60 protein-coding genes, 1 tRNA gene, 2 rRNA genes, 1 other RNA gene and 1 riboswitch (1 of these 65 only partly in view) are annotated in these 54,969 nt (G+C 69.9%); of the genes, 51 read left to right on the forward strand and 13 right to left on the reverse strand.

Annotation, left to right across the window (positions count from 1 at the left end):
- Positions 1-813: ribosomal RNA gene (locus EPD65_RS05070) — 23S ribosomal RNA — on the forward strand; the annotation flags it as partial.
- Between the two features lie 100 nt (positions 814-913).
- A 5S ribosomal RNA gene (rrf, locus tag EPD65_RS05075) occupies positions 914-1,030 on the forward strand.
- Positions 1,031-1,159: 129 nt separating this feature from the next.
- Here the strand turns inward: rrf and EPD65_RS05080 are convergent.
- Positions 1,160-1,654, reverse strand: a complete 495-nt coding sequence (locus tag EPD65_RS05080) for a DUF2505 domain-containing protein (RefSeq protein WP_131582090.1) — start codon at positions 1,652-1,654, stop codon at positions 1,160-1,162.
- A gap of 31 nt (positions 1,655-1,685) precedes the next feature.
- Between EPD65_RS05080 and EPD65_RS05085 the strand changes: the two genes are divergently transcribed.
- Both EPD65_RS05085 and EPD65_RS05090 read left to right on the forward strand, forming a co-directional pair.
- Positions 1,686-6,452 (forward strand): NAD-glutamate dehydrogenase, encoded by a 4,767-nt coding sequence (locus tag EPD65_RS05085; protein ID WP_243640450.1) that lies wholly within the window; start codon positions 1,686-1,688, stop codon positions 6,450-6,452.
- A gap of 31 nt (positions 6,453-6,483) precedes the next feature.
- Positions 6,484-7,350, forward strand: a complete 867-nt coding sequence (locus EPD65_RS05090; RefSeq protein WP_131582092.1) for an SDR family NAD(P)-dependent oxidoreductase — start codon at positions 6,484-6,486, stop codon at positions 7,348-7,350.
- On the opposite strand, the gene EPD65_RS05095 is transcribed toward EPD65_RS05090, so the two are convergent.
- Both EPD65_RS05095 and ku read right to left on the reverse strand, forming a co-directional pair.
- Positions 7,347-8,279 (reverse strand): DMT family transporter, encoded by a 933-nt coding sequence (locus EPD65_RS05095; protein ID WP_207891417.1) that lies wholly within the window; start codon positions 8,277-8,279, stop codon positions 7,347-7,349. The genes EPD65_RS05090 and EPD65_RS05095 overlap by 4 nt on opposite strands.
- A gap of 85 nt (positions 8,280-8,364) precedes the next feature.
- On the reverse strand, positions 8,365-9,165 hold the full coding sequence (ku, locus tag EPD65_RS05100) for a non-homologous end joining protein Ku (protein ID WP_131582094.1): 801 nt from the start codon (positions 9,163-9,165) through the stop codon (positions 8,365-8,367).
- Positions 9,166-9,195: 30 nt separating this feature from the next.
- Between ku and EPD65_RS05105 the strand changes: the two genes are divergently transcribed.
- From EPD65_RS05105 to EPD65_RS05160, 12 genes are all read left to right on the forward strand, one after another.
- On the forward strand, positions 9,196-10,089 hold the full coding sequence (locus EPD65_RS05105) for an ATP-dependent DNA ligase (protein ID WP_243640452.1): 894 nt from the start codon (positions 9,196-9,198) through the stop codon (positions 10,087-10,089).
- Positions 10,086-10,991 carry a non-homologous end-joining DNA ligase gene (gene ligD, locus EPD65_RS05110; RefSeq protein ID WP_131582095.1) on the forward strand — a complete coding sequence of 302 codons (906 nt, stop codon included), beginning with the start codon at positions 10,086-10,088 and terminating at the stop codon, positions 10,989-10,991. Before EPD65_RS05105 ends, ligD begins: the two co-directional genes overlap by 4 nt.
- 118 nt (positions 10,992-11,109) lie before the next feature.
- On the forward strand, positions 11,110-12,327 hold the full coding sequence (locus tag EPD65_RS05115; RefSeq protein ID WP_243640453.1) for a mechanosensitive ion channel: 1,218 nt from the start codon (positions 11,110-11,112) through the stop codon (positions 12,325-12,327).
- A 140-nt stretch (positions 12,328-12,467) separates the two neighbouring features.
- On the forward strand, positions 12,468-13,754 hold the full coding sequence (locus EPD65_RS05120; RefSeq protein ID WP_131582096.1) for a TadA family conjugal transfer-associated ATPase: 1,287 nt from the start codon (positions 12,468-12,470) through the stop codon (positions 13,752-13,754).
- Position 13,755: 1 nt separating this feature from the next.
- Positions 13,756-14,604 (forward strand): type II secretion system F family protein, encoded by an 849-nt coding sequence (locus EPD65_RS05125; RefSeq protein ID WP_131582097.1) that lies wholly within the window; start codon positions 13,756-13,758, stop codon positions 14,602-14,604.
- Positions 14,601-15,521: a type II secretion system F family protein gene (locus tag EPD65_RS05130; RefSeq protein WP_131582098.1), complete on the forward strand. Its 921-nt coding sequence runs from the start codon at positions 14,601-14,603 to the stop codon at positions 15,519-15,521. The genes EPD65_RS05125 and EPD65_RS05130 overlap by 4 nt, the downstream gene beginning before the upstream one ends.
- A gap of 24 nt (positions 15,522-15,545) precedes the next feature.
- The gene (locus tag EPD65_RS05135) at positions 15,546-15,752 is read left to right on the forward strand and encodes a hypothetical protein (protein WP_131582099.1); all 207 of its coding nucleotides are present in this window, start codon (positions 15,546-15,548) and stop codon (positions 15,750-15,752) included.
- Positions 15,727-16,116 carry a TadE/TadG family type IV pilus assembly protein gene (locus EPD65_RS05140; protein ID WP_131582100.1) on the forward strand — a complete coding sequence of 130 codons (390 nt, stop codon included), beginning with the start codon at positions 15,727-15,729 and terminating at the stop codon, positions 16,114-16,116. The genes EPD65_RS05135 and EPD65_RS05140 overlap by 26 nt, the downstream gene beginning before the upstream one ends.
- Complete coding sequence (locus EPD65_RS05145) at positions 16,113-16,562, forward strand: hypothetical protein (RefSeq protein ID WP_131582101.1); 450 nt, start codon at positions 16,113-16,115, stop codon at positions 16,560-16,562. The genes EPD65_RS05140 and EPD65_RS05145 overlap by 4 nt, the downstream gene beginning before the upstream one ends.
- A complete protein-coding gene (locus EPD65_RS05150; RefSeq protein WP_131582102.1) occupies positions 16,559-16,996 on the forward strand; it encodes a pilus assembly protein TadG-related protein in 438 nt (145 codons plus the stop codon). Before EPD65_RS05145 ends, EPD65_RS05150 begins: the two co-directional genes overlap by 4 nt.
- Before the next feature lie 161 nt (positions 16,997-17,157).
- On the forward strand, positions 17,158-18,270 hold the full coding sequence (gene prfB / locus EPD65_RS05155; protein ID WP_131582103.1) for a peptide chain release factor 2: 1,113 nt from the start codon (positions 17,158-17,160) through the stop codon (positions 18,268-18,270).
- Between the two features lie 4 nt (positions 18,271-18,274).
- On the forward strand, positions 18,275-18,949 hold the full coding sequence (locus EPD65_RS05160) for an alpha/beta fold hydrolase (RefSeq protein ID WP_131582104.1): 675 nt from the start codon (positions 18,275-18,277) through the stop codon (positions 18,947-18,949).
- Between the two features lie 22 nt (positions 18,950-18,971).
- Here EPD65_RS05160 and EPD65_RS05165 read toward each other — a convergent pair whose 3' ends face one another.
- A complete protein-coding gene (locus tag EPD65_RS05165; protein ID WP_131582105.1) occupies positions 18,972-19,598 on the reverse strand; it encodes a hypothetical protein in 627 nt (208 codons plus the stop codon).
- 101 nt (positions 19,599-19,699) lie between these two features.
- Here EPD65_RS05165 and ftsE point away from each other — a divergent pair, with 101 nt between their 5' ends.
- The 11 genes from ftsE to EPD65_RS05220 all read left to right on the forward strand — a co-directional run bounded on the left by ftsE (position 19,700) and on the right by EPD65_RS05220 (position 27,758).
- Positions 19,700-20,389: a cell division ATP-binding protein FtsE gene (gene ftsE, locus EPD65_RS05170; protein ID WP_131582106.1), complete on the forward strand. Its 690-nt coding sequence runs from the start codon at positions 19,700-19,702 to the stop codon at positions 20,387-20,389.
- Positions 20,390-20,400: 11 nt separating this feature from the next.
- Entirely contained in the window at positions 20,401-21,309 is a 909-nt protein-coding gene (gene ftsX, locus EPD65_RS05175; protein ID WP_131582107.1) for a permease-like cell division protein FtsX, read from the forward strand.
- A 53-nt stretch (positions 21,310-21,362) separates the two neighbouring features.
- A complete protein-coding gene (locus EPD65_RS05180; protein WP_131582108.1) occupies positions 21,363-22,646 on the forward strand; it encodes a peptidoglycan DD-metalloendopeptidase family protein in 1,284 nt (427 codons plus the stop codon).
- Positions 22,647-22,693: 47 nt separating this feature from the next.
- On the forward strand, positions 22,694-23,173 hold the full coding sequence (gene smpB / locus EPD65_RS05185; RefSeq protein ID WP_131582109.1) for an SsrA-binding protein SmpB: 480 nt from the start codon (positions 22,694-22,696) through the stop codon (positions 23,171-23,173).
- A gap of 38 nt (positions 23,174-23,211) precedes the next feature.
- Complete coding sequence (locus tag EPD65_RS05190) at positions 23,212-23,445, forward strand: hypothetical protein (protein ID WP_131582110.1); 234 nt, start codon at positions 23,212-23,214, stop codon at positions 23,443-23,445.
- A 59-nt stretch (positions 23,446-23,504) separates the two neighbouring features.
- Positions 23,505-23,877, forward strand: a transfer-messenger RNA (tmRNA) gene (ssrA, locus tag EPD65_RS05195).
- Between the two features lie 70 nt (positions 23,878-23,947).
- Positions 23,948-24,550 (forward strand): transglutaminase-like domain-containing protein, encoded by a 603-nt coding sequence (locus EPD65_RS05200; RefSeq protein ID WP_131582111.1) that lies wholly within the window; start codon positions 23,948-23,950, stop codon positions 24,548-24,550.
- An 18-nt stretch (positions 24,551-24,568) separates the two neighbouring features.
- Positions 24,569-24,973 carry an HIT family protein gene (locus tag EPD65_RS05205; protein ID WP_131582112.1) on the forward strand — a complete coding sequence of 135 codons (405 nt, stop codon included), beginning with the start codon at positions 24,569-24,571 and terminating at the stop codon, positions 24,971-24,973.
- A gap of 62 nt (positions 24,974-25,035) precedes the next feature.
- Positions 25,036-25,788 (forward strand): SDR family NAD(P)-dependent oxidoreductase, encoded by a 753-nt coding sequence (locus tag EPD65_RS05210; RefSeq protein ID WP_131582113.1) that lies wholly within the window; start codon positions 25,036-25,038, stop codon positions 25,786-25,788.
- 194 nt (positions 25,789-25,982) lie between these two features.
- Positions 25,983-26,140, forward strand: a riboswitch (cyclic di-AMP (ydaO/yuaA leader).
- A 3-nt stretch (positions 26,141-26,143) separates the two neighbouring features.
- Positions 26,144-26,632: a C40 family peptidase gene (locus EPD65_RS05215; protein ID WP_131582114.1), complete on the forward strand. Its 489-nt coding sequence runs from the start codon at positions 26,144-26,146 to the stop codon at positions 26,630-26,632.
- Positions 26,633-26,753: 121 nt separating this feature from the next.
- On the forward strand, positions 26,754-27,758 hold the full coding sequence (locus EPD65_RS05220) for a DUF3048 domain-containing protein (protein ID WP_165872894.1): 1,005 nt from the start codon (positions 26,754-26,756) through the stop codon (positions 27,756-27,758).
- Here the strand turns inward: EPD65_RS05220 and EPD65_RS05225 are convergent.
- Entirely contained in the window at positions 27,745-28,461 is a 717-nt protein-coding gene (locus EPD65_RS05225) for a TetR/AcrR family transcriptional regulator (protein WP_165872895.1), read from the reverse strand. The two genes, EPD65_RS05220 and EPD65_RS05225, sit on opposite strands and share 14 nt — an antisense overlap.
- 133 nt (positions 28,462-28,594) lie before the next feature.
- Here EPD65_RS05225 and EPD65_RS05230 point away from each other — a divergent pair, with 133 nt between their 5' ends.
- The 3 genes from EPD65_RS05230 to EPD65_RS05240 all read left to right on the forward strand — a co-directional run bounded on the left by EPD65_RS05230 (position 28,595) and on the right by EPD65_RS05240 (position 31,362).
- Complete coding sequence (locus tag EPD65_RS05230; protein WP_131582116.1) at positions 28,595-29,143, forward strand: hypothetical protein; 549 nt, start codon at positions 28,595-28,597, stop codon at positions 29,141-29,143.
- 159 nt (positions 29,144-29,302) lie between these two features.
- Positions 29,303-29,560 carry a DUF3039 domain-containing protein gene (locus EPD65_RS05235; protein ID WP_131582117.1) on the forward strand — a complete coding sequence of 86 codons (258 nt, stop codon included), beginning with the start codon at positions 29,303-29,305 and terminating at the stop codon, positions 29,558-29,560.
- A complete protein-coding gene (locus EPD65_RS05240; protein WP_131582118.1) occupies positions 29,557-31,362 on the forward strand; it encodes a DEAD/DEAH box helicase in 1,806 nt (601 codons plus the stop codon). Before EPD65_RS05235 ends, EPD65_RS05240 begins: the two co-directional genes overlap by 4 nt.
- An 81-nt stretch (positions 31,363-31,443) precedes the next feature.
- Here EPD65_RS05240 and EPD65_RS05245 read toward each other — a convergent pair whose 3' ends face one another.
- From EPD65_RS05245 to EPD65_RS05255, 3 genes are read right to left on the reverse strand one after another with little or no spacing between them, the layout of a single operon-like run.
- Entirely contained in the window at positions 31,444-32,199 is a 756-nt protein-coding gene (locus tag EPD65_RS05245; protein WP_131582119.1) for an amino acid ABC transporter ATP-binding protein, read from the reverse strand.
- A gap of 1 nt (position 32,200) precedes the next feature.
- Positions 32,201-32,992 carry an amino acid ABC transporter permease gene (locus EPD65_RS05250; RefSeq protein WP_165872896.1) on the reverse strand — a complete coding sequence of 264 codons (792 nt, stop codon included), beginning with the start codon at positions 32,990-32,992 and terminating at the stop codon, positions 32,201-32,203.
- 31 nt (positions 32,993-33,023) lie between these two features.
- Positions 33,024-33,836, reverse strand: coding sequence for an ABC transporter substrate-binding protein (locus EPD65_RS05255; protein WP_131582120.1), 813 nt, complete (start codon positions 33,834-33,836; stop codon positions 33,024-33,026).
- 192 nt (positions 33,837-34,028) lie between these two features.
- Here EPD65_RS05255 and EPD65_RS05260 point away from each other — a divergent pair, with 192 nt between their 5' ends.
- Positions 34,029-34,328 (forward strand): DUF3303 domain-containing protein, encoded by a 300-nt coding sequence (locus tag EPD65_RS05260; RefSeq protein WP_131582121.1) that lies wholly within the window; start codon positions 34,029-34,031, stop codon positions 34,326-34,328.
- Positions 34,329-34,344: 16 nt separating this feature from the next.
- Here the strand turns inward: EPD65_RS05260 and nemA are convergent, their stop codons facing one another.
- Positions 34,345-35,439 carry an N-ethylmaleimide reductase gene (gene nemA / locus EPD65_RS05265; RefSeq protein ID WP_131582122.1) on the reverse strand — a complete coding sequence of 365 codons (1,095 nt, stop codon included), beginning with the start codon at positions 35,437-35,439 and terminating at the stop codon, positions 34,345-34,347.
- 53 nt (positions 35,440-35,492) lie between these two features.
- Here nemA and clpS point away from each other — a divergent pair, with 53 nt between their 5' ends.
- The 7 genes from clpS (at position 35,493) to EPD65_RS05300 (ending at position 39,450) form a co-directional block, all read left to right on the forward strand.
- Positions 35,493-35,783 carry an ATP-dependent Clp protease adapter ClpS gene (clpS, locus tag EPD65_RS05270; protein WP_131582123.1) on the forward strand — a complete coding sequence of 97 codons (291 nt, stop codon included), beginning with the start codon at positions 35,493-35,495 and terminating at the stop codon, positions 35,781-35,783.
- On the forward strand, positions 35,780-36,367 hold the full coding sequence (locus EPD65_RS05275) for a DUF2017 domain-containing protein (protein WP_131582124.1): 588 nt from the start codon (positions 35,780-35,782) through the stop codon (positions 36,365-36,367). Before clpS ends, EPD65_RS05275 begins: the two co-directional genes overlap by 4 nt.
- Before the next feature lie 78 nt (positions 36,368-36,445).
- Complete coding sequence (locus tag EPD65_RS05280; RefSeq protein WP_131582125.1) at positions 36,446-36,886, forward strand: M67 family metallopeptidase; 441 nt, start codon at positions 36,446-36,448, stop codon at positions 36,884-36,886.
- A gap of 3 nt (positions 36,887-36,889) precedes the next feature.
- Complete coding sequence (locus EPD65_RS05285; protein WP_131582126.1) at positions 36,890-37,171, forward strand: MoaD/ThiS family protein; 282 nt, start codon at positions 36,890-36,892, stop codon at positions 37,169-37,171.
- Positions 37,172-37,233: 62 nt separating this feature from the next.
- Positions 37,234-38,196, forward strand: a complete 963-nt coding sequence (locus tag EPD65_RS05290) for a PLP-dependent cysteine synthase family protein (RefSeq protein WP_131582127.1) — start codon at positions 37,234-37,236, stop codon at positions 38,194-38,196.
- 71 nt (positions 38,197-38,267) lie between these two features.
- Entirely contained in the window at positions 38,268-39,026 is a 759-nt protein-coding gene (locus EPD65_RS05295) for an MBL fold metallo-hydrolase (RefSeq protein WP_131582128.1), read from the forward strand.
- Between the two features lies 1 nt (position 39,027).
- Positions 39,028-39,450, forward strand: a complete 423-nt coding sequence (locus EPD65_RS05300; protein ID WP_131582129.1) for a cupin domain-containing protein — start codon at positions 39,028-39,030, stop codon at positions 39,448-39,450.
- A gap of 153 nt (positions 39,451-39,603) precedes the next feature.
- On the opposite strand, the gene EPD65_RS05305 is transcribed toward EPD65_RS05300, so the two are convergent.
- The gene (locus tag EPD65_RS05305; protein WP_207891425.1) at positions 39,604-40,275 is read right to left on the reverse strand and encodes a response regulator; all 672 of its coding nucleotides are present in this window, start codon (positions 40,273-40,275) and stop codon (positions 39,604-39,606) included.
- Positions 40,272-41,420 carry a sensor histidine kinase gene (locus EPD65_RS05310; RefSeq protein WP_131582131.1) on the reverse strand — a complete coding sequence of 383 codons (1,149 nt, stop codon included), beginning with the start codon at positions 41,418-41,420 and terminating at the stop codon, positions 40,272-40,274. The genes EPD65_RS05305 and EPD65_RS05310 overlap by 4 nt, the downstream gene beginning before the upstream one ends.
- A gap of 130 nt (positions 41,421-41,550) precedes the next feature.
- On the opposite strand from EPD65_RS05310, the gene EPD65_RS05315 reads away from it, so the two are divergent.
- The 7 genes from EPD65_RS05315 (at position 41,551) to EPD65_RS05345 (ending at position 47,760) form a co-directional block, all read left to right on the forward strand.
- Complete coding sequence (locus tag EPD65_RS05315; protein WP_131582132.1) at positions 41,551-42,456, forward strand: ABC transporter ATP-binding protein; 906 nt, start codon at positions 41,551-41,553, stop codon at positions 42,454-42,456.
- On the forward strand, positions 42,453-43,235 hold the full coding sequence (locus EPD65_RS05320; RefSeq protein ID WP_131582133.1) for an ABC transporter permease: 783 nt from the start codon (positions 42,453-42,455) through the stop codon (positions 43,233-43,235). Before EPD65_RS05315 ends, EPD65_RS05320 begins: the two co-directional genes overlap by 4 nt.
- A 70-nt stretch (positions 43,236-43,305) precedes the next feature.
- A complete protein-coding gene (locus EPD65_RS05325) occupies positions 43,306-44,163 on the forward strand; it encodes an SGNH/GDSL hydrolase family protein (RefSeq protein ID WP_131582134.1) in 858 nt (285 codons plus the stop codon).
- 30 nt (positions 44,164-44,193) lie between these two features.
- Positions 44,194-44,901, forward strand: a complete 708-nt coding sequence (rph, locus tag EPD65_RS05330) for a ribonuclease PH (protein WP_131582135.1) — start codon at positions 44,194-44,196, stop codon at positions 44,899-44,901.
- Positions 44,894-45,535, forward strand: coding sequence for a non-canonical purine NTP pyrophosphatase (locus EPD65_RS05335; RefSeq protein ID WP_131582136.1), 642 nt, complete (start codon positions 44,894-44,896; stop codon positions 45,533-45,535). Before rph ends, EPD65_RS05335 begins: the two co-directional genes overlap by 8 nt.
- A 10-nt stretch (positions 45,536-45,545) precedes the next feature.
- A complete protein-coding gene (locus EPD65_RS05340; RefSeq protein ID WP_131582137.1) occupies positions 45,546-47,183 on the forward strand; it encodes an ABC-F family ATP-binding cassette domain-containing protein in 1,638 nt (545 codons plus the stop codon).
- A 13-nt stretch (positions 47,184-47,196) separates the two neighbouring features.
- On the forward strand, positions 47,197-47,760 hold the full coding sequence (locus EPD65_RS05345; RefSeq protein WP_131582138.1) for a 1-acyl-sn-glycerol-3-phosphate acyltransferase: 564 nt from the start codon (positions 47,197-47,199) through the stop codon (positions 47,758-47,760).
- Between the two features lie 63 nt (positions 47,761-47,823).
- Here EPD65_RS05345 and EPD65_RS05350 read toward each other — a convergent pair.
- Together EPD65_RS05350 and bcp are read right to left on the reverse strand one after the other, a co-directional pair.
- Positions 47,824-47,899 (reverse strand) — tRNA-Leu (locus EPD65_RS05350).
- A gap of 99 nt (positions 47,900-47,998) precedes the next feature.
- Positions 47,999-48,475 carry a thioredoxin-dependent thiol peroxidase gene (bcp, locus tag EPD65_RS05355; RefSeq protein ID WP_131582139.1) on the reverse strand — a complete coding sequence of 159 codons (477 nt, stop codon included), beginning with the start codon at positions 48,473-48,475 and terminating at the stop codon, positions 47,999-48,001.
- A gap of 142 nt (positions 48,476-48,617) precedes the next feature.
- On the opposite strand from bcp, the gene EPD65_RS05360 reads away from it, so the two are divergent.
- The 6 genes in view from EPD65_RS05360 to EPD65_RS05385 are tightly spaced (at most 56 nt apart) and all read left to right on the forward strand, a layout consistent with a single transcriptional unit that may run on beyond the window.
- A complete protein-coding gene (locus tag EPD65_RS05360) occupies positions 48,618-49,235 on the forward strand; it encodes a YveK family protein (RefSeq protein WP_131582140.1) in 618 nt (205 codons plus the stop codon).
- Positions 49,232-50,428, forward strand: a complete 1,197-nt coding sequence (locus tag EPD65_RS05365; RefSeq protein WP_131582141.1) for a polysaccharide biosynthesis protein — start codon at positions 49,232-49,234, stop codon at positions 50,426-50,428. Before EPD65_RS05360 ends, EPD65_RS05365 begins: the two co-directional genes overlap by 4 nt.
- Complete coding sequence (locus EPD65_RS05370; RefSeq protein ID WP_243640454.1) at positions 50,425-51,579, forward strand: glycosyltransferase; 1,155 nt, start codon at positions 50,425-50,427, stop codon at positions 51,577-51,579. Before EPD65_RS05365 ends, EPD65_RS05370 begins: the two co-directional genes overlap by 4 nt.
- A complete protein-coding gene (locus EPD65_RS05375) occupies positions 51,576-52,982 on the forward strand; it encodes a hypothetical protein (protein ID WP_131582142.1) in 1,407 nt (468 codons plus the stop codon). Before EPD65_RS05370 ends, EPD65_RS05375 begins: the two co-directional genes overlap by 4 nt.
- The gene (locus EPD65_RS05380; protein ID WP_131582143.1) at positions 52,979-54,214 is read left to right on the forward strand and encodes an acyltransferase family protein; all 1,236 of its coding nucleotides are present in this window, start codon (positions 52,979-52,981) and stop codon (positions 54,212-54,214) included. Before EPD65_RS05375 ends, EPD65_RS05380 begins: the two co-directional genes overlap by 4 nt.
- Positions 54,215-54,270: 56 nt before the next feature.
- Positions 54,271-54,969, forward strand: partial view of a glycosyltransferase gene (locus EPD65_RS05385; RefSeq protein WP_207891419.1) — the 5' portion only. It continues 459 nt past the right edge of the window; 699 of the gene's 1,158 nt are visible here — the first part of the coding sequence; its start codon is at positions 54,271-54,273; its stop codon lies off the right edge, out of view.

A 54,969-nucleotide genomic window follows, 5' to 3' on the forward strand; every position in this document is an offset into this window, starting at 1 on the left:
TTGGTATTGGTGTTTGGTTCGGCTTGTGTAGGATAGGTGGGAGACTGTGAAGCATTAACGCCAGTTAGTGTGGAGTCAACGTTGAAATACCACTCTGGTCGTACTAGATGTCTAACCTAGGTCCATTATCTGGATCAGGGACAGTGCCTGATGGGTAGTTTAACTGGGGCGGTTGCCTCCTAAAATGTAACGGAGGCGCTCAAAGGTTCCCTCAGCCTGGTTGGCAATCAGGTTTCGAGTGTAAGTGCACAAGGGAGCTTGACTGTGAGAGTGACAGCTCGAGCAGGGACGAAAGTCGGAACTAGTGATCCGGCGCTGGCATGTGGAAGCGGCGTCGCTCAACGGATAAAAGGTACCCCGGGGATAACAGGCTGATCTTCCCCAAGAGTCCATATCGACGGGATGGTTTGGCACCTCGATGTCGGCTCGTCGCATCCTGGGGCTGGAGTAGGTCCCAAGGGTTGGGCTGTTCGCCCATTAAAGCGGCACGCGAGCTGGGTTTAGAACGTCGTGAGACAGTTCGGTCCCTATCCGCCGCGCGCGCAGGAAACTTGAGAAAGGCTGTCCCTAGTACGAGAGGACCGGGATGGACGAACCTCTGGTGTGCCAGTTGTTCCGCCAGGAGCACGGCTGGTTGGCTACGTTCGGAAGTGATAACCGCTGAATGCATCTAAGCGGGAAGCACGTTTCAAGATGAGGTTTCCCACCGGGTTAACCGGGTAAGGCCCCCAGTAGATGACTGGGTTGATAGGCCGGAGGTGTACAGCAGTAATGCCCAGCCGACCGGTACTAATAGGCCGAGGGCTTGTCCCTCAAAGATGTTGCGCGTCCACTGTGTGGTTCCCGAGTTACGGTCGGGAACCAAGTCCAAAGCCCAGAAGCTTTGCGAGTTGGTGATCTAACTCCATAGAGTTTCGGCGGCCATAGCGTCAGGGAAACACCCGGCTCCATTCCGAACCCGGAAGTTAAGCCTGACAGCGCCGATGGTACTGCAACCGGGAGGTTGTGGGAGAGTAGGACGTCGCCGGACAAATTTTCCCCAAAGGGGCACCACATTGTGGTGCCCCTTTGGCCATTTGAGGGCCTCGTGATCCGTGCAAATGAACGACCGCCCGCCTCCGGTGAGGAGACGGGCGGTCGATGCATTTCGCGAGGTTGTTCAGTCCTGCCACTCGCCAGCAAGCCACTTCACGCCGACCTTGTTCTCGGCGCGTGCTGCCTTGGTGAGCAGGCCGGCGATGAGGTCCTCGATCTTTCCCCCGATGAGGGGAATGCCGACTTTGACCGTCAGGTCGACGGTCTGCACCACGTCGTCGCCCTGCTGGGCAAGGGTGATGGTCCCCTTCATGTCACCGGGCTTGCCGGCGATCGTGATCAGGACGTCGGCGCGGTCACCGCGCCAGGTCTCCTGCTGCACGATCGGGATCTCGTCGCCGACGAGCTTCTTTGCGAAGGACGGCACGCGGTCGGTGCCATGTACGTATTCGAACGTCACGCTGTTGCCGTTGGCGGTCGGGGTGACGGCCAGGCTGCTGCGCAGTGCGTGCTGGTACGACGCCACCGCCGCCCGGAAAGCCGGATCAACCGCCAGCGCCGCGACTGCGTCGACGGTCGTGCCCGGGTAGGTCAGGTTCTCGTGGATGCTCTTCGCCATGGCGCGACCCTAGCGGGCTATGTTGATGGATGTGCCTCTCTCCCGTGACAGCACACCTGATCCCGTGCTGCAGGCCTACTTCCGCCACATCGCGCCGGAAGACCTTGCAGACCGCGTTCCTGACGACCTTGCCGGTGCCCTGGCCAGCCATCGCAAGCTGGCGGCTCAGCGGCTGCCTGGCAGCTCGGCGGTACGTGTGCACACACCTCGCGCTGCGGTCCAGGGCTGGGAGGCGCACGGCCACACTGTCCTCGAGGTGGTCACGGAGGACATGCCCTTCCTGGTCGACTCGGTGCTGATGGCGCTGGGTCGTGCCGGGCACGACGTTCACCTGGTGGTGCACCCCCGCTTCGATGTCACGCGTTCGGCTGACGGGACGTTGCTGTCCGTGGTGCCCGCGGACGAGCGGGTCCCGGCCGCGGAGGGCTGGATTCGCGAGTCGTGGATGCATGTGGAGGTCGATCGGCTCCCCGAGGGGCGCGAGGTGGCGGCGGCGTTCGAGGCGGACGTGAGTGCTGTGCTCGCTGATGTCCGGAGCGCTGTGCGCGACTGGGCCGCGATGCGGTCGACCGTGCTCGCGGTGGCGGACGAGCTCGAGGCTCGCCCGCCGCTCCTGCCGGAGGAGGAGGTCTCGCAGGGCACGGGCCTGCTTCGCTGGCTTGCGGACGACCACTTCACGTTCCTGGGTTACCGCGAGTACGACCTGCTCGACGATGACGCGCTGCAGCCCGTCGAGGGTTCGGGCCTCGGCATCCTCCGGGGGCGCAGCGGCGCCGGTGCCGCGGCGTCGTTCGCCAGGCTGCCTCCCCATGTGCGGGCACATGCGCGCGAGCAGACGCTGCTGGTCCTCGCCAAGGCCAACTCGCGGGCGACGGTGCACCGGTCGGCGTACCTCGACTACGTGGGGGTGAAGCGGTTCGACGACGACGGTGTGGTCACGGGTGAGCGGCGGTTCCTCGGGCTGTGGTCCTCGGCGGCGTACACCGAGTCGCTGCGGCGCATCCCGCTGCTGTCGGAGAAGGCGGACGCTGTGCTGGCCGCGGCGGGGCTCGACCCGCTCAGCCACGCGGGCAAGGCGCTCCTCGAGATCCTCGAGGACTACCCGCGTGACGAGCTGTTGACGGTGCCGGTCGATGAGCTCGCGAAGGTGGGTGAGGCGGTCCTGCAGGCGCGGGAACGCCGTCGGTTGCGACTCTTCGTCCGGCCGGACACCTATCGGCGCTACCTGACCTGCCTGGTCTACGTGCCGCGCGACCGGTACAGCACCTCGGTGCGTGAGCGGTTCGCTGCGATCCTTCGGGACCGGCTGGGTGCTGCGACGGTCGAGTACTCCGCGCGCGTGGGGGAGTCCCCGCTCGCCCAGGTCCACTTCGTCGTCCGGCCGGAGAACGCCGACGCCGTGCCCGAGGTCGACGTGCCCGCGCTGGAGCGGGAGCTGGTCGAAGCGGCACGGTCGTGGTCCGACGACTTCGTCGGCGCGGTGACGGTCGAGTTCGGCGAGGCCGATGCGGCGCGGTTGGTGCGGGCCTACCGGGGCGCCTTCCCGCCGGCGTACGTCGAGGAGTTCTCGCCGCGCGCGGCGGCCGTCGACGTACGCCGGATCGAGGCCATCGGCGGCGACGCCGGGGTAGATGTCGCGATCTCGGAACGGGTGGATGCGGCGCCCGACGAGGTGAGGCTCTCGATCTACCGGGTGGGCGAGCCTCTCACGCTGACGGCTGCGCTCCCGATGTTGGCGTCGCTGGGCGTCGAGGTGGTCGACGAGCGACCGCACGAGCTCGAGGGCCTGGCGCGTCCGACGTGGATCTACGAGTTCGGGCTACGCGCGCCATCGCCGGTGCATGATGCCGACCTGGCCCCGCTCGAGGAGCTGCTCCGGGCCATCCTCGCGGGGGAGTGCGAGGTCGATGGCTTCAACGCCCTGGTGATCGGCGCATGTCTGCGCTGGCGGCAGGTTGCCGTGCTGCGCGCCTATGCCCGCTACCTCAAGCAGACCGGCACGCCGTTCAGCCTGGAGTCGATCGAGGAGGCACTCCGCGAGAACGTCACGCTGACCCGGCTGCTGGTCGACCTCTTCGAGGCGCGCTTTGACCCGGACACCGATCCTGAGGCGCGCGCCGCAGCCGAGGAGCGACTGCGCGACCAGATCAGCGCGGGCCTCGATGATGTGGTCCGGCTCGACCATGACCGGATCCTCCGGTCCTACCTCGCCCTGATCGTGGCGACGCTGCGGACCAATCACTTCATGGTCGACGGTGAAGCACGTCCGCGGGCCTGTCTGGCGCTGAAGCTCGATCCCTCCGGCGTGCCGGACCTGCCGGCTCCGCGGCCGCAGTTCGAGATCTTCGTGCACTCACCGCGGGTCGAAGGCGTGCACCTGAGGTTTGGGGCGGTGGCGCGGGGTGGCCTGCGCTGGTCCGACCGGCGCGACGACTTCCGCACCGAGGTGCTGGGCCTGGTGAAGGCGCAGATGGTGAAGAACACCGTCATCGTCCCGGTAGGGGCCAAGGGTGGCTTCTACGCGAAGCGGCTGCCCGACGTCACCGATCGTGAGGCGTGGCTGGCCGAAGGCATCGCCTGCTACCGGACGTTCATCGCTGGCCTGCTCGACCTCACCGACAACATGGTGGCCGGCGAGATCGTGCCGCCGCCGCGCGTCGTACGGCACGACGGTGATGACGCCTACCTCGTGGTGGCAGCCGACAAGGGGACGGCGACGTTCTCCGACATCGCCAACGAGGTGGCGGCGGGCTACGGCTTCTGGCTCGGTGACGCCTTCGCCTCGGGCGGCTCCGCCGGCTACGACCACAAGGCCATGGGGATCACCGCGCGCGGCGCGTGGGTCTCGGTGCAGCGACACTTCCGCGAGATGGGCATCGACTGCCAGGCCGAGGAGTTCACCTGCGTGGGCATCGGGGACATGTCGGGGGACGTCTTCGGCAACGGGCTGCTCAGCACCCGTACGGCGCGGCTGGTCGCGGCCTTCGACCACCGCGACATCTTCCTCGACCCGCAGCCCGACGCCGCCGCGGCGTACGACGAGAGGGAGCGTCTCTTCGCATTGCCGCGGTCGTCGTGGCAGGACTACGACCGCTCCCTGATCTCCGCTGGCGGTGGGGTCTGGTCGCGCCAGGCCAAGCAGGTGCCGATCTCGCCGGAGGTGGCCGAGGTGCTGGGTCTCGATCCAGCGGTCGGATTCCTCGCACCCAACGAGCTGCTCCGGGCGATCCTCGCGGCGCCTGTCGACCTGCTGTGGAACGGCGGCATCGGGACCTACGTCAAGGGGTCGAGCGAGACGCACGCCGAGGTCGGTGACAAGGCCAACGACGCCATCCGGGTCGACGGCGCCGACCTCCGGGTGCGCTGTGTCGGCGAGGGCGGCAACCTCGGCCTCACCCAGCGCGGCCGGATCGAGTACGCCGCGGCGGGAGGCCGCCTCAACACGGACTTCATCGACAACTCCGCTGGCGTGGACACCTCCGACCGCGAGGTGAACCTCAAGATCCTGCTCGACGCGGCTGTCGACGACGGCGACCTGACCGGCAAGCAGCGCAATGCCCTCCTCGCGTCCATGACCGACGAGGTCGCCGCACTCGTGCTGCGCGACAACTCCGAGCAGAACCTGGCGCTCGCGAATGCGCTCGCCAGCGCGCCCGCGATGCTGCATGTCCACGAGGCATGGCTGGAGTCGCTGGAGCGGCGCCGTGCCGTGGACCGCGAGCTCGAAGGCCTGCCGTCGTCGGCGGAGGTCCGTCGTCGACTCGACCAGGGTGAGGGGCTGACAGCGCCGGAGCTCGCGGTCATGCTCTCGTGGACGAAGATCGTGCTCGCGGGGGAGTTGCTCGACTCCGAGCTGCCGGAGGATCCCTTCCTCCGCAGCGATCTCTACGCCTACTTCCCATCGCAGGTCCGGCAGGCGTACCGCCAGCGGATCCTCCGGCACCCGCTGCGGCGCGAGATCATCGTGACCCAGGTGGTCAACGACCTGGTCAACGGCGCGGGCATCACCTTCTGGCACCGGCTCTCGGAGGAGACGTCGGCCAGTGCGTCCGACCTGGCCCGTGCCAACTTCGTGGCGCGCGAGATCTTCGGCTCCCTCGCCCTGCGCGAGCGCATCCGCGAGGACGACAACCATCTCGATGCGACCGTCCAGACGACGATGCGCATCGAGATGCGCACGCTCGTCGAGCGCGCGTCGCGATGGCTCGTGACCAATCGCCGCTCGCCCCTGGCCAGCGAGGAGATCGTCGACTACTTCGGCGAGGCGGTGCAGCGGCTGATGGAGGACCTGCCCGCGATCCTCGGGGGTCGTGAGCGCGAGGCGTTCGAGGCGCGTCGGGACGATCTGCTCGCCCACGGGGTCGAGGAGGCGCTGGCGACGAGAGTGGCGGTGCTCCAGCCGGCGTACGTGCTGCTCGGCGTGGTGGAGACGGCCGAGCGGGAGCGGATCGATCCGCTCGAGGTGGCCCGGGTGCACTTCGCGCTGGGGGAGCGGCTCGGTCTCTCCTCCGTCGTACGCCGGGTGCTGGCGCTGCCGCGTCGCGACCGCTGGGAGGCACTGGCTCGCGCTGCCGTACGCGATGACCTGCACTCCGTGCATGCGGCGCTGACCGAGCAGGTGCTGCACTCCACCTCACCCGACGATCCGGCTCCTCTCCGTGTGGCGATCTGGGAGGAACGGGACGCCGGCCGCGTGCAGCGGGCTGCGCGGACGCTCGAGGAGATCTGCGCCGACGACGCCGCCGACCTGGCGAGGGTCGCGGTGGGGCTGCGTGTGGTGCGAGGCCTTGTCACGTGAACTGACCGATCGGTCAGGTTAGGATGGACGCATGCTGCTTTTCCAGGGTCCCCGCGCCGCAGCCACGCGCGTCGTACGCCGGGTGGCCGGCCTGCCCAGCCCGCTCGCTGGTCGCACGGTGCTGATCACTGGCGCGTCGTCCGGCATCGGGCGGGCGACGGCGCTGGCCGTCGCTGACAAGGGTGCTCGGGTGCTGCTCGTGGCCCGTCGTGCTGCGGAGCTCGAGGCCGTCCGCGAGGAGATCGAGGACGCGGGCGGTGTCGCGGAGGTCTTCCCCTGTGACCTGACCGACGGCGATGCGATCGACAAGCTGGTCAAGGACGTCCTGGCCGGTCACGGGGCGGTCGACTACCTGGTCAACAACGCGGGTCGGTCGATCCGGCGGTCGCTGGACCTGAGCTATGACCGCTTCCACGACATCGAGCGCACGATGGCGATCAACTACATGGGGCCGGTGCGGCTGACCATGGGGCTGCTGCCGGCGATGCGGGCGCAGAAGTTCGGCCACGTCGTCAACATCGTCACCTGGGGCATCCAGATCAAGGCGCCCAAGTTCGCGCCGTACATCGCGTCGAAGGCAGCGCTCGACACGTTCTCGCGGATCGCCGGTCGCGAGGCCTTCTTCGACAACGTGACCTTCACGAACATGCGGTTCTCGCTGGTCAGCACCCCGATGGTCGCGCCGACCGAGGCGTACAGCGGGCACGGCGAGACGCCGGAGCACGCCGCCGACCGCGTCGTGCGTGCACTGGAGGACCGGCCGCTGACGGTCAACACCCGCGTGGCCGACCTGGTCGAGGTCGCCAACGTCGTCGCGCCCCGGGCGACGGACTTCGCGATGGCGCTGGCGCACCGCGTGTTCAAGGACTCCGCCGCGGCGCGCGGCAAGAAGTCCTAACCCTCGGCGATGACCGGCAGCGGCTTCGGTCCGAGCCGGAGCTTGCCCTGTGCGATCGCGACGCCGAGCAGGATGACCGCGCCGCCGACCGGCTGGTACCAGTGCGGCTCCTCGCCGAGCACGACCATGCCCACGACGATCGCGAAAAGCGGACTCAGGTAGGTCACGTACGACGCGGTGGAGCCGCCGACCCAGCGGATGTTGCGCGCGTGGATGGCCAGGGCGACGCCGGTGCCGATGGCGCCGAGCGCCAGCACCGATCCGAGCACCTCGGGGGAGAGGTCCCACGGGGCAGGCGGTGCGCCGGCGACCAGCGGAGCGACGACGGCCAGCGCGGCGGTCGCCCACAGCAGCTGACCGGCACTCACCGCGAGATCGGAGTCGACGCGGGGCGCGACGTACCGCTGCTGGTAGGGGATGGCGATGCCGTAGCAGGAGGCCGCCGCGAAGCAGAGCATCTGGCCGGTGAAGCCGCTGCCGCGCAGCCCCTGCCAGGCGCCGAGGACGACGAGCGTGCCGCTGAAGCCGAGGGCGAGGCCGACGACCTTCGCCAGCGAGAAGCGTTCGGTGCGGAAGAGGAGGACGGCAGCGGGCAGCGTGACGAGCGGAGTCGTGCCGTTCCAGATGCCGGCGAGCAGGCTGGGGATCCGCTGCTCGCCGAACCCGAAGAGCGTGAACGCGAACGCGATCAGCAGGCCGGGTACCGCGAGGTGGAGCCAGGTGACCAGGTCCCGCGGCAGGCGGTGGCCGGCGAACGCCATCAGCACGAGCACGGCGACGGCACCCGACGAGACGCGGCCGAGCGTCACGTACGCAGGGTGGAGCTCGCGGACGCCGACGCTGATGAAGAGGAAGCTGCAGCCCCAGATCGCGGCGAGGCCGACCAGCCAGGGGAGCCAGACGCGGAGGGGAGGCTGCTCGGGGGTCACCTGGTCAGCATGGCGGTGGCTTGCTGACGCGTCACCTGATTTTGCGGGCGCCTCGAGGATCGTGGCCGGACCGTGACCGGACCGGTCAGCCGGCCTTCTCGCCGCGCGCCTGCTTCGCGGCCTCGACCGACTGCTGCAGCGCCGCGAGCAGGTCGACGACCTCGCCGGCGGACTTCGTGGAGGTCTCGGTGCGCTGCACCTCGCCGCCCTCGATCTTGGCCTTGACGAGGGCCTCGACTGCCTCGGCGTAGTCGTCCTCGAGCTCGCTCGGGTCGAAGTCGCCGGCCAGGGTCTCGACGAGCATGCGTGCCATCGTCACCTCGGCCTCCTTGACCTCGCCGACCTCGACGGAGAAGTCCGGAGTGCGGATCTCGTCGGGCCACATGAGCGTCTGCAGCACGATCACGTCGCCAGCCTCGGTCTCGCGGACGCGGAGAACGGCGGGGGCCGTGCGCTGGCGCAGGGCGACCGTGACGACCGCGACGCGGTCGGACTCCTGCAGGGCCTGGCGCAGAAGCGCGTAGGGCTTGGCGCCGGTCGCCTCGGGCTCGAGGTAGTAGCTCTTCTCGAACATCAGCGGGTCGATCTGCTCGCTGGGCACGAACTTCTCGACGGCGATCTCGCGGCTGGCCGTCACCGGCAGCTCACGGAGGTCGTCATCGCTGAGGATGACCATCTCGCCGTCCTCGGTCTCGTAGCCCTTGGCGATGTCGGCGTAGGGAACCTCCTCGCCGTCGAGCGAGCAGATCCGCTGGTAGCGGATCCGGCCGCCGTCCTTGGCGTGCACCTGGCGGAAGGACACGTCGTGGCTCTCGGTCGCGGAGTAGAGCTTCACCGGGACGCTGACGAGGCCGAACGAGACGGCCCCCTTCCAGATCGCGCGCATGTCTTCACGGTATCCGAGAAGATGGTCGGCATGCTGTTCGTGCCGCCGATGCTCGCCACCAAGGGCGACCGTGTGCCCGTGGGACCCGACTGGGTCCACGAGGTGAAGTGGGACGGCATCCGCGTGATCGTCCACGTCGGGCCCGACGGGGTGCAGGCGTGGTCGCGCAACGGCAACGCCCGCGACGTCCCGCAGCTGGCCGGACTCGCGAGGCTCGGCCGCACCATGGTGCTCGACGGGGAGCTCGCCGCCACCGACGAGGCCGGTCGGCCCACCTTCGGTGCGCTGCAGCGCGGCGGATCTCCACGGCTCTACATCTTCGACCTGCTCGAGCTCGACGGTCGCGACCTGACCCCGCTGCCGTGGGAGGACCGGCGCGCGGAGCTCGACTCCCTCCACCTCGGCGACGACGCCTGGCTGGTCCCCCCGACGTACGACGACGGGGAGATGTTGCTCGAAGCGACGCGGCAGCAGGGGCTCGAGGGGATCGTCTCCAAGCTGCGTTCGGCGCCGTACCGGTCGGGGGTGCGCAGTCGCGACTGGCTGAAGTTCCCGCACCGGCCGCGGCGGTCCGTGGTCATCGGCGGATGGCGCGGCGAGAAGGGGAGTGACGCGCGGCTGGGCGCGTTGCTCGTCGGCGAGCCGACGCCGGAGGGCCTGGTCTTCCGGGGCCGTGTGGGCAGTGGCCTCGCCGGTCGCGCGGGCATCGCCCTGCTGCCGCTGCTGGCCGGCATCGGCCGCGACGAGAGTCCTTTCGTCACGCCGATGGCGAAGGTGGACGCCTTGGGCACGCACTGGGTCGATCCCGTGGTCATCGTCGACATCGAGTCGCTGGGCGTGACGGGCGACGGGCGGCTGCGCCAGCCGTCGTACCAGGGAGTGCGCCACGACCTGACGGTCGCTGACCTGGAGACGCAGTCGTGAGCCCGGCCGGCACGGAGGTCGTCACCGAGGTCGACGGACACCGCCTCACGCTCAGCAATCTCGCGAAGGTGCTCTACCCGGCGACCGGCACGACGAAGGGGGAGATCCTCGACTACTACGTCCGGATCGCTCCGGTGCTGCTGCCGCACATCGCCGACCGCGCCGTGACCCGGATCAGGTGGCCGCACGGCGTCGCGAAGCAGAGCTTCTTCGAGAAGAACGCTCCTGCCGGAGCGCCGTCGTGGCTGAAGACGGTGTCGGTGCCCACCACCGGTTCGCGGTCGGCGTCGGGGGAGTCGGGCGAGCTGCGCTTCCCCGTCGTAGACGGCCTTGCGGCACTCGTCTACCTCGTCAACCTGGCCTCGCTTGAGCTGCACGTGCACCAGTGGAAGGTCTCCCTGGAGGGGGTGCCGTCCAACCCCGACCGGCTGGTCGTGGATCTTGACCCCGGCGACGGGGCCGGCCTGATGCAGTGCTGCGAGGTCGCCCTGCTGGCCCGGTCGCTGCTCGCCTCGCGGGACCTGGAGGCGAAGCCGGTGACGAGCGGTTCGAAGGGCCTGCACCTCTACGTCCCGCTGGACGGGTCACTCTCCGCGGACGAGTCGACGGCGCTGGCCAAGGACCTTGCCGAGGAGCTCCAGGCAGCGCACCCGACGCTTGTCACCGCGACGATGACCAAGGCGCGGCGTGCGGGGAAGGTCTTCTTCGACTGGTCGCAGAACTCGGGCTCGAAGACCACGGTCGCGCCGTACTCCCTGCGGGGGAAGGAGCGGCCCACGGTGGCGACGCCGCTCACCTGGGCGGAGGTCGAGGAGGGTGCGAACGACGAGCTGGGCCTCGACCAGTTCACGTACGCCGAGGTGCTGGCGCGCGTCGCCGACTTGGGTGACCTCTTCGCCTGAAGTGTCCTGAGTGCGCCGCGCGGGTCTGGCCGGGGGTGAGACGGAGCCCTATCGCTGGTCTAGACCAGTGTGTAAGGGTTTCCAATGAAATCTGCTCTCACTCGGGCTAGGAGAACTCGTGGATATTCAGGAATTCAACGACCGCTATGACGTGGTCGGCACGCTGGGGAAGGTCGGTATCGCGCTCGCGATCCTGATCATCACGTGGATCGTCGCGAAGGTCGTCGCGCGGATCTTCGCCAAGCTCGTCACGAAGGTGCCGGCGCTGCAGAAGGCAGGTGCGGACGGCCAGAGCCTCGGCAACTCGCTGGGCTCGATCGCCTCCCTGCTGGTCTGGCTCTTCGGCCTGATGGCGATCCTGCAGCTGTTCGGCCTGACCCAGGTGCTGGCGCCGGTCCAGAACATGCTCAACGGCGTCTTCGCCTTCCTGCCGAACATCATCGGCGCGGGCCTGGTCTTCGTCGTCGGCGCGATCCTTGCGAAGATCGTGCGCCAGCTGGTCGAGACCGCGCTCGGTGCGGTGCCGTTCGACAAGTGGCTCGGTAGTGGCAGCCGCAAGCTTGAGACGGTGGCGGGAGTCGCCGACACTCCCGGGTACGCCGCTCCGGCGCCGGCCGCGGGTGGCCTGTCGGCCCGCTCGATCATCTCGATGCTGGGCCTGGTCATCTACTCGATGATCATGCTGGTCGTCGCCATCTCGGCCCTGCAGATCCTGGACATCCAGGCGATCTCGGAGCCGGCGACGCAGATGCTGCAGAAGATCATGGACGCGATCCCGAACGTCATCGCGGGTGCCGTGCTGCTCGGCATCGGTGTGCTGATTGCCGGCTTCGTGACGTCGCTGCTGTCCGAGCTGCTCGGCGGCCTCGGCATCGACCGCGGCCTGCAGTCGATGGAGGTCCTCCCGGCCGGCAAGAGCGCCGTCCCGGCGATCACGAAGATCGTCCAGGTCGCGATCGTGCTGGTCTTCGCTGTTGCGGCGACGCGCCTGCTCGGCTTCCCGGAGATCACGAGCTTCCTCCAGGAGATCCTGGCGCTCGGCGGCAAGGTCGCCTTCGGCGGCGCGATCATCGCGGCCGGCTTCGTGGTGTCCTCTGTGCTCGCGAAGCTCGTCGGTGGGGGTGCGGCAAACATCGTGCGCATCGCGACGCTGGTGCTCTTCGGAGCGATGGGCCTGAAGTACATGGGCCTGGCCGACTCGATCATCAACCTGGCCTTCGGCTCGCTGGTCGTCGGTGGCGCTGCTGCCGCGGCGCTGGCCTTCGGTCTGGGCGGTCGCGAGGCTGCTGCGCGCCAGCTGGCAAAGCTGCAGAACCAGGGCGGTCCGCAGATCTGACCTTCTGCATGTGTGGCGCCCCCGGGTCCTCCCGGGGGCGTCGTGCATTTCCACAGGTGCGTGGACGGCGTGGTGGACAACGGCACTTTCCAAGGCGTAGAACCCCAGAGGAGAACCTCTACTCGGGATGGGGATCGACGATGGTGGCGTATGCCGCGACCCACGACGCCGATGCGTCGACAGCAACGGATCCGGGCGCGCATCGCGCGCTCGTCGAGCAGATCGACCAGCGGGTGCGCGAGCGCGTGCGCGCCGAAGGGGTCGACCCGCAGCACGAGCCCACCGCCGTACGCCGACTGGCCGAGGAGGCCGTCCGTCTGCACGACGAGCGCAGCCTGACCGGTCAGGTCCTGCGGGTGGTCGACCCGTCGCGCGTCATCACCGAGGTGGTTGCCCGGGTGGCGGGCTTCGGTGCGCTGCAGCCCTACCTCGAGGACGACGAGGTCGAGGAGATCTGGATCAACAAGCCGTCCGAGGTCTTCGTGAGCCGCCGTGGCCGCCACGAGCTGACCTCCACCGTGCTCACGCGCGCCGAGGTCAACGAGCTCATCGAGCGGATGCTGAAGAGCAGCGGCCGCCGCATCGACATGAGCCAGCCGTTCGTCGACGCCATGCTCCCGGACGGCAACCGTCTCCACGTCGTGCTGGAGGGGATCTCGCGTGGGTTCAGTGCGGTCAACATCCGCAAGCACGCGCTGCGCGCCACGCGGCTGGCAGACCTGGTCGAGCTGGGCAGCCTCACACCGCGGGCTGCGACATTCCTGGAAGCCAGCGTGCGCGCCGGCCTCAACATCCTGGTGGCGGGAGCGACGCAGTCGGGGAAGACGACGTTCCTCAACTGCCTCGCGGCGTCGATCCCCGGCACCGACCGGATCGTGTCTGCCGAGGAGGTATTCGAGCTTCGTTTTCCGCACCCGGACTGGGTCGCGTTGCAGACCCGGCAGACGGGGCTCGAGGGCACGGGCGAGATCACTCTGCGCGACCTCGTGAAGGAATCCCTGCGTATGCGGCCGAGCCGGATTATCGTCGGTGAAGTCCGTGCCGAGGAGAGCCTCGACATGTTGCTGGCGCTCAACTCCGGCTTGCCCGGCATGTGCACCGTGCACGCCAACTCGGCGCGTGATGCGCTCGTCAAGCTCTCCGCGCTCCCGTTGCTCGCGGGTCCCAACGTGCACTCAGGGTTCGTGACGCCTGCCGTCGCCAGCAGCATCGACATCGTGGTGCACCTCGGCATCGACCACTCCGGCGTACGTCGGGTGCAGGAGGTCGTCGCCGTGTCGGGCCGGATCGAGCAGGGCGTGATCGAGACGGAGCCGATGTTCGTCCGCGACGACGTCGAGCTGCGCCATGCCGGCGGCATGCCGCCGCACCTCGAGCGCTTCGCCCGCGTCGGCATCGACGTGCACGCCGTGCTGGCGGGGCACTGACATGGGTGCTCTCGTCGGTCTGGGGGTTGGTCTCGGTCTCCTCCTGGTGTGGTCGTCGTTCCAGGTGCCGAGCGTGCGGTCGGCGCGGCGGCCGTCCGGGCTCAGCCAGCTGCTCGCGCGGGCGGGGGTCGAAGGCGTGTCCGTCCGGACGATCGTGATGGCCAGCGGCGGATGCGGCGTCACGGCCGGTCTCGCCCTGCTGGCCGTCGCGAAGGCCTGGCCGATCGCCCTCGTGTTCGCCCTCATCGGTGGCTATCTGCCGTACGCCGCGCTGCAGGGGCGGGCGCGTCGGCGACAACGCGACTTCGCCGAGGTGTGGCCGGAGGCAGTCGACAACCTGGCCAGCGCCGTGCGGGCGGGCATGTCGCTCCCGGAGGCGCTCAGCGCGCTCGGGACCCGCGGCCCGACGGCGTTGCGGCCGGCGTTCGCTGCGTTCGCGCTCGACTACCAGGTGAGCGGCCGGTTCCCGGATGCGCTCGACCGTCTGAAGGATCGCCTGGCCGATCCCGTCGGTGACCGCGTTGTCGAGGCGCTGCGGGTTGCCCGTGAGGTCGGAGGAGGTGATCTCGGACGCCTGCTGCGCAACCTCTCCTCCTTCCTACGGCAGGACGCACGGACCAGGTCGGAGCTCGAGTCGCGTCAGGCCTGGACCGTGTCGGGCGCGCGCCTGGCGGTCGCGGCCCCGTGGATCGTGCTGCTGATGCTGTCCTTCCAGCCGGATGTCATCGCGCGCTATTCGTCGGCCGGCGGAGCGCTCGTCGTCTTTGGTGGTGCCGCGTGCTGCTTCGTCGCCTACCGGTTGATGGTGCGCATCGGCCGGCTCCCGACCGAGCGTCGGGTCCTGGCATGACCGGCGCCTGGGAGGGTGCGCTGTTCGGTGCCGTGGCGGGGCTCGGCCTCGTGCTGGTGGCAGTCCGCGTCCGCGCCCTGCGCCGCGTCGACCTGCGGATCCGGGTGCTGCCGTACCTGCGCGACGTACGCCGGCCAGCCGCACGCCAGGCGGGCGGCGGCCGAGGCATCCTCGGGGCGATGCTCGCGGCAACTGGCAGCCGGCTCGAGGCTGTCCTGGGTGGCGCGGCCACCGTGCGTCGTCGCCTCGAGCGGGCCGGCATCCAGGGCACGGCGGCCGACTTCCGGGTGGAGCAGGTCGTGTGGGGCCTGCTCGGCTTCGGTGCCGTCGCGGCGTACGGGCTGCTCGACTCTGCGCGGGGTGCGACCGCAGGGAGTGTGGTCCAGCTGCTCGTGCTGTGTGTGCTGGGTTTCGCGGCGGGAGTCGTCCTGCGGGATCAGCGGCTCACCGCGCAGGTGCGCCGCCGCGAGCGCGCGGTGCTTCTCGAGTTCCCGACGGTCGCCGAGCTGCTGGCTCTGGCGGTGGCGGCGGGAGAGGGGCCGGTGGCCGCCCTGGGTCGGGTGGTCGCGCGCACGTCCGGCCCGCTCGCAGACGACCTCGGTGCTGTGCTGGCTGTGGTCCGGACGGGCACGCCGGTGAGCGAGGCCTTCGACGGCCTCGCCGCACGCACCGGCGTACCGCTTGTCGCGCGGTTCGCCGAAGGGATCGCGGTCGCGGTGGAGCGGGGCACGCCGCTCGCGGACATCCTGCATGCGCAGGCCGCCGACGTGCGTGAGGCAGGTCGGCGCGAGCTGATCGAGTCCGCGGCACGGCGCGAGGTCCTGATGATGGTTCCGGTGGTCTTCCTCGTGCTGCCGGTGACCGTGGTTTTCGCTTTCTGGCCCGGCGCTGTCGGGCTGACGTTGATGACGCCCTGACAGGGCGCAAGGGAAGGATCTCGGGTGAAGCAACTGACGACGTGGGCGTGGTGCCTGACGCTGGCATGGACGACGACGGGCCGCGACGAGCGGCGCGACGAGCGCGGAGACGTCCCGGGATGGGTGCTGGTCACGATCATGACGGCCGGCCTGGTGACGATGCTCTGGCGATTCGCGGGGCCGCAGCTGCAGCAGATGCTGAGCAATGCGCTGGCACAGGTCAGCGGCTGAGGACGGCGCCGCGGTCGTCGACTTCGTGCTCGTGACCGTGGTGCTCCTGCCGCTGGTCCTGGGCATCCTTCAGCTGGCGCTCGTGCTGCACGTCCGCAACACGTTGACCGCGGCCGCGTCGGACGGGGCCCGGCTGGCCGCGACCGCGGATCGAGGTCCGGCCGACGGAGTGCGCCGCACCCGTGACCAGATCGCGGGTGCGCTCTCGGCACGGTTCGCACGCGAGGTGACCGCGCGTCCATCGATCGTCGACGGCCAGCCCGGCGTCGAGATCCGGGTGGTGGCCGTGGTGCCGCCGTTGGGGCTGTGGGGTCCGGCGACGCGGCTCGAGCTGACCGGCCACGCCATCGAGGAGCCGTCGTGAGGCGGCGCGATGCGCGGCGGCATGACGAGCAGGGGAGCGCCCTCGTCGAGTTCGTGTGGCTGGCGATGCTCCTGCTGGTGCCGCTCGTCTATCTGCTGCTCGCGGTCTTCGACGTCCAGCGGGCCTCGTTCGGGGCGGCGGTCGCCTCGCGTGCTGCGGGTCGCGCCTACGCACTGGCCGCGACGGACGACGAGGGTCTGCGGCGGGCACGCGAAGCGGCCACGGTTGCGCTCGATGACCAGGGCGTGACCCAGCCCGTCGACCTGCGGGTCACCTGCGAGCCGGCGCCACCGTGCCACCGTCGCGGTGCCACGATCGTCGTCCACCTCTCCTCGCGGGTGGTCCTGCCGTTGGTGCCGGCTGCCCTCGGTGGCGGTGCGCCGAGCTTCGCGGTCAGGGCTGAGCACCGGGTGCCGATCGGTCGCTACCGGGACGTGGGCCCGTGAGTGCCCGGCACGGGGAGGAGGCGGGGCAGGTCACGGTCCTGATCATCGGCTTCGCGCTCGTGCTGCTGCTCGCGATCGGGGTGACGGTCGATGCGTCCGCGGCGTACCTCCAGCGTGAGTCGCTTGCGACGCTGGCCGACGGAGCGGCGCTCGCCGCCGCCGACCAGGTCCAGGGCTCCCCGGCGTACGACGGAGGGCTTGGCGCGCTCGCCCCCGTCGATGTCCGCACGGCTCGTGCGAGCGTGGCCGAGCACCTGCGCGCGACGGATGCCCAGCGCGACCACCCCGGCCTGGTGGCCGAGGTGAGCGTCGTCGACGACCGTGTCCTTGTCCGGCTGCGGGCGCCGCTCGATCTCCCGCTGACCGTGCAGGGCCTCACCGCGACGACCGTCAGCGCCACCGGGTCTGCCTCGGTGGTGCTCGACAGCGAGTGACATCGCTCACGAAGCACCCCGAAGCATGTCGCGGGAGGCCCCGGCGACCCCACAATGGGCACAGCCCCCGCAGAGGACCCGAGACCCCTGCGGGGGCCTTCCATTTCCGGGCCCTGCGCCGCGGTCAGTGGATGCGTCGCGGTGCCGTAACCTTGACGACCGTGGCAACCACGGACTTCGACAGCGAGATCAGGCAGCTCAAGGCGACGATGCACACCATCGAGCAAGTGCTTGATGTGGACGGCATGCGCAGGGAGATCGCCGAGCTCGAGGAGCAGGCTGGTTCGCCCGACCTCTGGGACAACCAGGAGAACGCCCAGCGCGTGACCGGGCGGCTGTCCCAGCTCAACGGCGAGCTCGAGCGCTTCACCAGCCTCGTCGACCGGATCGACGACCTCGCCGTCCTGGTCGAGATGGGCCAGGAGGAGAACGACGCCGACACGCTCGCCGAGGCAGACGCCGACCTCGAGCGGATCAAGAAGTCGGCCGAGGCCCTCGAGGTCCGCACCCTCCTCAACGGTGAGTACGACGCCCGCGAGGCGATCGTCTCCGTCCGCGCCGGCGCCGGTGGCGTCGACGCCGCCGACTTCGCCGAGCAGCTCATGCGCATGTACACGCGCTGGGCCGAGCGCAACAAGTACCCCGTCGAGGTCTTCGACGTCTCCTACGCGGAAGAGGCTGGCATCAAGTCCGCCGAGTTCGCGATCCACGCCCCCTACGGCTACGGCACCCTCTCGGTCGAGGCCGGCACGCACCGCCTCGTGCGCATCTCGCCGTTCGACAACCAGGGCCGCCGCCAGACGTCGTTCGCGGCTGTCGAGGTCGTGCCCGTCCTCGAGCAGACCGACAACATCGAGGTCGACGAGAACGACCTGCGCGTCGACGTCTTCCGCTCCGGTGGCCCGGGTGGTCAGTCGGTCAACACGACCGACTCGGCGGTCCGCCTGACGCACCTCCCGACCGGCATCGTGGTGTCCTGCCAGAACGAGAAGTCGCAGCTGCAGAACAAGGCCTCCGCGATGGTCGTCCTCAAGGCGAAGCTCCTCGCGCGGAAGAAGGCCGAGGAAGCCGCGCTCAAGAAGGACCTCAAGGGTGACGTCGCCGCGTCGTGGGGCGACCAGATGCGCAACTACGTCCTCAACCCGTACCAGCTGGTCAAGGACCTCCGCACCGGCCACGAGTCGGGCAACCCGTCCGCCGTCCTCGACGGCGACATCGACGACTTCATCGAGGCCGGCATCCGCTGGCGTCGTGGTGGCGTCGAGCAGGGCTGACCGCTTGCACAGGCTCCGCGTCGGTGACGTGACCCTTGCGTACGACGTGCGCGGGGACGGTCCGCCGATGGTGCTCCTGCACGGCGTGGGGGAGCGCGCCTCCAACTGGGACACGGTGCGTGATGCGCTCGCGGCCCGGTTCACGACGTACGCCGTCGACCTGCGCGGCCACGGCGACAGCGACTGGCCCGGTGCCTACGGCCATGCCCTGATCGAGGCCGACGTCTGCTCGCTGCTGGATGCCCTGGGCCTGAGCGACGTCGTCCTCGTCGGGCACTCGCTGGGCGGGAGCATCGGCTTCCGGATCGCCGCCCATCGGCCGGATCTCGTTGCACGCCTCGTCGTCGAGGACGTGATCCCGCCGTGGCCGCGCAAGCGCCGGATCCCTGCACGCCCGGCCCGCGAGCTCGACTATGACTGGGACGCCGTGCCGACGCTGATGGGGGAGGCCTCCACGCACGACGACGTCGCCTGGGACGAGCTCGCGCAGGTGGTGGCGCCGACGCTGGTCGTGAGCGGCGGTGCCGGCTCCCACCTGCCGGTGGTGAAGGTCGCCGAGGTCGTGGACCTGATCCCGGACTGCGTCATCGTCGAGATCAACGCGGGGCACCACATCCACCGCCGCAAGCCCGCGTTGTTCCTCGACGCCGTGCTCGGCTGGCTCGCGGCCCGCGGCTGACGCTCCCGCGCAGGTCCGCGCCTCAGGAGGACGAGGCGGTGGTGGCGACCCGGACGCACCAGATGCCGGCACGCGCCACGAGCTCGGCCTCGGAGGCCTCCTTCGTCGGGGCCGCGATGGAGCACGCCAGCCAGGCATCGCCGAAGAGCCCACGGTAGGTGACGGTCCGGATGGCGCCGCTGCTGCAGACGGTGCCGATCGCCGGCGAGCCGAACTTCGCTGCCGGCGTCGTGTGACAGCCCGGGGTCTTGCGCGCGCTCGTCACGAGCTGCGCCGCCCGGGCCGGGGTCACCGGCGGGACGAAGACCCAGCTGCGTGCGATCACATCGCTGTCGGCGAACACGCAGCCGTACTCGTGCGAGAGGTCCTCGGTGCCCGGCAGCCGCTCGCCGTTGCCGTAGTGCGCGGTGGTGACCTTGCTCGTCCCGACGGCGTCGGCGACGGCATCCTTCGGGATCCGCGTGCAGAACGAGACCCGCTGGACGTGCGCCACCGTGCCGTCGTACGACGCGAGGGGGGTGGGCTTGGGTGGCGTCGGTGCAGGGCTGGAGCCACCGCCGCACCCGGCGAGCAGCATCCCGGCGAACGCCGCTCCGGTGACGGCGGCGACAGTCCGCAAGGACCTCACGGAACGGGTACGGCGAGCCATGCTGCCCACCCTAGGTCCCGCCTGCCGGATGCGCCGTCACGGGTGGTGCTGCGACACGCAGGTCCGCGGTTCTGGTTGTCCCCTGACCTAAAGTCTGTGCAGTGATCCGCTTCGAAAAGGTCAGCAAGACGTACCCCGGCCAGGACCATGGTGCGCTCGACAAGGTGTCGGTCGACATCGAGAAGGGCGAGTTCGTCTTCCTCGTCGGCGCCTCCGGTTCCGGCAAGTCGACGTTCCTGCGGCTGATCCTGCGTGAGCACAGCGCCACCGAGGGTCGCGTCCACGTGGCCGGCAAGGACCTCAACCGGCTGGCCGGCTGGAAGGTCCCGCGGCTGCGCCGCCAGATCGGCACGGTCTTCCAGGACTTCCGCCTCCTGCAGAACAAGACGGTCGCGGAGAACGTCGCGTTCGCGCTGCAGGTGATCGGCAAGTCGCGCGCGGACGTCGACCGCCTCGTGCCCGAGACCCTCGAGCTGGTCGGCCTCAGCGACAAGGCCGACCGCATGCCTGACGAGCTCTCCGGTGGCGAGCAGCAGCGTGTCGCGATCGCGCGCGCCTTCGTCAACCGCCCGATGATCCTGATCGCGGACGAGCCCACCGGAAACCTCGACCCGGCGACGTCGCTCGGCATCATGAAGCTGCTCGACCGGATCAACCGCACCGGCACGACCGTGATCATGGCGACCCACGACGCCGGCATCGTCGACCAGATGCGCAAGCGCGTCGTCGAGCTCGCCGGCGGCAAGGTCGTCCGTGACGAGGCCCGCGGCGCCTACGGCTACGAGAACTGAGAGCCCTTCCCATGCAGATGACCTATGTCTTCACCGAGCTCAAGCAGGGCCTGCGGCGCAACGTCTCGATGCACCTCGCCGTCGTCCTGACCCTCTTCGTGTCGCTGACCCTCGTCGGCCTCGGCACCCTGCTCAAGCTGCAGGCCGACCACGCCGAGGAGCACTTCGGCAAGATCAACCAGGTCGTGGTGTGGCTGTGCAACGACGCCTCCAAGGCAAGCACCTGCACCGGTGGGGTCACCCCGGCGCAGAAGGCCGCGATCCTCAAGGTCGTCCAGGACAACCCGGAGGCCAAGGGCTCGCACGTCGAGTCGCAGGAGGTCGCCTTCGAGAAGACCAAGCGCCTCTTCGGCCAGCAGTACCAGACCAAGCTCCCCGCGGACTTCGGCCCCGACGACCTGCGTGAGTCGATCTGGATCGACCTCAAGGACCGCCACAAGGCCGACGGCATCATGAGCGCCGTCGAGGGCCTCGACGGCGTCGACAGCATCCGCGACTCCCGCGGCCTCGTCGGGCCGATCTTCAAGATCCTCGACCGCATGCAGATCGGCTCGCTGCTCACCGCGGGCGTGCTGCTGATGGCCGCGCTGCTCCTCGTCGCGAACACGATCCGGCTGACGGCATACGCCCGACGGCGCGAGATCGGCATCATGCGCCTGGTCGGTGCCGGCACGCTCTACATCATGTTGCCGTTCCTCCTGGAGGCGCTGATCACCGCGGTCGCGGGTGTGGCGCTGGCGGCGGCTGCGCTGTCGGCGTTCGAGTACTTCGCGATCATCCGGGGCGTCAGCGACCTGCGCCTGATGCCGTGGGTCGACTGGACCGACGCGCTCCTTGCCATCGAGGCGGCCGCGATCCTCGGGCCAATCCTCACCGTTGTCCCGACACTCCTGTTGACGCGCAAATACCTCAAGGTCTGACCCGCGTCACCTACCGTCGAAACTGTTCTCTTCCCCGAACAAAGGTTTCACCCGTGGCTGGCCACTTCCCCAACGCCAACCGTCCGAACGCCAACCGTCGTCGCCTGGGCGCGCTCGCGCTCCTGTCCGTGGCTGCGATGGCCCTGTCGACCCCGCTCGCGTCCGCCGAGGACGGCCTGAAGGACAAGCAGAAGCAGGTCCACCACCAGGTCTCGCAGGCCCAGTCCGACCTCGAGGACTCGAGCGCGACAGCTGCCCGGGCAACCGCGGCGCTGCAGCGGGCCGAGGCCTCCCTGCACACCGTGAAGGTCCGGCTGCAGGCGACGCAGGCCGCCCTGCACGAGGCCCGCGTGCGCGACCAGAAGATGCAGGCCGCGCTCGACGAGGCCGTCCACAACCTTGCCGTCGCGCAGCAGGACCTCGCCGAGGGGCAGCAGAAGGTCGCCGACCAGAAGGACGAGATCGCCGCGTTCGTGACCTCCGTCTACGAGCAGGGCGACCCGCGACTGCTCGGCTTCGCCGCCGTGGCCGGAGCCGGGGACCCCAGCGACATGACGCGGGCGATCGCGTTCAACGAGTCCTATGGCGACCGGGAAGACGCCGTCCTCTCCGCCCTGGAGAACGCCGAGCGCGAGCTCGCCTCGCGCGAGGCACAGGTCGAGACCCGCAAGGGTGAGGTCGCCGCCAGCCGTGCAGCCGCCGCCGCGAACCTCGACGAGAAGGCCGCGCTCGAGAAGAAGGCTGCGACCGAGACCGCGCAGGTGCAGTCGTTCGTCGACAAGCGCGCCGCGATCCAGCATCAGGCCGCTCGGGCTCGTGCTGCCGACCGTGCTGCTCTCGCCCGCCTGAAGGCGAAGGAAGACCACATCTCGGCGCTGCTCAAGAAGCGTGCCGCGGCCGAGATCCGCAAGAACGGCGGCAACTACGCCGATGGTCCGGGCTACCTCTCCGCGCCGGCGAGCGGCCCGATCACCTCGCCGTTCGGCTGGCGGATCCACCCGATCTGGCACACCCGCAGCTTCCACAACGGCATCGACTTCGGCGTCGGCTGCGGCCAGCCGCTGCGTGCTCCGGCCGACGGCGTCGTCGTGGCCCGTGGCGGCGGCGACTCGGACCCGTCGGGCAACTACATGTTCATCGACCTCGGCGTCCACGGCGGAGTCGGCCTGTCGACGAGCTACAGCCACGCGTCGAGCTACATCGTCGGGGTGGGCCAGCACGTGAAGCGCGGCCAGACCATCGGCTACGTCGGCGATACCGGCTGGGCGACCGGCTGCCACCTGCACTGGACGGTCAAGGAGAACGGCGTCGACGTCGACCCGATGAAGTGGCTCTGACCCGGGTCGTTTCGAAAACCGCTCGCCTGTCCTGAGAGAATGACCGAATGGCCAGGGAACAGGGCACCAAGCCCATCGCGCAGAACAAGAAGGCGCGGCACGACTACCACATCGACGAGACGTGGGAAGCGGGCATGGTGCTGATGGGGACCGAGGTGAAGTCCCTGCGCCAGGGGCGCGCGTCCCTCGTCGACGGCTTCGCCGAGGTCGACAACGGCGAGGTCTACCTGCTCCACGTCCACATCCCGGAGTACCTCAACGGCACGTGGACCAACCACGCGGCCCGGCGGCGTCGCAAGCTGCTGCTCAACCGCGCGGAGATCACCCGGATCGAGCGCAAGCTCGGCGACAAGGGCTACACGCTCGTCCCGCTCTCCCTGTACTTCAAGGACGGCCGCGCCAAGGTCGAGATCGCTCTCGCCCGCGGCAAGAAGGCGTACGACAAGCGCCACACGCTGGCCGAGAAGCAGGCCGACCGTGAGAAGGAGCAGGCCGTCCAGCGTCGGCTCAAGGGCTACAAGGACTGATCCTGTTCGCTGCTCCGGGTCCGTGGCACGATCGCGACATGGACTCGTTGCTGGACACGCGCGGCGCCTCGATCCTCGGTGCCGGATCGATCGGAGCCGGGGCACTGGGGGCGTTGGCGGTCGGTGCCCTGGCCGTGGGTGCGGTTGCCGTCGGAGCGGTCGCCATCGGTCGTCTGGCTGTGGGGGAAGGCCGGATCAAGCGCCTGATCATCGACGAGCTCGAGGTCGGCTCGCTGCGGGTCCGGTCGCTCGAGATGCTCGGCGAGGAATAACCGGTCGAGGCTGCCCGGTTGCGCGGACTAGACTGTCCACGCAGTTTGAAAAATCAAGAGGGGCTGATCGGTTTCGACTTGGGACGTTAGTTCCAGGGGAAGCGGGTCGAGAAGCCAGCGTTATCTCGTTAACGATCGCTGGAAACCAATAGTTGCCAACTCTAACCGCAACGACTTCGCTCTCGCTGCCTGAGCAGTGATCGAAGGGTCAGACCGGGCACCCGTCCTCGTCCCGGATCCTGGCCTCATTCAGAGGACTTGCTGATCAACTTCCGTGGGGAGGGTTGATCGGGACTTAATCCCGACTGAGCCCGTCGGCGCACGTGTCCGTGCAAGCGCCGGGGCCGAGAAAAACGCATACCGCGGACTACGCCCGTAGAAGACCTGGATCGACGCTCGAGGACCGGGGTTCGATTCCCCGCAGCTCCACGCAGTGACAGCCCTCTTGGCATGACGGCCGGCCCCTCGGGGCCGGCCGTTGCTGTTCCCCTACGGTGAAGCCATGTCCGACCAGTCCTCGCCGCTGCTCGATGCTCGCGACCCCGCGACGTGCCTCGGTGAGGACGCCGTCGTCGAGTCGACCCATCCGGCGGTCGTCGCGCTCGCGGCTGAGCTGCGGTCCGGCGCGGCGGGCGACGAAGCCTTCGCGCGGGCAGCGTTCGAGTGGGTCCGCGACCACGTCAGCCACTCGTACGACGTCAGCGACCCGCGCGTCACGCTGACCGCGTCGGAGGTGCTCGAGCACCGGGTCGGCCTCTGCTACGCGAAGTCGCACCTGCTCGCTGCGGTCCTGCGGGCCGGCGGGGTGCCCACCGCGCTCTGCTACCAGCGGCTCAGCCACGGCGACGGCCACGTCCTGCACGGGCTCGTCGCCGTTCACCTGGACGGCCGGTGGCACCGGCAGGACCCGCGCGGCAACAAGGACGGCGTCGACGCGCAGTTCTCGCTCGGGGCGGAGCGGCTCGCCTCTTCCGTCGACGCTGCGGCGGGGGAGATCGACTACCCGACCCTGCACATCTCGCCGGCCGGCGCCGTCGTCGAAGCGCTGCAGGCCACCGATGACATCCTCGCCGTCTACGACGTCGGCCTCCCGACGGGTCTCTGACGCGGCTACGGTCGGGGCATGGACTGCGTCTTCTGCTCGATCGTCGCGGGGGAGACCCCGGCGGAGGTCGTGCTCGAGACCGACGTGCTGCTCGCCTTCCTCGACCGGCGCCCCGTCTTCAAGGGGCATGTCCTGCTGGTGCCGAAGGCCCACCACGTGACGCTGCCCGACCTGCCGGCCGAGCTCCGCGACCCGTTCCTCGCGGCGGCGCAGCGGCTCGCCACGGCAATGGTCGACGGACTCGGCGCCCAGGGCTCGTTCGTTGCGATGAACAACACCGTCTCCCAGTCGGTGCCGCACCTGCACTGTCACGTCGTCCCGCGCACGAAGGGTGACGGCCTGCGCGGGTTCTTCTGGCCCCGACGCCCGTACGCCGAGGGCGAGGCCGCGGCGTACGCGGAGAGGCTCCGCTCAGTGCTCTGACCCGCACTAAGGTGGCCAGCGGTGCCCGACCACCACGGCGGGCTGACGGACTTGGAGGAATCATGGGTCGTTACGACGGACGCGTCGTGCTGGTCACGGGTGCCGCGCGCGGGCTGGGCTTCGCGATGGCGCAGCGCTTCTCGGACGAGGGAGCTGCGGTCGCGATCGTGGACCTCAACGAGGAGGACGCCGCGGCAGCCGCGGCCAAGCTGCCGAAGGCGATCGGCATCGGCTGCGACGTCGCGGACCGTGCCGCCGTCGAGGCCGCGGTCGACCGCACGGTGGCCGAGCTGGGTGGCCTGCACGTGCTGGTCAACAACGCCGGCATCACGCGCGACAACCTGCTCTTCAAGATGACCGACCTCGACTGGGACCTGGTCATGAACGTCCACCTCAAGGGTGCGTTCCTGATGGCCCAGACCGCGCAGAAGGTCTTCACCGCGCAGCGCTACGGAAAGATCCTCAACCTCTCCTCGATCAGCGCCTACGGCAACCGCGGACAGGCCAACTACTCGGCGGCCAAGGCCGGCGTCCAGGGCTTCACCAAGACCCTGGGCAAGGAGCTCGGCAAGTTCGGCATCAACGTCAACGCCATCGCTCCCGGCTTCATCGTCACCGAGATGACCGAGGCCACCGCCCGTCGCCTGGGCATGGAGCCGGAGGAGTTCTTCAAGCTCAACGCCGACCACAACCCGGTCGGTCGGGTGGGCCAGCCGGAGGACATCGCGGCAGCTGCGGCGTTCCTCTGCAGCGACGAGGCGTCGTACATCACAGGCCAGACGCTCAACGTCTGCGGTGGCGCCGCGATCCACTGAGAGGCCCGAAAAGCGCTTCTGACCTGCAGTTATGCAACCCGGTCCGACGTCGTCGGGCCGGGTTGCGTGCGTCACGCGAGGTGGATCACATACCAAAGTAGGGGTCTCAAGTGGCCTTTCGGCTGCCCGGTCCGTACGGTCGTGGACCAACAACCGAATACCTGCGCTCCGGCAATCGCCGAGTCCTGCCCGGCCGGATGCGCTCCCCGATCTCTACAAGATCTGGGCAGGAGTGGGGGACCCACAGGTTCCACGCGGTCTCCGGATCGCTCGGGGTGAAGCCACCTAGGTGGCGGAGCACTTTCCAGCTCTAACCCGACAGCTCACCTCACAGGCGTGGGAAAGGAACACACTCATGCCTGCGATCTCTCGCATGCGCAGCTTTGTCATGCTGCCGTTCGTCCTGCTCGTCCTCTGCTTCGGCCTGGTCGTCACCAACGTCTCGACCGCCCCGAAGGCCGACGCCGCGGTCACGCGCTCGGCCAAGATCCTCAACGGTCTGACCGTCGCCAAGCACCAGCAGGGTGACCCCTACAGCTACGGCTCGGCCGGCCCCGGCCGCTTCGACTGCTCGGGCCTCGTCTACTACTCGATGCGCAAGGCCGGCGTCTCCGTGCCGCGCTCGTCGGGCGCCCAGGCCGGTGCCACGCGCCGCATCAGCAAGTCGAACATGAAGCCCGGCGACCTGATGTTCTTCAGCGACGGCGGCCACGTCTACCACGTGGCGATCTTCGTCGGCTGGAAGAACGGCCACCGCCTGATGATCGACGCCCCCAAGTCGGGCGACCATGTGCGCATCCGTACGCCGTGGACCTCGGGCTGGTTCGCCGGCACCCTTCGCTGACGTATCGTCGCGATCTCCCTGTATCTCGGGGTCTGAGGGCGCGCCTCCGCCGTCGTGCGGAGGCGCGCCCTCAGACTTTGAGGAGTTCTGCACCCACCGATCGGAGAAGAACGTGCGCCGCATGCGCCTGTCCGTAGCCGCCACCCTCGCCGCGAGCGTCGTCCTCGCCGGCTGTGGAGGGCTGACCGGCACCGATGGCACCAGCTCGAGCGAGCGGCCGTCGAGCAGCGCTCCCGCAGCGAAGCCGGAGACCTGGCCGCTGACGGGTCTCCCCGTCCCGGACGGCCGCTCGCCCAAGTCCCCGGCGTACATCGTCAAGATCGACAACACGGCCGCCAGCGCGCCGCAGTACGGCATCGGCAAGGCCGACATGGTCGTCGAAGAGCTCGTCGAGGGCGGCATCACCCGCCTCGCCGCGTTCTTCCAGTCGCAGCTGCCGTCGAAGGTGGGCCCGGTCCGCTCGATGCGCCTCACCGACATCGGCGTCGCGAAGCCGTTGGGCGCGGAGATCGTTGCGTCGGGCGCCGCGCCAGTGACGCTCGACGGGCTCGCCAAGGCCGGCCAGAAGTTCGTCTCGTTCGACAGCGGCAACCCCGCGCTCCAGCGTCTCCTCGACGGATCGCACGACAGCCTGCACAGCGTCGTGGCGAACCTGAAGAAGCTCGCTGCCGAGCAGAAGCACCCCGCTCGTCCGGTCGACTACCTGCCGTTCGGCGCCAAGGGCGCGATGTCCGGCGGCAAGCCGGCGACGTCCATCGACGCGCGCATGTCAGCGGGCCGTACGGCGCACTGGCAGCTGATGGGCCACAAGTACATCCTGCAGAACGGCTACATGCCCGACGGCGACGTCTTCAAGGCAGACACGGTCATCACCTGCATGGTCACGACCTCGCTGGCGCCGTACCTGGACCCGGCGGGCAACCCCGTGCCGATCTCGCACTTCGAGGGCAAGGGGCAGGCGGTCATCTTCCACGACGGCAAGGCTGTCCGCGTGACGTGGAAGAAGCCGACGGTCGGTGACACCGTCACGTTCGTGACCGCGTCGGGCAAGCAGTTCAAGGTGCCGGCCGGCCACACCTGGCTGCACCTCGTGCCGACCAGCGGCGGAGGCGTCAGCTTCCGCTGATCTCCGCGTCGCCGTCGGCACGTTCAGGCGTGCCGACGAGCGACCGCATGCCGTCGAGAAGGAGGCCGAACGCCGCCTCCACGCGCTGGGTCGCGGCGGAGGGGTCGGTGCTCTCGACGATCGCGTCACCGGCAGCCGCGAGGGCGCCGAAGAAGATCCGCGAGAACGTCTCCTGCATCTGGGAGTCGACACCGAGGGCGTCGCCATTGAGGACGCCGGAGACGACGTTGCGGAGCACGGCGAACGTCGAGCGCTCCTCCTGCTCGGCGAAGCGCTGCGGGCCGAGCACGGTCGGCGCCTCATGCACGACCAGGCGGCTGTAGGCCGGCTCGCGGAGCACCTCCAGGAACGCTGTGAGGCCCGCGCGCGCCTGGTCCCACGGGTCCTTCGCACCCTTCATTGCCTTGGTGATGCTGCGCGCCGCCTGGTCCTCGAGGTCGGAGAGGACCGCCTCGAAGATGCCCTGCTTGCCGGAGAAGTGGTGATACAGCGCGCCCTTGGTCACCTTGGCGTCGGAGACGATCGCGTCGAGCGAGGTGGCGGCGTACCCGCGCACGGCGAAGAGCTGCTCGGCGGCGCGGAGGAGGGCCCGGCGGGTGGCGGCGGAGTACTGCTGGCGACGGCTGATGCCCGCGACGCCGGCCACTGTCGCCACGCCCGGAAGGGTGATCTTGGATCGCCCGCTGCCTGCAGTTCTGCTCACGGCCCGAAGTCTAAGTGAGCGCCGTCACTGGACAAGTGTCCAGAGTCACCGCGTGGGCGTTTGGCATACCGCCGGTATGCCACGTACGGTCGTTACGTACCAACGGTATGTGGATGAGTGAAAGGAGCTGTCCATGAACTGGGAAGCTTTTCACCGCCGTGGGGACGTCCTCCACGCCGTGATCAAGGAAGCCGACGCCCGACGCGACGGCGAGCTGCCGATGTACGTGACTGGCGTCGAGCAGACCTTCAGCGACGAGCTCGACCTGATCGGCGCGCTCTCGCTTCGCTGGCACACCCGCCTTGCGGGGCACATCGAGCGCATCGCGAAGGACCAGCCCCTCGACCTCGAGGCGGCGACCATCGAGGCCTGGCGCGACGCCGCCGACGAGAACCCGGGCATCCGCCTCGTTCTCGACAAGGCGTTCGCCGACGCTGACGAGGAGACCGTGGCCGTCCTGGCGCGCATCCTCGACAAGGAGCGCGAGCTCCTCGCCCTCAACGCAGGGCTGATCTCTGCCTACCAGCTCGAGGAGCACGGCTCCCGCGTGGGTGGCATTGTCGAGGCGAAGGCCCGCGAGGGCTTCGTGATCGGCGCGAACGCACCGCAGGCCGAGGCGGCTCCGTCGCTTCTCGCGCGCCTCCGGGCCGGTTCGCGTTCGCGGACGGCGGCCATTGCCTGACGGGCAGAACCCGCTGAGCTGACGTACCCCGGGTGCTGGCGCATCCCTCCCCGTGACCTTCCCAGTCGCGTTCCCTCCCTCCGCGCCGGCCCCCGGGGCTCGTCATTTCAACCCTCCGGGCTGGTCGGACGAGCCCCGGACCTCGCATAGGATCGGACTGTGAGCACGCCCATCGGATTCACCCAGCTCGACGTCGTCGAAGACCGCAAGACGCTGTCGGTCGAGGACGGCGACCACGAGCGGTTCAGCCACTTCGTCCCGAAGGACAAGCTGACCGAAGCCACGATCATGGGCACTCCCGTTGTCGCGCTCTGCGGCAAGGTCTGGGTGCCGAGCCGTGCGCCGGAGAAGTTCCCGGTCTGCCCGGAGTGCAAGGAGATCTGGGAGTCGATCAACGACGACGGGGACGCGTCTTGAGCGGTCAGCCCGAGGCTGACCTGTTCGACGCGGTTCCCCAGGCCCCCGGCGCGCTGACGCCGGCGTGGCCGGACCGTGCCGCGTGGGGCACCGCCACCTCGCTGCGTGCCTGGCAGGCCGCGGCGATGCGGAAGTACCTCGAGGAGCAGCCGCGCGACTTCCTCGCGGTCGCGACGCCGGGCGCGGGCAAGACGACGTTCGCCCTGACGATCGCGGCCGAGCTCCTCGGGCGCCGGGTCGTCGACCGGATCACGATCGTTGCCCCGACCGAGCACCTGAAGGTGCAGTGGGCCGAGGCCGCCGCGCGCGCCGGCATCCCGATCGACCCGACGTACTCCGCGGGGCAGGGCAAGACCTCGCAGGAGTTCCTCGGCATCGCCGTCACCTACGCCGGTGTGGCGGTCAACCCGCTCGCCATGCGGATCCGCACCGAACGCTTCCGGACGCTGGTGATCCTCGACGAGGTGCACCACGCGGGTGATGCGCTGAGCTGGGGCGAGGGCGTCCGCGAGGCCTTCGAGCCGGGTACGCGCCGCCTGGCGCTGACCGGCACGCCGTTCCGCTCCGACGTGAACCCGATCCCGTTCGTGCAGTACGAGCCCAACGAGGACGGCATCCCGCAGTCCAAGGCGGACTACACCTACGGCTATGCGCATGCGCTGGCCGACCACGTCGTCCGCCCAGTGCTCTTCATGGCGTACTCCGGCGAGATGCAGTGGCGCACCCGCGCCGGTGACGAGATCACCGCCCGCCTCGGCGAGCCGCTCACCAAGGACATGCACCAGCAGGCGCTGCGTACGGCGCTTGACCCTGCCGGCTCCTGGATGCCCGCCGTGCTCGAGGCCGCCGACAAGCGCCTGACGGAGGTACGCCGCCACGTCCCCGACGCCGGTGGCCTCGTCATCGCGTCGGACCAGACGGCGGCTCGTGCCTACGCCAAGCTGCTGCGCGCCATCACGGGGGAGGCCCCGGTCGTCGTCCTGTCGGACGAGAAGGGCGCCTCGAAGAAGATCTCCGGCTTCTCCGACGGCGACCAGCGCTGGATGGTCGCGGTCCGCATGGTCTCCGAGGGCGTCGACGTCCCGCGTCTGGCCGTCGGCGTGTGGGCGACCAACACCTCGACACCGCTCTTCTTCGCCCAGGCCGTCGGTCGCTTCGTGCGTGCCCGCAAGCGCGGCGAGACCGCGTCGGTCTTCCTGCCGTCCGTGCCGAACCTGCTCGGGCTGGCGTCCGAGATGGAGGTCCAGCGCGACCACGTCCTGGGCCGCAAGGTCAACGACGACGGCGACATCTTCGCCGCGGAGCAGGGCCTGATCGACCAGGCCAACGCCGGCGAGGGCGCCTCCGACGACCTGCTCGGCAACTTCGAGGCGCTCGGCTCCGAGGCCACCTTCGACCGCGTCCTGTACGACGGCGGCGAGTTCGGCCACTCGGGCGAGGTGCACGTCGGCTCCGACGAGGAGATGGATTTCCTCGGCATCCCCGGCCTGCTCGAGCCCGACCAGGTGCGCGACCTGCTGCACCAGCGGCAGAGCGACCGCGCCAAGAAGCAGAAGCAGGAACGGGCCGCCAGTCCGCTGAGCGAGGAGGATCGCGCGGTCACGCACGAGCGCCTCGGCGTACTCCGTCGGGAGCTCAACGGCCTCGTCGCTGCCTGGTACCACCGCACCGGCCAGCCCCACGGCGTCACGCACAGCGCGCTGCGCAAGGAGTGCGGAGGTCCGCCGTCGGCCGTGGCCACGGTCGACCAGCTGCAGAACCGGATCGACAAGATCCGGGACTGGGCGATCAGCGGTCGCTGACCCGGCCGGCGCTACCGATCAGTACGCACCTCGTCACCGGCGTGTCGGGTGCGTACTGATCGGTAGCGCGGACGCCGTAGGTCAGAGGACCTTGGAGAGGAACGCCTGGGTTCGCTCGTGCTGCGGGCTGGCCAGCACCTCGCGCGGGTCGCCCTCCTCGACGATGACACCGCCGTCCATGAAGACCAGCTTGTCGCCGACCTCGCGGGCGAAGCCCATCTCGTGGGTCACGACCATCATCGTCATGCCCTCGGAGGCGAGGTCCTTCATGACCGCCAGGACGTCACCGACGAGCTCGGGGTCGAGCGCCGAGGTCGGCTCGTCGAAGAGCATCATGTCCGGGTCCATGGACAGGGCGCGGGCGATCGCCACGCGTTGCTGCTGACCGCCCGAGAGGTGGGCGGGGTAGGCGTCCTCGCGCTCGGCCAGGCCGACCTTGGCGAGGTTGCGGCGGGCGATCTCGACCGCTTCGGCGGTGCTGCGCTTCTTCACGCGCTTCTGCGCGATCGTGAGGTTCTTCAGCACGCTCATGTGTGGGAACAGGTTGAACTGCTGGAAGACCATGCCGATCCGGCTGCGGACCGCGTCGAGGTCGGTCTCCGGGTCGGTGATGTCGATGCCCTCGACCAGGATCCGGCCGGACGTGGGCTCCTCGAGGCGGTTGACGCAGCGGAGCAGGGTCGACTTGCCCGAGCCGGAGGGGCCGATGACGCAGACGACCTGTCCTGAGTCCACGTGGAAATCGATGCCCTTGAGGACCTCGTTCTTGCCGAACGTCTTGTGCAGGTCGCGCACCTCGATGGCGCGCGATCCGCTCGTCGTGACGGTTGCGGTCATGTCATCGGGCCCTTTGCTGCTTCTTCTCCAGCCACGCGACGAGGCGGGTCAGCGGGAGCGTGATAATCAGGTAGAGGAGCGCAGCCTGGGTGAGGCTGGTGGCGGTGCCGGCGGTCGAGCCGCTCGCCATGAAGTCGCGCGCGATCGTGGTCAGCTCGCGTTGCCCGACGAGCATGCCGACGACGAAGAGCAGGGCGGTGTCCTTGATCAGGAGGACGAACTCGTTCGTCAGCGGCGGAATGACGATCCGGACTGCCTGCGGGATGACGATGGACACCATCGTCCGCGGGCCGCTCATGCCAAGCGAGCGGGCCGCCTCGGCCTGTCCCTTCGGCACCGACTGGATACCGGCGCGCAGCGTCTCGGCCATGTATGCGCCGGCCACCATGATCAGGCCGACGACACCCGCGCCGACCGGGCCACCCGGCGGAGTCCACTGGAAGGCGATCGGGACGCCGAACGCCATCACCAGGATCACGATCAGCGCCGGCAGCCCGCGGAAGAACTCGACGTAGGCGGTCGCAATCCAGCGGTAGATCCTGATCGGCGACAGCTTCATCAGAGCAAGGGCGAACGCCAGCGTCAGCCCACCGGCGAACGCGATCGCGGTGTAGCGAGCCGTGTTGACGACGCCGGTCGTGATCAGGTCGCGCCAGTTGTCATGCTGTCCGTCGGCCCAGAAGTTGTTCCGGACGCTGGCCCAGTCGACCGCGAAGACGACCACGAGCACCACCGCACCGAGCAGTGCATACAGCGCGGCGTGGTTGATCCGCCGTCGCGTCGAGCGCTTCACGAGACAGCCTGGTGACGCGGCTGCGGGGCGCTCACTTCGTGGGCACCCACTTCTTGTAGAGCTCGTCGTACGTGCCGTTGTCGTGAAGGGTCGTGAGCTGCTCGTTGACGGCGTCGATCAGCTTGGTCTTGCCGAGCTTGGTCGCGAGGCCGTACTCCTCCTTGGTCGGGTAGGTCTCGACCACGGTGTACTTGCCCGGCTGGCGGGCGTCCTCCTGGTGCGTGTAGTTGACCGGGTAGTCCTGGAGCAGGGCGTCGACCTGGCCGGCCTTGAGGGCGGAGTACATCTCCGCATCGCTCGGGAACGTCACGACCTGGGCCCCCGTCGCGTTCTTCTCCGCGTACGTCTTGCCGGTCGTGGCGACCTGTACGCCCACCTTCTTGCCCTTCAGGTCACCGATGCCCTTGATCGACGAGCCGGTGGGGACCAGCAGCGACTGGGCGGAGTCGAAGTAACCATCGCTGAACAGCAGGGCCTTCTTGCGGTCGTCGCTGATGGTCATCGCGCTGGCGACCAGGTCGCACTGGCCCGAGTTGACCGCCAGACCGCTCTCGAGGGCGTCGAAGGCGGAGTCCTTGATCTGCAGCTTGACGCCGAGGCCGTCGGCAACGGCCTGGACGATGTCCACGTCGAAGCCCTTGAAGCCACTCTTGGACGACTTGTCGAAGTCCTCGAACGGCGCGTACGGGACGTCGGAGCAGACCGTCAGCGTGCCGGCCTGGATCAGGCCGAGCGCGTTGTCGGCCTTCTTGTCGGACCCTCCGCCCGAACCACACGCCGCGAGGCTCGCGACGGCAGCAGTGACGGCGACAGTGGCAAGGGTGCGGCGCATCGATGAAGGCATGACTCGCACACTAGGTGATCCCGTGCGGCGTGCGCATGGCCCTCAGGTCACGGATCGCCAACGGTTCCGGGGGCCGTCCACCCCAGTGTGCGGCCCGGGGTCAGGCGGTCCTGGCGGGTCATGCGGGTCCCGCGCCGGCCCGGCTAGCGTCGAAAGCGTCCCTGTCCCTGCTCCGACCCTGGAGGACCGGCCATGAAGTACGTCGTCACGTGGGAGCCGCTCCCGAACGCGTCTGAGGCGTCTGAAGCCAGGTCGCTCACGGTGTTCAGCAACTGGGCGCCCAGCGAAGGTGCGGTCTTCAAGGAGTTCCTCGGGCGTGCCGACAACCGGGGTGGCTTCGCGGTCGTGGAGACGGACGACGTCTCGCTGATCGCGAAGGACACCGCACCGTTCGGCGTCTGGTTCGCCTTCACGATCTACCCGGTGCTCGAGATCGCCGACAGCGCCGCAGTCGGCGCCGGGGCGGTCGCCTTCCGTGCCTCGATCGCCTGACTTCTGCTGACGACGGTCAGCTCGTCAGTGTCGGGTAGTCCGTGTATCCCGCCGCGCCGCCGCCGTAGAACGTCGCGAGGTCCGGCGCGTTGAGCGGAGCCCCCGTCCGCAGGCGTACGTCGAGGTCCGGGTTGGCGATGTACGCCCGTCCGAACGCCGCGGCGTCGATGAGCCCCGCCTCGATGAGCCGCTCGGCCTTGCTGGGGTCGTACGCACCCGCGCCGATGATCACCCCGGGGAACGCCGCGCGCAGCTCCTTGCGGTACTCCTCGGTCAGCTCGGGGCCACCGGCCCAGTCCGGCTCGGAGAGGTGCAGGAAGGCGATCCCGCGCCTGGCGAACTCGGCCGCCAGGTAGAGGCCGGCCTCCGCGCCCTTGGGGTCCTCGGTGCCGTTGAACGAGCCGATGGGGGAGATCCGGATGCCGACGTGGTCGGCGTCCCAGGCGTCGATGACCGCGTCGAGGACCTCGAGCATGAGGCGCGCGCGGTTCTCCAGGGAGCCGCCGTACTCGTCGGTGCGCTGGTTGCTGTCGGCCGCGAGGAACTGGTGCAGCAGATAGCCGTGGGCGCCGTGGATCTCGGCCAGGTCGAAGCCGGCCTCGCGGGCGTTGGCGGAGGCGCGGCGGTAGTCCTCGACGACGGCCTTGATCTCCTCGACCGTCAACGCGTGCGGCACCGGGCAGTCGGCCCGATAGACGTTGCCGTCGGCGTCCTTCAGCGAGGTGCGGTTGCGGAACGGGATCGCGCTCGCCGAGACCGGCAGGGCGCCGTCGTGCAGCGACTCGTGCGAGACCCGGCCGGTGTGCCACAGCTGCGGCGCGATGCGGCCGCCGGCCGCGTGGACCGCGTCGGTGATGGCGCGCCACCCGGCGACCTGCTCGGGGGAGTAGATGCCCGGGGTGTCGGCGTACCCCTTGCCCTGCGGGGAGATCTGGGTGCCCTCGGTGATCAACAGGCCGGCGCCGGCGCGCTGCGTGTAGTACTCCGCCATCAGCTCGTTGGGCACGTCGCCGGGCTGCGTCGCGCGCATCCGGGTGAGGGGCGCCATGACGACGCGGTGGGGGAGCTCGACGGCTCCGACGGTCAGGGGCTCGAACAGTCGGCTGGTCACGAGGGGCGCAACGGTGGTCGGGCGGCAGGCATTCCCTGTGGAACGATGGAGCCGTGTCGACCGCCAGCCCCGAGGTCGGGTCCGAGACGGTTCCCGACGAGATCACGTTCCTCAGCAAGCCCTGGGTGACCGTCGTGTGGAACGACCCGGTGAACCTGATGTCGTACGTCTCCTTCGTCTTCCAGAAGTACTTCGGTTACTCGAAGGCCGAGGCCGAGAAGCTGATGATGCAGGTGCACGAGGAGGGCCGCTCGGTCGTCTCCACGGGCACCCGCGAGGAGATGGAGCGGGACGTCCAGGCCATGCACGAATACGGCCTGTGGGCCACGATGGAGAAGCAGTGACCGAGGGCTTCCACCGGCACCGCAAGAGTGGCCGCGCCATCGCCGAGTTCACGGGCTTCGAGGCCGACCTGCTGCGTTCGCTCGCCTCCCAGCTGGTCGAGCTCCTCCGCAGCGAGGTCGCGGCTCCCGTCGAGCACGAGGACCCGCTGGCCGCACTCTTCGACTTCTCCGGACCGACCGACGAGCCCGAGGACCCCGTGCTCCTGCGGCTCTTCCCGACGGCGTACACCGGGGACGACGAGGCTGCTGCCGAGTTCCGCCGCTTCACCGAGGGAACGCTGCGCGACGGCAAGGCGTGCGGTGCGGTCGCGGTCATCGAGGCGCTCGAGGAGGCCGGACTCCCCGAGGACGAGGTGGACGACGCCGTCCACATCGACGTCGAGCTCGACGAAGGTGAGGCGATGGTCTGGCTCAAGTCGTTCACCGACATCCGGCTTGCGCTCGCCACCCGCCTGGGCATCGAGGAGGGCGACGAGGAGCGGTGGGCCGCGCTCTCCGACGATGACCCCGCGAGCCAGGCCCACGACATCTACGAGTGGGTCGGCTACCTGCAGGAGACGCTCGTCGAGGCGCTTTCGGCCTGAGCCGGGGGAGTCTCGCGTGACCTATCCGGCACCGCTCGATGCGGTCCGGACTGCCGTTCTCACCTAGGCTGTGGGCTTGTGTTGACCATCGACCAGGCGACGTACGACGCGATCGTCGCGCACGCCAAGCGGGACCACCCGGACGAGTGCTGCGGCATCGTCGCCGGCCCGGAGGGCAGCGACCGCCCGGAGCGGTTCATCGAGATGATCAACGCCGCCGGCAGCCCGACGTTCTACGAGTTCGACTCCACCGAGCTCCTCGCTCTCTACAAGGAGATGTGGGCGAACGACGAGGAGCCGGTCATCGTCTACCACTCGCACACCGCGACGGAGGCGTACCCCAGCCGCACCGACATCGGCCTGGCCAGCGAGCCCAACGCCCACTACGTGCTGGTCAGCACGCGTGAGCACGGGAATAACGAGGGCCCGGTGGAGTTCAGGTCGTACCGCATCATCGACGGCGAAGTGACTGAAGAAGAGGTCACCGTCGTCGCCCAGCTGAGCAACGAGGAGAGCTGAGCCATGGCCATCGAGGTCCGCATCCCCACCATCCTGCGCACGTACACCGGCGGCGAGAAGGCCGTTCCGGCTGAGGGCGCCACGCTGCTCGCGCTGATCGACGACCTGGAGACCCGCCACACCGGCATCAAGGGCCGCCTCATCGAGGAGTCCGGCGAGCTCCGCCGCTTCGTCAACGTCTACATCAACGACGAGGACGTCCGCTTCATCGGCGGCCTCGAGGCCGCGCTCTCCGACGGCGACCAGGTCGTCGTCCTGCCGGCCGTCGCCGGCGGCGCTCGCTGAGACCAGTCTCGACAAGCTCGCCCTCAGCGACGAGCACCTCGAGCACCTGAAAGAATCGACTCATGGCCCGCTACGACAACCTGCTCGCCTCCGTCGGCAACACCCCGCTCGTGGGGCTGCCGCGGCTGACCGCGATGGTCGGCGGCGGTGACGACGTCCGCATCTGGGCCAAGCTCGAGGACCGCAACCCGACCGGTTCGATCAAGGACCGCCCGGCACTCAAGATGATCGAAGAGGCCGAGAAGAGCGGTCTCCTCCGCCCCGGCTGCACGATCCTCGAGCCGACCTCCGGCAACACCGGCATCTCGATCGCGATGGCGGCGAAGCTCAAGGGCTACCGCACTGTCTTCGTGATGCCGGAGAACACCTCCGAGGAGCGTCGCCAGATCCTGCGCATGTGGGGCGCCGAGATCCACTCCTCGCCGGCCGCCGGCGGCTCCAACGAGGCCGTCCGGGTCGCCAAGCGCATGGCCGACGAGCACCCCGACTGGGTCATGCTCTACCAGTACGGCAACGACGCCAACGCGCTCGCGCACGAGCTCGGCACGGGTCCGGAGCTCCTCGCGGACCTGCCCTCGATCACGCACTTCGTCGCCGGCCTCGGCACCACCGGCACGCTGATGGGCGTCTCGCGCTTCTTCCGCAAGGCGAAGCCCGACGTGCGCATCGTCGCCGCCGAGCCGCGCTACGGCGAGCTCGTCTACGGCCTGCGCAACCTTGACGAGGGCTTCGTCCCCGAGCTGTACGACGCCTCGCTCATCGACAGCCGCTTCTCCGTCGGCCCCCGCGACGCCGTACGCCGGGTGCGCGAGCTGCTCGAGATGGAAGGCATCTTCGCGGGCATCTCGACCGGCGCGATCCTGCACGCCGCCCTCGGCCAGGCTGCGAAGGCGGTCAAGGCGGGGGAGAAGGCGGACATTGCGTTCGTCGTCGCCGACGGCGGATGGAAGTACCTGTCGACCGGTGCCTACGAGGGCACGGTCGACGAGGCGGAGGACCGCCTCGAGGGTCAGCTCTGGGCGTGACGACCGTCTCTGGGTGACGCGGCTCCCAAGTTGCGGCGCGTTACACGCTTCAAGCCGTAACGTGTACTCCCGTGAAGGTGACGGTGATCGGTTGCTCGGGTTCCTACCCGGGCCCGCAGGCTCCCGCGAGCTGCTACCTGGTCGAGGCTGACGACGAGGATGGCCGCACGTGGCGCATCCTTCTCGACCTCGGCAGTGGCGCGCTCGGTGAGCTGCACAACCACGCCGATCCGCTCACGATCGACGGCATCTTCGTCAGCCACCTCCACGCCGACCACTGCCTCGACCTCTGCGGCTACTACGTCCTGCGCAAGTACCACCCGACCGGCCCGGCGCCGCGCATCCCCTGCTGGGGACCGGCCGACACCGACCGCCGGATGGCGAAGGCGTACGACCTCGACGAGGACCCCGGCATGAACGAGGAGTTCGAGTTCCGGACGTACGACGGTCCGGTCTCCTTCGGCCCGTTCACGGTGACCGCGACGCCCGTCTACCACCCGGTCGAGGCGTTCGCGCTGCGCGTCGAGGCCGACGGCCGCGCGCTGGTCTACAGCGGTGACACCGACGTCTGCGAGTCGCTCGTCGAGGCTGCCCGCGGCGCGGACCTGTTCCTGGCCGAAGCTGCGTTCCGCGAGTGCGACGAGAACCCTCCCGGCATCCACATGACCGGTCGCCAGGCCGCCGAGGTCGCCCTCAAGGCCGGTGTCGAGGCGCTCGTGCTGACCCACGTCCCGGCGTGGCACGACAGCGCGTACGCGATGGCCGAGGCCGCCGAGGTCTGGTCGGGCCCGCTGCAGATGGCCGCCAAGGGCGCCGTCTACGAGGTCTGAGGTGCCCGTCCCGCCGCTGGCCGAGGTGCTCGGGCTCGAGCCCCATCCTGAAGGTGGCTGGTACCGCGAGACCTGGCGCTCGCCGGTCTCCGTGACCCTGCCGGACGGGCGCGTGCGTGCCACCGCGACGCTGATCCACTTCCTGCTGCCGGCGGGTGAATGCTCTGCCTGGCACCGGGTGTCGTCCGACGAGATGTGGATCGCGCACACGGGAGTCGTCGGGCTCGAGCTGGGCGGCTCGGGCGCGGAGCCGGCGACCGACGCGTCGTACGCCGTGGGGGTGGAGGTCGCCGCCGGCCAGCACACGCAGGTGCTCGTACCTTCCGGCGTCTGGCAGCGCACGGTGCCTGGTGAGGCGGATGCCCTGGTCAGCTGCCTGGTCTCGCCCGGCTTCGACTTCGAGGACTTCGAGCTCGAAGCCTGAGGTCTCGATACGGCGCTGGTGCGCCTACTCGACCATCGGAAGCTCAGGCCGACCTCGGCATGCGGCGAGGCGCACATGTGCGACGACGCGCCCGGGAGCGCGTTCGTGCCGGCGCGTCCCTGCACACCTGCGCCTCGGCGCAGAGGCCCGGTTTCAGATCAGGCCGGCGTCGTGGACGCAGATCGCGATCTGCACGCGGTTGGTCGTGCCGAGCTTGTCGAAGAGCCGGCCGACGTGGGCCTTGACGGTCGGGACGGAGAGGAAGAGCTCCTTCGCGATCTCGGCGTTGGAGAGCCCGCGGCCGACGGCGAGCGCCACCTCGTGCTCGCGCTCGGTCAGCGCGGAGAGGCGCGCGAGTGCGGCATCGGCCCGGGCTTCGGCGGGGTGCGAGCTGGTGTCGGCCGCTTCGGTGCGGATCTGCCGGATCAGGGAGGCGGTTGCCGAGGGGGAGAGCATCGGGTCGCCAGCGGCGACCTGCCGGATCGCGGTCACGATGTCGCCGGGCGGGGTGTCCTTGAGCAGGAAGCCGTCGGCACCGGCAGCGAGCGCGGTCGTGACGTACTCGTCTGCGTCGAACGTCGTCAGCACGATGACCCGCGGCGGCGACGGCTTCGCGTGGAGCTGGCGCGTCGCCTCGAGTCCGTCCATCACCGGCATGCGGATGTCCATCAGCACCACATCGGGAGACGAGGTCCGGACGAGGGAGAGCGCCTCCTCGCCGTTGCTTGCCTCGCCGACCAGCTCGATGTCCGCCTGGCCACCGATCATCAGGCCGAGCGCCGACCGCACCAGCGCGTCGTCGTCGACCAGCGCTACCCGGATCACTTCTCCCACGGAATCCACCCTCGAATCACCCACGACGACATCTCCCTGCCGGCGTCCAGTCTGCCGCCCGCAAGCTCGGCGCGCTCGCGCAGGCCCACCAGGCCGAGCCCCGACCCCGGCGTACCGCTGGAGGCAAAGCCGAGCGGGTTGCGGATCAGGAGCGTGAGCCCGTCCCGCGGCGCGCCCGTCATAGCAACGGTCACCGCGGCGCCCGGCGCATGCTTGCGCGAGTTGGTCAGCGCCTCCTGCACGATCCGGTACGCCGTGCGGCCGGCGAGCTCGGGCACGTCACCCTCGACGTCGGTCGTCAGCGTGACGCTCGCGCCTGCCGCAATCTCGTCGGCGACGAGCGACGCCAGGTCGCCGAAGGTCGGCTGCGGGCGGTCGAGCGGGGCGCCGCTCGCGGGGTCACGCAGGACGCCGAGCACGGACCGGAGGTCGGCGAGCGCCTCGTTGGCGTTCGCCTGGATGACGCCGACCTGCTCGCGGAGCTGCTCGGCGCTGAGGTCCTCGCGGAACATCACGGCGTTGGCGCGCATCGAGATCTGCGAGATCCGGTGGGCGAGGACGTCGTGCATCTCGCGGGCGATCCGGGAGCGCTCGGCGCCACGGGCCTGGTCAGCGCGCAGCTCCTGCTCGGCGGCAGCCTGTGCGACCTCGGCGTGCAGGCGAGCGACCAGCTCGCGGCGGGAGCCGATGTAGAGGCCCCATCCGAGGATCGCCACGGTGGCGACCAGGTTGACCACGATGTCGAGCCACCAGGTGTCCTGGTGCTGCTGCGGCTCGATCTTCGTGAAGGTGATGCCAGCGCTGAAGCTGACCAGGCCGACCAGCACGATCTCGCGGTAGACCCGGCGGGAGGCAAGCGAGACCGCCGCGAGGACCGCTGGGCCGGCCGCGAAGCCCGAGACCGCGGCGGCCGCGTTGAGAAGGAGTGCCGTGGCGAGCGGGTTCCGACGGCGGTAGAACACCGCGACATAGGCGAGCGAGCCGACGGCGAGGTCGAGCCACCACAGTCCGCGGTGGTGGTCCCACTGGTTGTCGAAGACGCTGCCCCAGCCGATCGCGGAGATCACCAGGCACAGCGCATAGCGCCAGATGTGGGATCGCCGCGTCAGGGGGCGGGCGGGGTACTCGACGGACACCTGATCAGGCTAGGGGAGTAGCCGTCGTGGCGGACCCGACCCGCGGCGTACGGGTGGCTGACTTTGGTAGGGGCGCGATCGCGACCTCGGGTCGATGTGCCGCCCGAGCCCGCACGGGAAAGTAGTTGTCATGATCAAGGTTGAGAACCTCACCAGGACGTACGGCGCGTTCACCGCCGTCAAGGACGTGAGCTTCGTGGCGCGGCCGGGGCGGGTCACCGGCTTCCTCGGCCCCAACGGAGCTGGCAAGTCGACCACCATGCGCGTCATGGTCGGTCTGACCTCACCGAGCAGCGGCTCGGTCACCCTCAACGGCAAGCGGTACGCCGACCTCCCGAACCCCGGTCGCCACGTCGGCGTACTGCTCGACGCGTCGGCGCAGCACGGCGGTCGTACCGGTCGCGAGGTGCTCGCCATCGCGGCGCAGACGATGGGTCTGCCGAAGACGCGCGTCGACGAGGTGCTGGCGCTGGTCAGCCTGACGCCGTCGGAGGCCAAGCGTCGCGTCAAGAACTACTCGCTCGGCATGAAGCAGCGCCTCGGCATCGCCCACGCCCTGCTCGGCGACCCGGAGATCCTGATCCTCGACGAGCCGGCCAACGGCCTGGACCCGGCCGGCATCCGCTGGATGCGCGGCCTCCTGCGTGAGTACGCCGACCGCGGCGGCACGGTGCTCCTCTCCAGCCACCTGCTCACCGAGGTCCAGCTCATCGCCGACGACATCGTGATGATCGGCCGTGGCCAGATCGTCGCGCAGGGCACCGCCTCCGAGCTGGTCGCCGGCGCCGGCACCTACGTCCGCGCCGTCGAGAAGGACGAGCTGGCCCGTGCGGCTGCCGCCGAGGGCCTGGTCCTCTCGCCGGTCGGCGACGGCTTCCGCGTCGACGCCGAGGCGGTTGCCATCGGCCGCATCGCCGCCAAGCAGCAGATCACCCTCATCGAGCTCCGTCCCGCCGACGGTGGCCTCGAGGACCTCTTCCTCGAGCTGACCGCCGACACCCAGCGCGAGACCTTCACTGAAGGAGTCACGGCATGAGCGCCGTCATCGACACCCCCGCCCCGTCGCACGCCGCCGATGACGGCCGCGACCGCCGTCCGTCGTTCGCCCGTCTGGTCGGCGTGGAGCTTCGCAAGATGGCGGACACCAAGGCCGGCCTGTGGCTGCTGATCGTCGTCGCCGTGGTGACCGTGCTCGTCAACGCGGGCGTGCTCATCTTCGGACACCGCGATGACCTCGGTTTCACGGACCTGCTGCAGATGTCCGGCATCCCGCAGGGCTTCCTGCTGCCGGTGCTGGCGATCCTCCTGATCACCCAGGAGTGGGGCCAGCGCACGGGCCTGGCGACGTTCACCCTGACTCCGCACCGTGGCCGCGTGGTCGCCGCGAAGCTGGCCGCAGCGCTCGGATTCGTGCTCGGCGCCTTCGTGATCGCGGTCGCGATCGCCCTCGTGCTCACGCCTCTCACGGGGCACGGCTTCGACGGGGTCACCGCCAACTGGCTCGGCCGCCTCTTCCTCGGTGTCGTGATCGGCGCCCTCCAGGGCTTCGCGTTCGGCGCGCTGCTGCTCAGCACCGCGTTCGCGATCGTCACCTACTTCGCGGCGCCGATGGTGCTGAGCATCGTGGCCAGCATCTGGACCAGCGCGGGGGACAAGCTCGCGTGGGTCGACTTCGGTTCTGCGCAGGGTGTCCTGTTCGACCCGTCGTCGCCCAGCGGCACCGAGTGGGGGCACATCGTCACCACCTCGCTGCTGTGGGTGGCCCTGCCGCTGGTCATCGGCATCTGGCGGATCCGTCGTTCCGAGGTGAAGTAGTTCATCCAGGGTTGCGCGACGCGCCGCCCGCACCTCTCCGTCACGTACCCCCTGCCGCCACGCTGGCGGCATGGGGTACGTGCGCTTTGCAGCACTCGGTGACTCAGTGACACACGGCGTCGGCGACGCCGTCCCGACCGGTTGGCGGGGGTGGGCCAGGATCCTGGCTGAGGCCCTCGGGGAGAGCCACGACATCTCCTTCTGCAACCTGGCGGTCAGCGGAGCGGTCGTGGCCGACGTACGACACAAGCAGTTGCCGGAGGCGCTGGCTCACCAGCCGCACATCGCCTCGCTGATCGTCGGCATCAACGACACGATGCGCTCGACGTGGAACCGCGAGCGGATCCGGCGCGAGCTGCTCGAGACCGCGGCGGCACTGCACGGATCCGGTGCGGTCCTGCTGACCGTCCGCTTCCACGACCACGGCCGGGTCTTCGGGCTGCCGGCTGTGCTGCGTCGCCCGCTCTTCGCGCGGATCGCCTTCCTCAACGAGGTGTACGACGAGATCCACGCGACGTACGGCGGCATCCGGGTCGACCTGGGGGAGCAGGCCGAGGTCTTCGAGCGGGAGTTCTGGTCGATCGACCGGCTGCACCCCTCCGAGCTGGGCCACCGCTCGCTGGCCCGGTGCTTCGGCGCGGGGCTCAACGAGATCGGCTTCGCGCACCCGCTGCCGAGCGGTGACCGCGAGGGCGGCTACGTCCCCAACTGGCGGACAGACCTGCACTGGATGGTGACCGAGGGCGTGCCGTGGTTCGGCCGCCGCGCGAAGGACCTCGGACCCTGGGCTGCCCGCCTGGCGATGACCGAGGCGCGCGGACTCGCACAGCGTCCCGTGCTGCCTGCGCGCCTGCCTGCGCGCCGCCTTCCTGCCGTACGCCGCGGCGTACTCGTCGGGGTCGGGCTCGACGACGCTGTCGCGTCCTGAGCTGTCAGCGGCGCTCGGTAGGGTCAGCGCATGACTTCTCGAGCCGACGGCCGCGCCAACGACCAGCTCCGCGACATCACGATCACGCGCAACTGGCTGGACCACCCGGCCGGCTCGGTGCTGGTCGAGTTCGGCAAGACCCGCGTGCTCTGTGTGGCGTCGGCGTCCGAGGGCGTGCCGCGCTGGCGCAAGGGCTCCGGCCTGGGCTGGGTGACGGCGGAGTACGCGATGCTTCCCGGCTCGACCCACACGCGCTCCGACCGTGAGTCGACGAAGGGCCGCGTGGGCGGCCGCACGCACGAGATCTCCCGCCTGATCGGCCGGTCGCTGCGCGCCGTCATCGACTACCAGGCCCTCGGTGAGAACACGATCAACATCGACTGCGACGTCCTGCAGGCCGACGGCGGCACCCGCACCGCGGCGATCACCGGCGCGTACGTCGCGCTGGCTGACGCCGTGCGCACGCTCGGTGTCGAGAAGGCGCTCACCGGCTCCGTCGCCGCCGTCTCGGTCGGCATCATCGACGGCGTCCCGCGCCTCGACCTCCCCTACGAGGAGGACGTCCGCGCCGAGACCGACATGAACATCGTGATGACCGGCGACGGCAAGTTCGTCGAGGTGCAGGGCACGGCCGAGGGGGCGGCGTTCGATCGCGCCGAGCTCGACGCGCTGCTCGCGCTGGGAGAGAAGGGCTGCGCCGACCTGACCGCGCTGCAGAAGGCCGCGCTCGGTGCCTGATCCCGTCGACGCGGCGCCCCAGGTCTTCCTGGCCACCCGCAACGCCAAGAAGCTCGGCGAGCTGCGGCGCATCCTCGCGCCGCTGGTGCCGGGCATCGAGGTGCTCGGCCTCGACGACGTCCCGGCGTACGACGAGCCGGTGGAGGACGCGCCGACCTTCGAGGGCAACGCGCTGGTGAAGGCGAAGGCGGGTGTCCTGGCGACCGGCCTGCCCTCGCTCGCCGACGACTCGGGCATCTGCGTCGACGCGCTCAACGGCATGCCGGGCGTGCTGTCGGCGCGCTGGTCCGGGGCGCCGAAGTCTGACGACCGCAACAACGCCTTGCTGCTCGACCAGCTCGCCGACGTGCCGGACGACCGCCGCGGCGCGCACTTCGCGTGCGCGCTGGCGTTCGCCTACCCGGTGGGCGACGGGGGAGTGGCTGAGGAGGTCGTGACCGGCGAGATGCACGGTCACGTCGCGCGGGCGCTCAGCGGCACCGGGGGCTTCGGCTACGACGTGCTCTTCGTGCCGGACGGGCACGAGGTGATGTCGGCGGAGCTCACCCCCGAGCAGAAGGACGCGATCTCGCACCGCGGCCACGCGCTGCGGGCCATCGCCCCGCTCGTCGTCGACGTCCTGGCCGGCCTGTGAGGGCGGTGCTGTGAGCGCGACCCTCGTCGCCAAGGACCTCGCCGGTGGCCATGCTCACCGGACGCTCTTCGAGGGCCTCGACCTGACGGTCGCTCCGGGCGATGTCGTCGGGGTCGTCGGTGCCAACGGCGCGGGCAAGTCGACCCTGCTGCGGCTGCTCGCCGGTGTCGACGAGCCCCTCGGCGGCACGGTCTCGACCGCGCCCAACGACGCCTTCGTCGGCTGGCTCCCGCAGGAGCACGAGCGGCTCGAGGGCGAGACCGTCCTCGGCTACCTCGCGCGTCGCACCGGCTGCGCCGAGGCGACGGCCGAGATGGAGTCGACGGCGGAGGCTCTCGGCTCCGGTGCCCCGGGTGCCGACGATGCCTACGCCGCCGCCTTCGACCACTGGATCGCCACGGGTGCTCCCGATCTCGAGGACCGTGCGCCGGCCGCGCTCGCCGAGCTCGGTCTCGACGTGAGTGCCGATGCGCTGATGACGTCACTGTCCGGCGGCCAGGCCGCCCGTGCGGCGCTCGCCGCGCTGCTGCTCTCGCGCTTCGACGTGGTCCTGCTCGACGAGCCGACCAACGACCTCGACCTGGCCGGCCTCGAGCGACTCGAGGCGTTCGTGACGGGGCTGCGGCAGGGCGTCGTACTCGTCTCGCATGACCGGGAGTTCCTCGCGCGGTGCGTGACGCGGATCGTCGAGCTCGACCTGGCGCAGCACAAGGTGGCCGTCTACGACGGTGGCTACGACGCGTTCCTGGAGGAGCGCGCGATCGCCCGGCGGCACGCGCGGGAGGCGTACGAGGAGTTCGCCGACAAGAAGGCGGACCTCGTCGCCCGCGCCCGCGTGCAACGCGAGTGGAGCTCGCAGGGCGTCCGCAACGCGATGAAGAAGAGCCCCGACAACGACAAGGTGCGGCGCAAGGCGCAGTCGGAGTCGTCGGAGAAGCAGGCGCAGAAGGTGCGCCAGATGGAGTCGCGGATCGCCCGTCTGGACGAGGTCGAGGAGCCGCGCAAGGAGTGGCAGCTCCAGTTCTCCATCGCTGCCGCACCGCGCTCCTCGGCGGTCGTCGCGACGCTCAACGAGGTCTCCGTGACGCTGGGCGATTACACGCTGGGTCCGGTGTCGCTGCAGGTCAACGCCCGCGACCGGATCGGCATCGTCGGCCCCAACGGTGCCGGCAAGTCGACCCTCCTGCGGCTGCTCCTCGGTCGTCTGGCGCCGACGTCCGGCACGGCGTCGCTCGGCGCGAGTGTCGCGATCGGCGAGATCGACCAGGCGCGGAGCGGTCTCGACGAGGCGCTGCCACTCGGTGATGCGGTCGAGGCCGCGCTGCCGGAGATGACGCCGGCCGACATCCGCACGCTGCTCGCGAAGTTCGGCCTCAAGGCCGGGCAGGTCGAGTCACTCGTCGGGCGTCTGTCCGCGGGGGAGCGGACCCGTGCCGCCATGGCGCTGCTCCAGGCGCGGGGCGTCAACCTGCTGGTCCTCGACGAGCCGACCAACCACCTGGACCTGCCCGCGATCGAGCAGCTCGAGGAGGCCCTCGATGCGTACGACGGCGCCCTGCTGCTCGTCACGCACGACAGGCGCCTGCTCGACAACGTCCATCTCGACGAGCGGTGGGCCGTCGATGCCGGCCGCGTCACCCTCCTCTGACCCCAGGAGCACCATGATCATCCGCCCGAAGCTTGCCCGCACCCTGCTGTGGGCGACCCGCTGGAAGCTCGTGGGTCAGGTGCCGCAGCGCGGCATCCTGGTCGGGGCGCCGCACACCTCCAACTGGGACTTCGTCGCGATGCTCGCGATCGCCTGGAGCAGTGGAGTCCAGCCGCAGGTGCTGGTCAAGGAGTCGTTCTTCAAGGGCCCGCTGGGGCCGCTGCTGCGCGCCCTCGGCGGGATTCCGCTCGACCGCTCCAACCCGGGCGCGGCCATCCGAGCGATGCTCGCGCAGGCGGACGAGTCGTTCCTGCTCTGCATCGCCGCGGAGGGCACGCGGTCGAAGGGCGAGTACTGGAAGCCCGGCTTCCTCCGCATCGCCCAGCAGACCGGACTGCCGGTCTCCATGGGCTTCGTCGACGGACCCACCCGCACGATGGGCATGGGGCCGACGTTCGTCCCCAGCGGCGACGTCGTCGCCGACATGGACGTCGTGCGTGCCTTCTACGCCGACAAGCGCGGCTTCCGGCCGGAGAACCGCACCGAGCCGCGGCTCCGCGAAGAACTCGAGGACTGACCGTCGCCGAGACCCGGGTTTTGCCCTGTCGAGACCCGGGTTTTGACGTGTTGAGTCCCGTGTTGGTGCGCTCGGTGAGATTCGAACTCACACTGGGCGGCACCTAAAGCCGCTGCCTCTGCCGTTGGGCTACGAGCGCGCGTGCCGAGTTTACGGGGAGCGTTGTGCGTCAAAACCCGGGTCTCGACGGGCCAAAACCCGGGTCTCGACAGGGCAAAACCCGGGTTTCGGCGGTGGGTCAGGCGTCGAGGCCCAGGTCGCGGCGGAGCTTGGCGACGTGGCCGGTGGCCTTGACGTTGTACTGCGCGACGGCGACCTTGCCCTCCTCGTCGACGACGATGGTCGAGCGGATGACGCCCTCGACCACCTTGCCGTACAGCTTCTTCTCGCCGTACGCCGCGTACGCCTGGTGCACCGCGAGGTCGGTGTCGGAGGCGAGCGTGATCGTGAGGTGGTCGCGCTCGCGGAACTTCGCGAGCTTCGCAGGCGTGTCCTTGGAGACGCCGATGACCTCGTAGCCGGCACCGCGGAGCGAGGCGATGTTGTCGCTGAAGTCGCAGGCCTGCTTGGTGCAGCCCGGCGTCATCGCGGCCGGGTAGAAGTAGACGATGACCTTGCGTCCGCGCAGGTCCGACAGCGTGACGGTCGAGCCGCCGTCCGTCGGAAGCGTGAAGTCGGGAGCAAGGTCGCCGGGCAGGAGTCGGGTCGCGGTCATGACCGAAACCGTAGCCGGAACATCCTCCCGACCGAACCGCGTCACGCGTACCGCACGGCTGCGTCACACCAGCAACACCGTGCGGTAACGTCCGGAACGGGATGCTGCCTGCACGAGCGGGCAGGACAGGAGGAGGTGGAGCGTGGACCTGCGTACGTACATCGGCGTACTGCTCCGCAACTGGCTCCTGGTCCTCCTCGCGATCCTCCTCGGCCTGGCTGCGGCCGGCGCCGTCGTCCTGCTCAGCACGGCGCGCTACAGCTCCACCGCGCGGATCCTCTTCAGCGCGTCCCGCGTCGACACCGGCCAGGACCTCGCGTACGCCGGCAACTACGTGCAGTCGCGCATGCAGACGTACAAGGGCCTCGCGGTCACCCCGGCCGTTCTCGACAAGGTGATCGACGAGCTCGGTCTCGACACGACGCCGACCGAGCTGGCCACGCAGATCTCGGTCGAGACCAGCCAGATCGACACGCTCATCGGTGTCACGGCCGAGTCGACCGACAAGCGCGAGGCGGCGAAGATCGCCGACTCCGTCGCGGGCCAGCTGATCGGCGCCGTGGTCGCGGTCGAGAACTCCGGTGCCTCCGACAAGGAGCCCGGGGTGCGCGGTGTGGTCGTCGGTCATGCCGTCGTCGCGGACAGCCCGTCGTCGCCGGACCTTCCGGTCGACCTGCTCGCAGGCCTGCTCCTGGGTGCGTTCGTCGGTGTGGGCGCGGTCACCGCGCGTCACCTGCTGCGTGACCCGGAGTCGGCGTGAACATCGGGATCAAGGTGCGTCCGTCCGTGGAGTCGCCGGCGCCGGAGGGCGCGAGCCGGGTCATCACGACGCTGAAGGCCTCGGGCTGGATGTACTCCTCGCGGGCCCTCGTCTTCGTGTGGGCGCTGCTGATCACCCACACGTTCAACATCGAGACCTACGGCCTCTACGCGATGGCGTTCGCGGCCGGATCGCTCATCGGCGTACCTCTCGACAGCTACTTCACGACCCGCGGCCCGCGCGTCACGCGCGAGGTCTTCCTCCGTGAGCGGACGACCCGGGCGATCTTCGGCTTCGCCCTGATCGTGCTCGGCGTCATCGCCTGGCCGTTCTCGATCATCGCCGGCTTCGCCGTCATCAAGGCCGGCAGCGACGTCGCGTTCCAGGCCTCCCGCAGCTCGCTGATCCGCGATGGCCAGCCGGACCGGGCCCAGCGTGCTGACGCGATCCGCCAGGTGCTCGGCATGGCGCTCGGCAGCAGCTACCTGCTGCTGGCGCACCACCCGGACCTGCGGCTCGGTGCCGCGCTCTACCTCACCGGCACCGCGCTGCCTGTGCTGCTCGGCCTGCAGGCGATGGTCCACGCGCGGCCGTCGTTCCCCGAGATCAACACGCGCTCCTTCGTGATCCTCGCGGAGTCGGCGCTCGGCGTCGCCTACGTCCAGTGCGGCGTGATCCTCCTCGGCGCGCTCGGCCACATGGGCGAGGCGGGCTACTACTCCTTCGGCAGCCAGCTCGTCTGGTCGCTGGCGGCTCTCGGGCAGTCCTTCGGCACGACGTTCCACGGCTCGCTGCGCGCTTCCCACGGCGACATCAGCGGCGGCCCCCAGCTGCGTACGGCGGTGTGGCTGTCCGCAGCGACGGGCACGGTGCTGGCGCTCTTCGCCGTCGGTGCCTGGCTCTTCGAGGGCGACACGTCGCTCTGGCTCACCTTCGCGATCCTGGCGCCGGTCAGCTTCCTGCGGACGCTGAGCAGCGTGGCGACCGTGGTGCTCGTCCTGCAGCACCGTGACCGCTACCGCCTCATCGTCACGGCGATCTCCATCGTGGTGCTGTTCGGCCTCGTGGTCCTGCTCAGCGGTCTCGGCGGCCCCGGCGCGGCCACCGCGTTCCTCGCCGCGGACCTCGTGATGTCCGGCGCCTACTCGTACGCCGTCTACGGCGGTCGTGTCGGCCGCCCTGCGGTGGCGTGAGCACGGCCGACCCCGCGATGTCCGCGCCTGCGGAGGACCGGCGGACGAGCCGGATCACGTTCCTGCTCGGCAAGGACCCGTCGCTCGCCCGTGGCGGTGACGTCACCCTCTTCGGCCTGCTCCGCCGGATCGCCGAGGAGCGGCACGAGACGTCGGTGATCTGCCTGAGCGAGGAGCCCGGGCGTGTGGAGCCCGGAGTCGTCCGGGTCGCGAAGCCTCCCGTCGCACTGCCGCGGATCGCTGCCCGTGCCGCACTCCATCGCCGCAGCCTCGTGCACGAGCGGTTCGACATCGACGGGCTCGTCGCTGCGGTCGAGGCATCCGAGGCGTCCGGGGCTTCCGGGGGCGACCGTGTCGTCGCCGTTCACTCCTATCTCGCGGAGCCCTACCTGCGGGCTGCCGGCGCCGATCCGTCGCGGCTGCTGGTGTCGACCGAGGTCTCCGAGGCGCCCGTGTGGCGCTCCCGAGGTCTTGCGGGCCGGGTCGAGGCCCGTCGGATCGAGCGCGACGAGCTGCGCATCGCCCGAACGGCCCGCGCGATCGCGGGCTACGACGCCAGCGAGATGGAGGCCCGGCGCGAGCGGGGCATCAACGCGCGCTGGCTCCCGCTGACCCTGCCGCCGGCTCCGGCTGTCGACGTCGCGGCCTCCTCCCCGCGCCTCGTCCTGCTCGGCAACCGGCACTGGTCGCCGAACGCCCGGGCCGTCGACCGGATGCTGGCCTGGTGGCCCTCGATCGCGCGCGGCATCCCCGGCGCCGAGCTCTGGCTCGTGGGCCCGCGGCCGGACGGCCCGAAGGTCGCGCTGCCCGGCGTGGTGGATCACGGCGAGGTCCGCGACGTCGCGCCCCTGCTGGCCGGCTGCCGTGCCATGGTGGCTCCCGTGGCTGTGGGCGGGGGAGTGCGGGTGAAGGTCCTGGAGGCCGCTGCCCGTGGCCTGCCGGTCGTCACGAGCCCTGCCGGTGTCGGCTCGATCGAGTCGTTGCTCGGCCTCGATGCGGTGCCCGATGACGGCTTCGTGGCGCGCTGCCGTGCGCTGCTCGGGGACGCCGATGCGGCTGCGGCGGAGGGCGCCCGGCTGCACGCCACCAACGAGGCCCTCTGGACCGGCCGGCGCGGACGCGACGCCGTGCTCGACTGGCTGGACGCATGAGCACCACTCCCACGCCACGCGGCCTCGCGGCGATCCGACCCCGGTCGCTCCCTGACGTGCTCGTCCTCGCGGCGGTCATCGTCGGCGTACCCGTGCTCGTGGTCGGCATGGCCGCCGGCGGCCCGACGATCCAGCTCCTCATCATCGCCGCCCTGGCCGTGCTCGTCGCTGCCTGGGTCACCACGGTCCACCCCCGGGTCACGCTCGGGGCGTTCGCGCTCGTCCTCGGGCTCGTCCCGTACGCCAAGCTCCCGGGCACCGGTGCGCCGCTCATCCTGGTCCTCGGTCTCGGCTGCTGGGTGGCGCTGGCGTTCCTCCCGGGGGTCCGGTTCCGCGTGGGTGCGCCCGAGCTCTTCCTCGGTGTCTTCGCGCTCGTGGCGGCGGTGTCGTTCCTGGTCACGAGCCCGAGCACGGACTCCGTCCTGGAGTACGTCTCGTGGCTGGTCGCCACCTCCGTGGTCGTGCCGATGCGCTTCCTGACCCGTGATGCCCGCCGCGTGGTCATCGGTGCCCTGGTCACCGGTGCAGCGCTGGCCGCGATCGCTGGCGTGCTGCTGCTCCGCTACGACCCGCTCGGCTACTTCCTCGCGCGGCTCACCGTCATCGGCTATCACGCGGGCGGCGGCAACGCCCAGTTCGTGCCCGGCGTCGAGTCCAACACGCTGCGCCTGACCGGCACGTACGTCGAGCCCAACATCGCCGGCCTGATCCTCGCGGCGGGAGTGCTGGTCGCCGTGGCGGCGTACCGGGGCTGGCTGCGGGTCGTGCTCGTCGCCGTGATCGGCGCCGGCCTCGCGCTGACCCTGAGCCGGTCCGCGCTCGGCACCGTGGTGGTGGCGCTGGGCCTCGTCGTCCTCCTGGGGCGCGGGCGCCAGCGGGCCTGGCTCGCCGGCGTGGGTGTCGCCGGAGCGCTGGCGGTGCTCGCGACCCCGGTGCTGCGGACCCGGATCTTCTCCTCGTTCGGCGAGCACGACACGGGCTCGCTGGCCCGCGCGCTGGCGTTCACTGACTACGCCTCGTCGGTGCAGGGGCACTGGCTGTGGGGTCTGGGGTGGGACCGGCCGGAGTACCGGTCGCAGTCGATCGGCCAGACGGTCAACTTCGTCGCCAACGCGCCCCTCCTGACCGTCTATCGCGGCGGCGTGATCCTCGGCGCGGTGGCCGTGCTGATCCTCCTCGTGCTCGTGGTCCGCGCCGGTCTGCAGGCGCGCCGCGGCTTCGAGAACGCCGTGCTGGCGTGCGGTGTCGCGGGCTTCGCCCTCGTTGCGCTGCAGCTTGACTTCCCGGTCGTCATCCAGCACCCGGCCACCGCGATCTTCTCCGTGCTGGTCGGCCTCTCGCTCGGGCGCCCGACCAGCGACGACTCCTCCACCGACGACTCCGCCACCGAGGAGCGCGCATGACCACCGCGGATCCGGTCGAGGTGCCCGCGCGCGCCGGTCACTACCTCGGAGGCCTCGAGGGCATCCGAGGGCTGGCCTGCCTCGGCGTGATCAGCGCCCACTCGTGGATGCACTGGGCGCCGGACACCACCCCCGGAGGCCTCGCCCAGTCGATGGCACTCGGCCTGGTTCTCTTTTTCGCCATGTCGGGGCTGCTGATCTCGCTGCCTTTCATCCGCGACGTCGCCCGCGGCGAGCGCCGCACCGACGTACGCCGGTTCGCGCTGCGACGGATCGCGCGGGTCTTCCCGGGCTACGTCGCGATCTTCCTGGTCAGCTCGTTCGTGCTGCAGTCGGTCTATCTCGGCAACGCCGTGGTCGTCGGCCGCGAGGCGAGCGACGCCGGCGCGGGCATGATGACCGATCCGGTCGACCTGCTCGCGAACCTCACGCTCGTCCACACGTTCTTCCCGGCCACGATCCAGACCGGCATCAACCCGTCGTGGTCGCTGACCTCGGAGCTCTGCTTCTACGCACTCCTGCCGCTGCTCCTGCTGCCGCTGGTGCGCTGGGGCGGCGGTTTCCGTCGGCGGGCGTTCTGGCTCGCTGCGCTGCCCGGGCTCCTCTTCGTGGTGGTCGGCCTGGTAGCCCGCCTCGTTGCGGAGGAGTGGTGGCGCCACACGCCCGGCATGTCGGCCCTCACCGCCGAGTTCGGGCCCAACGGCATCGCCGTGCTGACCCGCAGCATGCTGGCGATCGCCGACAACTTCGGCGTCGGCATGCTCGTGGCGGTGGTCTTCGTCTGGATGGAACGCGGCCACCTCGCCTGGCTGACACGCCGCCGGATCCTGCTCCTCGGCACGCCCGTGGCGGCAGTGGGAGGAGTGCTCACCCTCTGGTCGGCGGACCGGCACCCGTGGTTCGTCACCGCAGCGATGGGACTGACGGCCGGGGTGATGCTGCTCGTGCTGGTCGAGCCGACCGCCCGGCGTACGTCGTCCCGGATCGTGCGTGTCTTCAGCGTCCGGTCGCTCGAGCACGTCGGCACGATCTCGCTCAGTGCCTACCTCTGGCACTACCCGGTGCTGCTGCTCGTCTCCCGCATCGACGCCCACGTGCCGCTGATCGGCGGCGACGGGCCGGTCACGATGGTCTGGGCGCCGGCGGTCGTGGCCACGGGCTCGATCCTGCTCGGCACGCTCAGCTACCGGCTCGTGGAGAAGCCGGCGATGGACTGGTCGGGGCGACGATGAGATCCACGAGACGGAAAGCACGGGTTTCCGATCGGGAAGCCGCTAGCCTCGCCCGCGTGACGAACTCGGGTGCCCCGCTCAAGGTGGCGATCGCCCACGACTACCTGACGCAGCGCGGTGGCGCGGAGCGCGTGGTCCTGGCGATGGCGCGCGCCTTTCCCGGCGCCACCATCCACACGACGCTCTACGACCGCGCCGAGACCTTCCCCGAGTACGCCGACCTCGATGTCCGCACCTCGTGGCTCAACCGGTCGCGGTTCTTCCGCAAGAACCATCGCGCGGCGCTGCCGCTGCTGCCGTTCGCGGCCTCGTCGCTCGACATCGACGCCGACGTCGTCCTCGTCAGCAGCAGTGGGTGGGCGCACGGCGTGCGCACGCGTGGCCGCAAGCTCGTCTACTGCTACACGCCGGCCCGCTGGCTGCACCAGTCCTCGCGCTACCTCGGTGACCACCCGGGCTTCCTCGAGTCGCTGATCCTCTTCGTGCTCCGGCCCTTCCTCAAGCTCTGGGACCGGCGCGCCGCGCGCGACGCGTCGGCGTACATCGCGATCTCGAACCTCGTCCAGGACCGCATCCACGCGGCGTACGGCCTGGACTCGACGGTGCTGCCCGCGCCGTGGCCCGACACCCGGAGCCATGCGTCCGAGCCGATGGCGGACGTCGCCGGGTGGCTCGGCGACGCGCCGTACGAGCTCTGCGTCTCGCGGCTGCTGCCGTACAAGAACGTCCGCTCCGTCGTAGCCGCGTACGCCGAC

The sequence above is a fragment of the Nocardioides jejuensis genome (assembly GCF_004337475.1).
Classification (GTDB): domain Bacteria; phylum Actinomycetota; class Actinomycetes; order Propionibacteriales; family Nocardioidaceae; genus Nocardioides; species Nocardioides jejuensis.

Coding starts and splice junctions, on each gene's coding strand:
- EPD65_RS05320 (WP_131582133.1), top strand. CDS start 42,453: ATGAGCGCCGTCATCGACACCCCCGCCCCGTCGCACGCCGCCGATGAC.
- EPD65_RS05315 (WP_131582132.1), top strand. CDS start 41,551: ATGATCAAGGTTGAGAACCTCACCAGGACGTACGGCGCGTTCACCGCC.
- ftsX (WP_131582107.1), top strand. CDS start 20,401: ATGCAGATGACCTATGTCTTCACCGAGCTCAAGCAGGGCCTGCGGCGC.
- EPD65_RS05090 (WP_131582092.1), top strand. CDS start 6,484: ATGCTGCTTTTCCAGGGTCCCCGCGCCGCAGCCACGCGCGTCGTACGC.
- EPD65_RS05325 (WP_131582134.1), top strand. CDS start 43,306: ATGGGGTACGTGCGCTTTGCAGCACTCGGTGACTCAGTGACACACGGC.
- EPD65_RS05290 (WP_131582127.1), top strand. CDS start 37,234: ATGGCCCGCTACGACAACCTGCTCGCCTCCGTCGGCAACACCCCGCTC.
- EPD65_RS05380 (WP_131582143.1), top strand. CDS start 52,979: ATGACCACCGCGGATCCGGTCGAGGTGCCCGCGCGCGCCGGTCACTAC.
- EPD65_RS05220 (WP_165872894.1), top strand. CDS start 26,754: ATGCGCCTGTCCGTAGCCGCCACCCTCGCCGCGAGCGTCGTCCTCGCC.
- ku (WP_131582094.1), bottom strand. CDS start 9,165: ATGCGCGCGATCTGGAAGGGGGCCGTCTCGTTCGGCCTCGTCAGCGTC.
- EPD65_RS05375 (WP_131582142.1), top strand. CDS start 51,576: ATGAGCACCACTCCCACGCCACGCGGCCTCGCGGCGATCCGACCCCGG.
- EPD65_RS05105 (WP_243640452.1), top strand. CDS start 9,196: ATGCTGTTCGTGCCGCCGATGCTCGCCACCAAGGGCGACCGTGTGCCC.
- rph (WP_131582135.1), top strand. CDS start 44,194: ATGACTTCTCGAGCCGACGGCCGCGCCAACGACCAGCTCCGCGACATC.
- bcp (WP_131582139.1), bottom strand. CDS start 48,475: ATGACCGCGACCCGACTCCTGCCCGGCGACCTTGCTCCCGACTTCACG.
- EPD65_RS05245 (WP_131582119.1), bottom strand. CDS start 32,199: ATGACCGCAACCGTCACGACGAGCGGATCGCGCGCCATCGAGGTGCGC.
- EPD65_RS05190 (WP_131582110.1), top strand. CDS start 23,212: ATGGACTCGTTGCTGGACACGCGCGGCGCCTCGATCCTCGGTGCCGGA.
- EPD65_RS05125 (WP_131582097.1), top strand. CDS start 13,756: ATGGGTGCTCTCGTCGGTCTGGGGGTTGGTCTCGGTCTCCTCCTGGTG.
- EPD65_RS05210 (WP_131582113.1), top strand. CDS start 25,036: ATGGGTCGTTACGACGGACGCGTCGTGCTGGTCACGGGTGCCGCGCGC.
- EPD65_RS05200 (WP_131582111.1), top strand. CDS start 23,948: ATGTCCGACCAGTCCTCGCCGCTGCTCGATGCTCGCGACCCCGCGACG.
- EPD65_RS05345 (WP_131582138.1), top strand. CDS start 47,197: ATGATCATCCGCCCGAAGCTTGCCCGCACCCTGCTGTGGGCGACCCGC.
- smpB (WP_131582109.1), top strand. CDS start 22,694: ATGGCCAGGGAACAGGGCACCAAGCCCATCGCGCAGAACAAGAAGGCG.
- EPD65_RS05080 (WP_131582090.1), bottom strand. CDS start 1,654: ATGGCGAAGAGCATCCACGAGAACCTGACCTACCCGGGCACGACCGTC.
- EPD65_RS05140 (WP_131582100.1), top strand. CDS start 15,727: ATGCGCTGGCACAGGTCAGCGGCTGAGGACGGCGCCGCGGTCGTCGAC.
- EPD65_RS05205 (WP_131582112.1), top strand. CDS start 24,569: ATGGACTGCGTCTTCTGCTCGATCGTCGCGGGGGAGACCCCGGCGGAG.
- EPD65_RS05120 (WP_131582096.1), top strand. CDS start 12,468: ATGGTGGCGTATGCCGCGACCCACGACGCCGATGCGTCGACAGCAACG.
- EPD65_RS05255 (WP_131582120.1), bottom strand. CDS start 33,836: ATGCCTTCATCGATGCGCCGCACCCTTGCCACTGTCGCCGTCACTGCT.
- EPD65_RS05260 (WP_131582121.1), top strand. CDS start 34,029: ATGAAGTACGTCGTCACGTGGGAGCCGCTCCCGAACGCGTCTGAGGCG.
- EPD65_RS05165 (WP_131582105.1), bottom strand. CDS start 19,598: ATGGCTCGCCGTACCCGTTCCGTGAGGTCCTTGCGGACTGTCGCCGCC.
- EPD65_RS05285 (WP_131582126.1), top strand. CDS start 36,890: ATGGCCATCGAGGTCCGCATCCCCACCATCCTGCGCACGTACACCGGC.
- EPD65_RS05230 (WP_131582116.1), top strand. CDS start 28,595: ATGAACTGGGAAGCTTTTCACCGCCGTGGGGACGTCCTCCACGCCGTG.
- EPD65_RS05215 (WP_131582114.1), top strand. CDS start 26,144: ATGCCTGCGATCTCTCGCATGCGCAGCTTTGTCATGCTGCCGTTCGTC.
- EPD65_RS05130 (WP_131582098.1), top strand. CDS start 14,601: ATGACCGGCGCCTGGGAGGGTGCGCTGTTCGGTGCCGTGGCGGGGCTC.